The organism is Mesorhizobium sp. WSM3224 (assembly GCF_000427725.1).
Lineage (GTDB): Bacteria > Pseudomonadota > Alphaproteobacteria > Rhizobiales > Rhizobiaceae > Mesorhizobium.
Window position 1 is genome coordinate 110365 of the sequence record NZ_ATYO01000007.1, and the last position, 57283, is coordinate 167647.

Annotated in this window: 54 protein-coding genes and 1 pseudogene (2 of these 55 running past the window's edge); 23 read left to right on the plus strand and 32 right to left on the minus strand. The window is 64.4% G+C overall.

Going from position 1 to position 57283, the window contains the following annotated elements; translation table 11 throughout:
• Both YU3_RS0114580 and YU3_RS0114585 read left to right on the plus strand, forming a co-directional pair.
• Positions 1–687 carry the 3' portion of a folylpolyglutamate synthase/dihydrofolate synthase family protein gene (locus YU3_RS0114580; protein WP_027166946.1) on the plus strand. It extends 639 nt beyond the left edge of the window, so 687 of the gene's 1326 nt are visible here — the last part of the coding sequence; the start codon falls outside the window, past its left edge; its stop codon occupies positions 685–687.
• Positions 688–725: 38 nt separating this feature from the next.
• Complete coding sequence (locus YU3_RS0114585; protein ID WP_027166947.1) at positions 726–1145, plus strand: VOC family protein; 420 nt, start codon at positions 726–728, stop codon at positions 1143–1145.
• Between the two features lie 18 nt (positions 1146–1163).
• Here the strand turns inward: YU3_RS0114585 and YU3_RS0114590 are convergent, their stop codons facing one another.
• The 13 genes from YU3_RS0114590 to YU3_RS0114650 all read right to left on the minus strand — a co-directional run bounded on the left by YU3_RS0114590 (position 1164) and on the right by YU3_RS0114650 (position 19331).
• Entirely contained in the window at positions 1164–1445 is a 282-nt protein-coding gene (locus YU3_RS0114590; protein ID WP_027166948.1) for a cupin domain-containing protein, read from the minus strand.
• 181 nt (positions 1446–1626) lie between these two features.
• Complete coding sequence (gene trxA, locus YU3_RS0114595) at positions 1627–1950, minus strand: thioredoxin (RefSeq protein WP_027166949.1); 324 nt, start codon at positions 1948–1950, stop codon at positions 1627–1629.
• Positions 1951–2024: 74 nt separating this feature from the next.
• Positions 2025–5537 carry a double-strand break repair helicase AddA gene (addA, locus tag YU3_RS0114600; RefSeq protein ID WP_027166950.1) on the minus strand — a complete coding sequence of 1171 codons (3513 nt, stop codon included), beginning with the start codon at positions 5535–5537 and terminating at the stop codon, positions 2025–2027.
• A complete protein-coding gene (addB, locus tag YU3_RS0114605) occupies positions 5534–8653 on the minus strand; it encodes a double-strand break repair protein AddB (RefSeq protein ID WP_027166951.1) in 3120 nt (1039 codons plus the stop codon). The genes addA and addB overlap by 4 nt, the downstream gene beginning before the upstream one ends.
• Positions 8650–9372: a nucleotidyltransferase family protein gene (locus YU3_RS0114610; protein ID WP_156913466.1), complete on the minus strand. Its 723-nt coding sequence runs from the start codon at positions 9370–9372 to the stop codon at positions 8650–8652. Before YU3_RS0114610 ends, addB begins: the two co-directional genes overlap by 4 nt.
• A complete protein-coding gene (tsaE, locus tag YU3_RS0114615) occupies positions 9369–10880 on the minus strand; it encodes a tRNA (adenosine(37)-N6)-threonylcarbamoyltransferase complex ATPase subunit type 1 TsaE (RefSeq protein ID WP_027166953.1) in 1512 nt (503 codons plus the stop codon). The genes YU3_RS0114610 and tsaE overlap by 4 nt, the downstream gene beginning before the upstream one ends.
• A 10-nt stretch (positions 10881–10890) precedes the next feature.
• Entirely contained in the window at positions 10891–13467 is a 2577-nt protein-coding gene (locus tag YU3_RS0114620) for a PAS domain-containing sensor histidine kinase (protein ID WP_027166954.1), read from the minus strand.
• 189 nt (positions 13468–13656) lie between these two features.
• Entirely contained in the window at positions 13657–15057 is a 1401-nt protein-coding gene (gene ahcY / locus YU3_RS0114625) for an adenosylhomocysteinase (protein ID WP_027166955.1), read from the minus strand.
• 215 nt (positions 15058–15272) lie between these two features.
• A complete protein-coding gene (locus YU3_RS0114630; RefSeq protein WP_027166956.1) occupies positions 15273–15569 on the minus strand; it encodes an HPr family phosphocarrier protein in 297 nt (98 codons plus the stop codon).
• Entirely contained in the window at positions 15566–15967 is a 402-nt protein-coding gene (locus YU3_RS0114635) for a PTS sugar transporter subunit IIA (RefSeq protein WP_027166957.1), read from the minus strand. Before YU3_RS0114635 ends, YU3_RS0114630 begins: the two co-directional genes overlap by 4 nt.
• 265 nt (positions 15968–16232) lie before the next feature.
• Positions 16233–16694, minus strand: coding sequence for a serine kinase (locus YU3_RS0114640; protein ID WP_027166958.1), 462 nt, complete (start codon positions 16692–16694; stop codon positions 16233–16235).
• Positions 16695–16707: 13 nt separating this feature from the next.
• Entirely contained in the window at positions 16708–18492 is a 1785-nt protein-coding gene (locus YU3_RS0114645; protein ID WP_027166959.1) for a sensor histidine kinase, read from the minus strand.
• 137 nt (positions 18493–18629) lie between these two features.
• A complete protein-coding gene (locus YU3_RS0114650) occupies positions 18630–19331 on the minus strand; it encodes a response regulator transcription factor (RefSeq protein ID WP_006201274.1) in 702 nt (233 codons plus the stop codon).
• 341 nt (positions 19332–19672) lie between these two features.
• Here YU3_RS0114650 and YU3_RS0114655 point away from each other — a divergent pair, with 341 nt between their 5' ends.
• The 5 genes from YU3_RS0114655 (at position 19673) to YU3_RS36555 (ending at position 24765) form a co-directional block, all read left to right on the plus strand.
• Positions 19673–21283 carry a phosphoenolpyruvate carboxykinase gene (locus YU3_RS0114655; RefSeq protein ID WP_027166961.1) on the plus strand — a complete coding sequence of 537 codons (1611 nt, stop codon included), beginning with the start codon at positions 19673–19675 and terminating at the stop codon, positions 21281–21283.
• 183 nt (positions 21284–21466) lie between these two features.
• Positions 21467–21904: an alternative ribosome rescue aminoacyl-tRNA hydrolase ArfB gene (gene arfB / locus YU3_RS0114660; RefSeq protein ID WP_027166962.1), complete on the plus strand. Its 438-nt coding sequence runs from the start codon at positions 21467–21469 to the stop codon at positions 21902–21904.
• Positions 21905–22082: 178 nt separating this feature from the next.
• Positions 22083–22556, plus strand: coding sequence for a peptidoglycan-binding protein LysM (lysM, locus tag YU3_RS0114665; protein WP_027166963.1), 474 nt, complete (start codon positions 22083–22085; stop codon positions 22554–22556).
• A 309-nt stretch (positions 22557–22865) separates the two neighbouring features.
• Entirely contained in the window at positions 22866–23483 is a 618-nt protein-coding gene (locus YU3_RS0114675; protein ID WP_027166964.1) for an alpha-ketoglutarate-dependent dioxygenase AlkB, read from the plus strand.
• A 67-nt stretch (positions 23484–23550) separates the two neighbouring features.
• A complete protein-coding gene (locus YU3_RS36555) occupies positions 23551–24765 on the plus strand; it encodes a glycosyltransferase family 87 protein (RefSeq protein WP_051333946.1) in 1215 nt (404 codons plus the stop codon).
• Between the two features lie 21 nt (positions 24766–24786).
• Here YU3_RS36555 and YU3_RS0114685 read toward each other — a convergent pair whose 3' ends face one another.
• The 13 genes from YU3_RS0114685 to hisB form a co-directional block, all read right to left on the minus strand.
• Positions 24787–26178, minus strand: coding sequence for a hypothetical protein (locus tag YU3_RS0114685; protein WP_156913468.1), 1392 nt, complete (start codon positions 26176–26178; stop codon positions 24787–24789).
• A gap of 155 nt (positions 26179–26333) precedes the next feature.
• Positions 26334–26771: a GtrA family protein gene (locus YU3_RS0114690; RefSeq protein ID WP_051333947.1), complete on the minus strand. Its 438-nt coding sequence runs from the start codon at positions 26769–26771 to the stop codon at positions 26334–26336.
• A complete protein-coding gene (locus YU3_RS0114695) occupies positions 26749–27441 on the minus strand; it encodes a class I SAM-dependent methyltransferase (RefSeq protein WP_027166967.1) in 693 nt (230 codons plus the stop codon). The genes YU3_RS0114690 and YU3_RS0114695 overlap by 23 nt, the downstream gene beginning before the upstream one ends.
• Complete coding sequence (locus YU3_RS0114700; RefSeq protein ID WP_156913469.1) at positions 27441–28475, minus strand: glycosyltransferase family 2 protein; 1035 nt, start codon at positions 28473–28475, stop codon at positions 27441–27443. The genes YU3_RS0114695 and YU3_RS0114700 overlap by 1 nt, the downstream gene beginning before the upstream one ends.
• A gap of 72 nt (positions 28476–28547) precedes the next feature.
• Positions 28548–29507, minus strand: a complete 960-nt coding sequence (gene coaA / locus YU3_RS0114705; protein WP_027166969.1) for a type I pantothenate kinase — start codon at positions 29505–29507, stop codon at positions 28548–28550.
• Between the two features lie 80 nt (positions 29508–29587).
• Positions 29588–29911 carry a phosphoribosyl-ATP diphosphatase gene (locus tag YU3_RS0114710; protein ID WP_027166970.1) on the minus strand — a complete coding sequence of 108 codons (324 nt, stop codon included), beginning with the start codon at positions 29909–29911 and terminating at the stop codon, positions 29588–29590.
• 72 nt (positions 29912–29983) lie between these two features.
• Positions 29984–30778, minus strand: a complete 795-nt coding sequence (gene hisF / locus YU3_RS0114715; protein WP_027166971.1) for an imidazole glycerol phosphate synthase subunit HisF — start codon at positions 30776–30778, stop codon at positions 29984–29986.
• Positions 30775–31614 (minus strand): arginase family protein, encoded by an 840-nt coding sequence (locus tag YU3_RS0114720; RefSeq protein WP_027166972.1) that lies wholly within the window; start codon positions 31612–31614, stop codon positions 30775–30777. Before YU3_RS0114720 ends, hisF begins: the two co-directional genes overlap by 4 nt.
• Complete coding sequence (gene hisA / locus YU3_RS0114725) at positions 31611–32357, minus strand: 1-(5-phosphoribosyl)-5-[(5-phosphoribosylamino)methylideneamino]imidazole-4-carboxamide isomerase (RefSeq protein WP_027166973.1); 747 nt, start codon at positions 32355–32357, stop codon at positions 31611–31613. Before hisA ends, YU3_RS0114720 begins: the two co-directional genes overlap by 4 nt.
• A gap of 2 nt (positions 32358–32359) precedes the next feature.
• On the minus strand, positions 32360–32653 hold the full coding sequence (locus YU3_RS0114730; RefSeq protein ID WP_027166974.1) for a DUF1330 domain-containing protein: 294 nt from the start codon (positions 32651–32653) through the stop codon (positions 32360–32362).
• A complete protein-coding gene (gene hisH, locus YU3_RS0114735; protein WP_027166975.1) occupies positions 32653–33303 on the minus strand; it encodes an imidazole glycerol phosphate synthase subunit HisH in 651 nt (216 codons plus the stop codon). The genes YU3_RS0114730 and hisH overlap by 1 nt, the downstream gene beginning before the upstream one ends.
• A 1-nt stretch (position 33304) precedes the next feature.
• Entirely contained in the window at positions 33305–33778 is a 474-nt protein-coding gene (locus tag YU3_RS0114740; RefSeq protein WP_027166976.1) for a DUF2628 domain-containing protein, read from the minus strand.
• Between the two features lie 4 nt (positions 33779–33782).
• A complete protein-coding gene (hisB, locus tag YU3_RS0114745) occupies positions 33783–34379 on the minus strand; it encodes an imidazoleglycerol-phosphate dehydratase HisB (RefSeq protein WP_036258586.1) in 597 nt (198 codons plus the stop codon).
• A 214-nt stretch (positions 34380–34593) separates the two neighbouring features.
• Between hisB and hslV the strand changes: the two genes are divergently transcribed.
• The 5 genes from hslV (at position 34594) to YU3_RS0114770 (ending at position 38766) form a co-directional block, all read left to right on the plus strand.
• Entirely contained in the window at positions 34594–35145 is a 552-nt protein-coding gene (gene hslV, locus YU3_RS0114750; RefSeq protein WP_027166978.1) for an ATP-dependent protease subunit HslV, read from the plus strand.
• A 51-nt stretch (positions 35146–35196) separates the two neighbouring features.
• Positions 35197–35721, plus strand: coding sequence for a GNAT family N-acetyltransferase (locus tag YU3_RS0114755; protein ID WP_027166979.1), 525 nt, complete (start codon positions 35197–35199; stop codon positions 35719–35721).
• A 4-nt stretch (positions 35722–35725) separates the two neighbouring features.
• The gene (locus YU3_RS0114760) at positions 35726–36325 is read left to right on the plus strand and encodes a DUF2585 domain-containing protein (RefSeq protein WP_027166980.1); all 600 of its coding nucleotides are present in this window, start codon (positions 35726–35728) and stop codon (positions 36323–36325) included.
• Positions 36326–36327: 2 nt separating this feature from the next.
• Entirely contained in the window at positions 36328–37638 is a 1311-nt protein-coding gene (gene hslU / locus YU3_RS0114765; RefSeq protein WP_027166981.1) for an ATP-dependent protease ATPase subunit HslU, read from the plus strand.
• A 168-nt stretch (positions 37639–37806) separates the two neighbouring features.
• Positions 37807–38766, plus strand: coding sequence for a DUF1402 family protein (locus YU3_RS0114770; protein ID WP_027166982.1), 960 nt, complete (start codon positions 37807–37809; stop codon positions 38764–38766).
• A 248-nt stretch (positions 38767–39014) separates the two neighbouring features.
• Here the strand turns inward: YU3_RS0114770 and YU3_RS0114775 are convergent, their stop codons facing one another.
• Genes YU3_RS0114775 through YU3_RS0114785 form a run of 3 tightly spaced genes read right to left on the minus strand, consistent with a single transcriptional unit; the run spans position 39015 to position 41719 of the window.
• A complete protein-coding gene (locus YU3_RS0114775) occupies positions 39015–40244 on the minus strand; it encodes an FAD-dependent oxidoreductase (protein WP_036258510.1) in 1230 nt (409 codons plus the stop codon).
• Positions 40245–40261: 17 nt separating this feature from the next.
• A complete protein-coding gene (locus tag YU3_RS0114780; RefSeq protein WP_027166984.1) occupies positions 40262–40576 on the minus strand; it encodes a MocE family 2Fe-2S type ferredoxin in 315 nt (104 codons plus the stop codon).
• Between the two features lie 36 nt (positions 40577–40612).
• A complete protein-coding gene (locus tag YU3_RS0114785) occupies positions 40613–41719 on the minus strand; it encodes a fatty acid desaturase family protein (RefSeq protein ID WP_027166985.1) in 1107 nt (368 codons plus the stop codon).
• Positions 41720–41894: 175 nt separating this feature from the next.
• Between YU3_RS0114785 and YU3_RS0114790 the strand changes: the two genes are divergently transcribed.
• The 7 genes from YU3_RS0114790 to YU3_RS0114825 all read left to right on the plus strand — a co-directional run bounded on the left by YU3_RS0114790 (position 41895) and on the right by YU3_RS0114825 (position 49571).
• Positions 41895–42926: a LacI family DNA-binding transcriptional regulator gene (locus YU3_RS0114790; RefSeq protein WP_027166986.1), complete on the plus strand. Its 1032-nt coding sequence runs from the start codon at positions 41895–41897 to the stop codon at positions 42924–42926.
• A 342-nt stretch (positions 42927–43268) separates the two neighbouring features.
• A complete protein-coding gene (locus YU3_RS0114800; protein WP_027166987.1) occupies positions 43269–44210 on the plus strand; it encodes a sugar ABC transporter substrate-binding protein in 942 nt (313 codons plus the stop codon).
• A 160-nt stretch (positions 44211–44370) separates the two neighbouring features.
• Positions 44371–45447, plus strand: coding sequence for an ABC transporter permease (locus YU3_RS0114805; RefSeq protein ID WP_027166988.1), 1077 nt, complete (start codon positions 44371–44373; stop codon positions 45445–45447).
• A gap of 2 nt (positions 45448–45449) precedes the next feature.
• Entirely contained in the window at positions 45450–46235 is a 786-nt protein-coding gene (locus YU3_RS0114810; RefSeq protein ID WP_027166989.1) for an ATP-binding cassette domain-containing protein, read from the plus strand.
• Positions 46236–46336: 101 nt separating this feature from the next.
• Positions 46337–47329: an inositol 2-dehydrogenase gene (gene iolG / locus YU3_RS0114815; protein ID WP_027166990.1), complete on the plus strand. Its 993-nt coding sequence runs from the start codon at positions 46337–46339 to the stop codon at positions 47327–47329.
• Positions 47330–47359: 30 nt separating this feature from the next.
• Positions 47360–48154 carry an SDR family oxidoreductase gene (locus tag YU3_RS0114820; protein ID WP_027166991.1) on the plus strand — a complete coding sequence of 265 codons (795 nt, stop codon included), beginning with the start codon at positions 47360–47362 and terminating at the stop codon, positions 48152–48154.
• A 325-nt stretch (positions 48155–48479) separates the two neighbouring features.
• Entirely contained in the window at positions 48480–49571 is a 1092-nt protein-coding gene (locus tag YU3_RS0114825) for a 3-deoxy-7-phosphoheptulonate synthase (protein WP_027166992.1), read from the plus strand.
• Positions 49572–49593: 22 nt separating this feature from the next.
• Here the strand turns inward: YU3_RS0114825 and YU3_RS0114830 are convergent, their stop codons facing one another.
• The gene (locus tag YU3_RS0114830) at positions 49594–50229 is read right to left on the minus strand and encodes a LysE family translocator (RefSeq protein WP_027166993.1); all 636 of its coding nucleotides are present in this window, start codon (positions 50227–50229) and stop codon (positions 49594–49596) included.
• 126 nt (positions 50230–50355) lie between these two features.
• Here YU3_RS0114830 and YU3_RS39315 point away from each other — a divergent pair.
• Positions 50356–51058, plus strand: a pseudogene (locus YU3_RS39315) (YafY family protein).
• Positions 51059–51112: 54 nt separating this feature from the next.
• Here the strand turns inward: YU3_RS39315 and YU3_RS0114840 are convergent.
• Positions 51113–51913, minus strand: coding sequence for a class I SAM-dependent methyltransferase (locus tag YU3_RS0114840; RefSeq protein ID WP_027166995.1), 801 nt, complete (start codon positions 51911–51913; stop codon positions 51113–51115).
• A 173-nt stretch (positions 51914–52086) separates the two neighbouring features.
• Here YU3_RS0114840 and YU3_RS36560 point away from each other — a divergent pair, with 173 nt between their 5' ends.
• Positions 52087–53502, plus strand: a complete 1416-nt coding sequence (locus tag YU3_RS36560) for an FAD-dependent oxidoreductase (RefSeq protein ID WP_084508071.1) — start codon at positions 52087–52089, stop codon at positions 53500–53502.
• Between the two features lie 3 nt (positions 53503–53505).
• Here YU3_RS36560 and YU3_RS0114850 read toward each other — a convergent pair whose 3' ends face one another.
• Positions 53506–54612, minus strand: coding sequence for a LacI family DNA-binding transcriptional regulator (locus YU3_RS0114850; RefSeq protein ID WP_027166996.1), 1107 nt, complete (start codon positions 54610–54612; stop codon positions 53506–53508).
• A gap of 617 nt (positions 54613–55229) precedes the next feature.
• Between YU3_RS0114850 and YU3_RS0114855 the strand changes: the two genes are divergently transcribed.
• Both YU3_RS0114855 and YU3_RS0114860 read left to right on the plus strand, forming a co-directional pair.
• Positions 55230–56192 (plus strand): sugar-binding protein, encoded by a 963-nt coding sequence (locus tag YU3_RS0114855; protein ID WP_027166997.1) that lies wholly within the window; start codon positions 55230–55232, stop codon positions 56190–56192.
• A 121-nt stretch (positions 56193–56313) separates the two neighbouring features.
• Positions 56314–57283, plus strand: partial view of a sugar ABC transporter ATP-binding protein gene (locus YU3_RS0114860; RefSeq protein WP_027166998.1) — the 5' portion only. The gene runs 596 nt beyond the window's last position; 970 of the gene's 1566 nt are visible here — the first part of the coding sequence; the start codon lies at positions 56314–56316; the stop codon falls past the right edge of the window.

Below are 57283 nucleotides of genomic sequence, written 5' to 3' on the forward strand. Positions count from 1 at the left end.
ACGGCCGAGCGGCTGGATTGCCCGACCTTCGTCTATGGCCAGGATTTCCTCGCTTTCGAGGAGAACGGCCGCATGGTCTATCAGGACGAGGACGGGTTGATGGACCTGCCCTCACCGCGCCTGCCCGGGCGCCATCAATACGCCAACGCCGCGGCGGCGATCGCCGCCGTCAAGGCGGCCGGCTTCGAGATCGGCCACCGCGCCGCCGAGCGGGCGATGACGCATGTCGCCTGGCCGGCGCGCATGCAGAAGCTGACGCAGGGCAAGCTGGTCGACCTGGCGCCGAAAGGCTCCGACATCTGGCTGGACGGCGGCCACAATCCTGGCGCCGGCATGGTCGTTGCCGAGGCGCTGGCCGAGCAGGAAGAAAAGAACCCGAGGCCGCTGATCCTGATCTCAGGCATGATCAGCACCAAGGACCAGACCGGCTATTTCAGCGCCTTCAAGGGCCTTGCCCGCCATGTCTATACCGTGCCGGTAACCAACAGCGATGCCGGCGTGCCGAACGACGAATTGGCGCTGCGCGCCACTGAGGCCGGCCTGTCGGCCGAGCCGGTCAGCTCCGTCGCCTGCGCGCTGATGCTGTTGCGCGACAGCTGGGACGGCGCGGCGCCGCGCATCCTGATCGGCGGCTCGCTTTATTTCGCCGGCGCCGTGCTGGACGAAAACGGCACGCCGCCGACCTGACAGAGGCAACCCCTGGGACGATCGCGAGGAGTCGGGCCATGATCAAGGTAAAGCAGCTCGCCCATGTCTGCATCTTCGCGCATGATCTCGAAGCGACACGAGGCTTCTACCGGGACGTGCTCGGCCTGGACACGCAGTTCAATTTCCTGCGCGACGGCAGGATCTTCGGCTTCTACCTCAATTGCGGCGGCCGCAGCCATGTCGAGGTGTTCCAAAAGGACGGCACGGCCTACAGCGAGCAGAACCAGATCAACCATTTCTGCCTCGAGGTGGAAAACATCGATGCCGCGATCGCCCACATCAGGTCCAAGGGCGTCGACGTGACGGCCAAGAAACACGCCTGCGACGACACCTACCAAGCCTGGATCCGCGACCCCAACGGCGTGAAGATCGAGCTGTTCGAATACACCGCCAAAAGCGCTCAATTCACCGGCGGCGATTGCATCGCCGACTGGTGATTGCGCCCGCGACGCGGCCTACTTCAGCTCGATCTCGATGAAGGCGTATTCGCCGTCATTGGCGTTGATGACGTCGTGCTCGACGCCTTCCCGGCGGAAATAGGGCGCGCCTTGCTTCATCTCGGCGAAGGATTCGCCGTCCTTCGTCACCAGCTTCACCTTGCCGTCCATCAGCGGCACGACAACGTAGTCGTGGCCATGGCGGTGCCAGCCGGTGTTGGCGCCGGGGGCGAAGCGGTATTCGGTGACGATGACGCGCTCATTGTCGACGTGAACTGTGGCCTTGGCTGTCCCGGTCATGGCGTTCTCCTTTTTTTGTAGAAGAGGAGATCGAGAGCGCGAACGTCAGGGCCAGAGCGCCATCAGCGATGGCGCCAAAGAAAAAGCCCGGCACGAATGAACTGACCCCCGAAAGTTGGACACAACCTTCGGGGGTCAGTTCACGAATTGCCGGGCTTGTTCTTGAACTTTTCGAATTGGCTCAGGCGAGGCTGCCGTTGATCCAGTGCGACAGCGCCGTCTTCGGCGCGGCGCCCACCTTCATGTCGGCGACTTCGCCGCCCTTGAAGATCATCAGCGTCGGGATCGAGCGCACGCCATACTGCGCGGCGAGCTCGGGGTTCTCGTCGATGTTGAGCTTTGCCACCTTGATCTTCGCACCGAGCTCGTTGGCGATCTCTTCCAGCGACGGGCCAATCATCTTGCAGGGACCGCACCATTCTGCCCAGAAATCCACCACGACCGGCTCTTTGGCGTTGAGCACATCGGCTTGGAAATTGCCCTTGTCGACCTTGACGGTGGCCATGCTGAAATCCTTTCGAAAACGCGGGTTGCACCAAATGTGGTGGTTGTGGCGGCGATGTTCAAGCAGTTCTTGTGTCACGCTGCCGTGAGTCGGGCAAGGGCGTCGTCCATGGCCTTGGCCGGCAGCTCGATCAGGCGTGGCGCCTCGGTGAACAGCAGCGCCGCGGAAACCTCGCGGCCAGGATAGAGCGGTCTGAGCAGCGCGCGGTAGAGCGCAAGCTGCAGCACATAGGCAGGCGGCACCTCCGCCAGGGTCCTGGGCGCCGGCCGGTTGGTCTTGTAGTCGACGATCGACACCTTTTCCGCAGTGACCGCCAGCCGGTCGATCTTGCCGGAAATCGAGCGCAGCTTGCCCTTCACCTCAAGGCTGCCCATGACCGCGACCTCGGCGCGCGAAGACGGCGAGAACAGCGCGCCGAAGCGGTCGTCGGACAGGATCGACAGCACCGCTTCCAGCGCCCTGTCGCGCTCGCCGTGCGGCCAGTCGGCGCCGGCGCGCCCCAGGTAGCGCTCCGCCGCGCCCCGCCTTTCCCCTTCCACAACGCCCGGCAGCATTTGCAGCAATTTGTGCAGGGCCAGGCCGCGCATGACAGCAAAGCCGGGTTCGGCGGCGGCGTCGAGCACCGGAGAGCGCGTGTCGGGGACGGTGTCTTTGGCCTCATCGATCAGCGCCGAGGCGCCGGAAGGCGAAAGCGGTCGCGGCAGGTCCTCATAGGGCGGCAGCGGCCGGAACAGGTTTTCAGGCAGCGCGGCAGCATGCTCAAACGGGCCCGCCTCGTCGACGCTGGTCAGCGCCACTGGCGGCAGCTTGGTCATGTGGAAACGATGCACCGCGACATCGGCCGTTGCGGGATGCCGGCGCTCGGAACTCTCCGGCGCACCGAGCAATGCCCGGCTGACGATCGAATGCCACGTGCCGGTGCTGGGCTGCCGCTTGCCGTGATAGCCGCAGACGATCAGCCGGTCCTCGGCGCGCGTCATGCCGACATAGAGCAGCCGCCGGTATTCGTCGTCCGCCAGCTCGCGCGCCTTGATCGAGGCGGCGCGCGAAACGCCGTTGGCGACATCACTGGCCGAGCGCCACAGAAAGCCCTTGCCCTTCCATTGCGTTCCCGAGCTTTCGAACGGCATCAGCCGCGGCAAATGCTGGTCGCTGAACGGGGCCGAACCGCCATCGACGAGGAAGACGACCGGTGCCTCCAGGCCCTTGGCGGCGTGCACGGTCATGACGCGGACCTCATCGCGGGTCTGGTCCATCTCGCGCTTGATCTCGGGGCCGGCATTTTCCAGCGTCGAGAGGAAGGATCCCAGTCCCGGCAGGCCGGTGCGTTCCTCGGCCAGGCAAAAGCTCAGGAACTCGTCGAGGATATCGCCGGCTTCAGGCCCGAGCCGCGCCGTCATCTTGCGCCGCAGGCCGTCACGCGCCAGCATCGCGGCGTAGAATTCGAACACCGGCTTGAAAGCGATCTCGTTCGCCCAGGCATCGAGCCGGCTAACGACAGCGGCAAGAGCAATATCTTCGGCCGCATGCTGACGCAGCGAGGCAACCAGCGACTGGCCCTTCGGCCTTTCGCCGGCCAGCGCCAGCAATGTCTCCTCGGAGACCTCGAAGATCGGGCTGCGCAGCACGGCGGCGAGCGAAAGATCGTCCTCCGGCTGGATCAGGAAATGGCCGAGCGCGATCAGGTCCTGCACGGCGATATGGCCGGGCAGCCTCAGCCTGTCGGCGCCGGCAACCGCAATCTGGCGGTTCTTGAGGCTGCGCGACAGCGCATGTACGAAACGGTCGCGTTTGCGCACCAGGACCAGGATGTCGCCGGCGGTCAGTTTCCTGCCCTTGCCTTCGATGACCTCGCCATTGCGCAGCCAGTTCTGGATGGCCGTCGCTACATGCTCGGCCACGCGCACGGCCGGCGCGCTGGCATGGTTGACCGGCAAGGTCCAGTCGTCCGGCTCCTCGACCATTTCAGCGCCGACCGAGGGCCACACCTCGACATAGCCCGGCGCATCGTTGCGGATCGCCTTGTGGCTGAGCGGATCGGGATCGTGGCTGATGCCGCGCCGCACTCCCGGTTCTGCAAAGACGCGGTCGACGGCGCCAAGCACGTCGTCGCTCGAACGGAACGACCAGGTGAGCTTCAGATTGGCGAAGGCGGCTTCGGCATCGCGCACCCGGCCGGCAAACAAAAGCCGGCTTTCGGCAAAGGAATCCGGCGCCGCGCCCTGGAAGGAGTAGATCGACTGCTTTTCGTCGCCGACGGCAAACACCGTGCGCTTGATCGTCTCGCGCTGGCCGAGCCCGGCAAAGAACTCTTCGGTCAGCTTCTTCACCACTTCCCACTGGTCCGGGCTGGTGTCCTGCGCCTCGTCGAGCAGGATATGGTCGATGCCCTGGTCGAGCTTGAACTGCACCCACGGCCCGGCATCCGGGCGCGACAAAAGGCTCACGGTGCGCGTGATCAGATCGTTGAAATCGAGGAAACCCCGCCCGCGCTTCAACTGCTCATAGCGCGCGATCAGCCAGCCGGCGACTGTGAGCGCCGCCGCTGTCCCTTCGACCATGCGGAACAGCGCCAGCCGGTCCGATACGTCCAGGATCGCCTTGGCGACCGCGAGATAGCGCTCGGGCAGATCGGGCAGCCGGTCGACCAGCGCCTTCTTGAAGATCTTCGGCGGCTCATAGGGGTCGCCGTCGGCCTTGAGAAAGGCTTTTGCCAGGAGCCGCAGCCGGCGGATCGGGTTGGCTTCGGCGAATGCGCCACGCGCATAGGGGACAACATTGTTCAGCACCTGCCGTGCGTCGGTGGCTTCGGCGGCATTCACGAATTCGGCGAACTCACCGGGGGCAAAGCCAGGCAGCGGCCAGATCGAAGCGGCGATATCTTCGCCCGTCTGTCCGGGCTGGAAGCCGAATTCGGCGAACAGCGGCCGGAAATCCCGATCCTTGCCGAGCTTGGCGACGAAGCCGCGCAGTTCTTCGCGTTTGCCGACGATTTCGGAAAGCAGCGTGTCGAGACCGAACTCGCCGCCGCGCTCCAGCACTTTGGCGAAGGCTTCCGCCAGGCCTTCGACGCCGGCGCCTGCGCCCGAGATCATGTCGCGGCGGGCATCGCCGAACAGCGAGGCCTCCATCTGCGGATCGAGCATCTCGAAATGCGCCGGGATGTTGGCTTCGAGCGGGAACTGATGCAGCACCGATTCGCAGAAGGCGTGGATGGTCTGGATCTTCAGTCCGCCCGGCGTCTCGAGCGCTTCGGCGAACAGCCGGCGCGCGCGCCGCATGGTGTCGCGGTCGGCGCCGCGGCCGTCCAGCGCCGCGATCCTGACCGCCAAATCCGCGTCGGCCAGCGCCGTCCATTCCGACAGGGTCGAGAACACACGGTTCGACATGTTGGCGGCGGCCGCCCGCGTATAGGTGAGGCACAGGATCTTCGACGGATCGGTGCCGTTGAGCAAAAGCCGGATGACGCGCTGCGCCAGAACATGCGTCTTGCCCGAGCCGGCATTGGCCGACACCCAGGCGGAATTGGCCGGATCTGAAGCGCGCGCCTGGCTGGCGGCGGTATCGGAGGGGATCGGATATTTCATCCTTCCGCCTCGTCTTCGCTGGCGCCGCCCGCCGACCATTCGAGCACGCGCGCCAGATGGTCGTAATCGCCGTCGGCTTCGCCCTCGCGGAACGGCAGCGCGCGCGACAGATAGCCGGTCGCAGGATCCGCATAATGGAAGAGCAGCCGCTCCAGCCGCGCCCAGGCCTCCTCGGAGAGGTCGTTGGCGGTGCGGGGCTTGCGGTTGTATTCGAGGATCGATTCCTCGAACACCTCGCCAGTCGGCTTCAGCCGCACGAAGGCAAGCTGCGAGGGCTCGCGAATGCCGAGTTCCTTGAAGGCGCCGCGCCTGAGCAACGCGCCTTCCAGCGCAAGCTGCGGCGACAGCAGCGTATGCGCCTGCGCCTTCGAGGGCGAGGAGCCGGTCTTGTAGTCGAGGATATCGGCCATGCCGCCGGCCAGCAGGTCGACACGGTCGGCGTAGCCGGAAAGCGTCACGCCGGTGCGGCCGACCACGGTCTTTTCGGCGCGCTCCTCGGCATAGCGCCTCGCGACCGCATCGGCACGGCCATGCTCCCATTCGACGATGTTTTCGGCGAGCTTTTCGAAACGTGGCCACCAGATGGCTTCGATATCGGGCGGAAGCTTTGCGTCGGCAAAGCAAACACGGCCCGCTTCGATGAGGCTCGCCAGCGCGTTCGCCGCCCTTGGATCCTCCACCTGCCGCGAGAACAAATGCAGGATTTCGTGGAACAGCGTGCCGCGTTCGGCGGCGCCCGGATCGCGGATCAGCGGTTCGAGCGGCATCAGGCCGAGAATGCGCCGTGCATAGACCGCGTAGGGGTCGCGGCGCAGCGTCTCGATCTCGGTGACCGAGAAATGCCGCGGCCGCAGGCTGAGCGGCGGCCTCGGCTGCGGGCGCGCCGCGAAATCCTTCTTCTCGCCGGCATCGAGCGCACGCGCCCAGGCAAGCAGCGCGTCGCCACGCCGGCGCAGCGTCGTCGCCGGTTCCTTGCCGATAAAAGTCACGATGCGCTGCAACCAGCGCGACGGCACCGCCGGCGCATCGCCCGAGCGGGCCGAACGCGTCAGCACCACTTCGCTCGCACCCATCGCCATCTGGAAATCATGCGCGGCGAGACCGATGCGCCGTTCCGGCGGCTCAAGGTCGATGCCCGTCTTCATCAGCCGCGACATGAAGCGGTCGCTCTCGGGCTTGCGTGGCCAAACCCCTTCATTGAGCCCGCCAATGATCAGCGTGTCGACGTTCTGCAGCCGGGCTTCCAGCGCGCCCCAGATCGCGATATTGCGGTCGGTGCCTTGCGCCGGCTTCACCGTCTCCGGCGCGATCAGCGCCTCCATCACGTCGGGCCATTCCAGGGCGGCGAAGGTGAAAGGCGACGACACGGCCACCAGTCCGCGCAGCAGCTCGGCGAGTTTTTCGCCGGCATCTCCGGCATAGAGTTCCGTCAGGCTGTCATCGGACGCGCGGCCCAGATCCTCCAGCGCAACCACGCTCGCGCGCGTCAACGTCGCGATGTCGGCGTCTTTCTCCTGGCGCATCGCGGTGAGCGGCAAGAGTGTGTTGGTAAGACGGCTAAGCACTTCTTGCGCCTGCCCTATGCCGCGCACGGTCAGACGTGAAAACCAGAAAGGTTGCCTCGTGTCGCCACTCAGCTCAGCAAGTCGTGTGTCGAAAAGTTCGGCGAGCGATGCGACATCGGGCCGACCCGTGCCGCCGCGCAAGGCGACCAGCTCGACAAGTCCGGCAGCCTTGCGCACGCTCTGGCGTTCCAGACCAAGCCCGAGCAGCGGATGTTTGAGCAAGGCCAGGAGGCCCACCGGATCGCCGGGCCGGAACGCGGCGCTCAGCGCGAGCCTGAGCAGGCTGGCGGCCGGCGTGTTGGTGAGCGGCGCGCCACCGGAATCGTCGGCAACGACACCGAAGCGCAAAAGCTCGGCCGAAACCCGCCGCGCCAGCGCGCGGTCGCCGGTGACGAGCGCCGCGCGCTTGCCCGGCACCTCGGCGGCGCGCTTCAACGCGATGGCGATTGCCGCCGCCTCGTCGCGCTCGTTCGCCGCTTCAACCAGCGTCACGCCCGCAAGTGCCTGTTCGATATCGCCTGCCGTGAAGCGTGGTCGCGTCTCGGTCCAATATTCGGTGGTTTCGGCCGGCCGCAACGCTTCGCCGACAAGAGCCGCGCGCAGCGCAAGCGGCGGAGGCGCGGCGACGATGTCCTCGACATCGCGGCGCGGAATGCCGATGCCGCCGATCAGCTTGGCGAGGCCATATTGCGGGTGGCCGAGCGTTGCCGGCCGCGCGCCGGCCGCCGTTATCGCCGCCAAGGAAGCGTCATCCAACGCGCGGTCGAGCCCGGGCAGCACGACGGCGCCATTAGGCAGGCCGGCGATCACGTGAAGCAGTTCGGCGGTGGCGGGAATGGAGCCGGTGGAACCTGCGGCGATTACCGGTCCTGCCGGCGGATTGCGCTTCAGCCGCGCCGCCTCCAGGCGGATCAGCGCGCTGCGATGCGCGGCCGGGTTGGAGCGGTTGCGCTCCTTGAGCAATTCCGGCCAATTGTCGGTGACGATGCCGAGGAAATCGAGCGTCACCTGCCACCAGCCGGCCAGGTTGCCGGTGACCAGCGTCGCGAGCTTTGCCCAATCCGTGCCTTCTGTCTCGATCTCGTCCATCAGCCGGGCGAGGTCGCGCGCCAGCCAGATGGCGTCGGCGGCAGACGTCGGCACGACGAATTCCTCGTTGAACCGAGCCCTGACATGGTCCGGCAGGCTTTCCTTCCATGCGCGAACAAGCGGCGCCAGCAAAAGCAGCCGCTCCTGCGCGGCGATCGGTGGTGCGAGCTCGATGGCCGGTGCCGCCTCGGCGTCGAAGACCGCCTCGTCCTCGTCGAACTCGCCGAGCGGCCGCACCGTCGGCAGGATGGCGGAGCGTTGACCGAGCATGTCGACGAAAGCCCCGCGCAGGGCTCGCGCCGCGCGCCGCGTCGGCACATAGATGGTGGCGTCGGCCAGCGCCAGCGGATCGCCGTCGAAGCGGAAGCCGGGGATCAGGCGTCCGTCGAGCAACGCCCCCGCCAGCGTCGGCAGGAACGGCGCTCCGGGTGGGATGGAGAGAACGCGGCGCGAGCCGCTCATACCGCTTTCGCTAAAGCACCGGCGACGGCTGCCTCGGCCGCCGGGATGGCGTCCGGCGTGCCGACGGTGATCCAGCTTCCGTTCATCTTCATGCCGAATAGGCGCCCGGCTGCGATCGCCTTGTCGAAATAGACATTGAGCGAATGCGAGCCTGTGGGCGCTTGTCTGAAGACGCGCGGATGGATGATCGCCGCGCCGGCATAGATCAGCCCCGTCGGGTCACCCTTGGAGCGCCGCAAGGCACCGTCGGGCGCCACCAGGAAGTCGGTGCCGACGCAGTGCCCGGTCGCTGAGTCGAGATCGGTAAGCATCAGCAGAATATCCATTCTGGCAGCGTCCCATGCAAGGGCGAGGCGTTCGAGGCCGGGCTTGCCGCTGTCGATCCAGAACGTGTCGGCATTGATGATGTAGAAGGGCTCGCTTCCCAAAAGCGGCAGCGCCTTGACGATGCCGCCCGCCGATTCCAGCAAGGCTTCGCGCTCGTCGGAGATGACGATCCTCGGCGCCTTGCGGCCGGCGACATGGGCGACGATCTGCTCGGGCAGGTGGTGCACATTGACGACGGCCTTGCTGATACCCGCCGCTTCCAGGCTGTCCAGTCCCCAGTCGAGCAGCGTCTTGCCGGCGATCTTCACCAGCGGCTTGGGCATCGTGTCGGTGATCGGCCGCATGCGTTTGCCCAGCCCGGCCGCCAGCACCATCGCGGTGGTAGGCTTCATGGCAGGCGTTCCTCGAGCAGGCCGTGGGCCATGTAGAAATCCTTCAGGCCGCCAAGCGCCGGATGCGCCAGCGCCCGCCTCAGATAATCGCGGATGCGCGGCAGGTGTTTGAGATAATAAGGCTTGCCGTCGCGCTTTTCGAGCCGCACGAAGATGCCGAGGATCTTCGAATTGCGCTGTGCCGCCATGATCGCATAGGCCTCGGCGAACCCGGCCTCGTCGAAAGCGCCGGCGGCTTGCCGCGCCGCGACATAAGCGGCGACCGTCCGCCGCTCGATCTCGGGCGAGACGGTGACGCGCGCATCCATGGCTAAAGAGGCGACGTCATAGGCGGCCGGACCGATCAGCGCGTCCTGGACGTCGACGATGCCGAGCCGGTCGAGGCCGGAACGCTCCGGGCGCCAGATGATGTTGGGCGAATGGAAATCGCGCAGCATCAGCGTGTATTCGCTGCCTGCGAGGCGATCGAGCAGGGCGTTCCATACCTTGTGGTAGCCTGCCCGCAATTCATCGTCTGCCGGTTCGCCGGTGATCCATGGCACGTACCAGTCGACCAGCAGATCGGCCTCGATCAGCATGGCTTCCCGATCGAAAGGCGGCACGTCGTGGAACACGTCGGATGCTGCTTCCATACGCTCGGGCCAGGTCTTGCCATGCATCATGGCCAGCAGCTCCGCCGCTGCTTCGTAACGCTCGGCGACCGGCTGGCCGTCGCGACCGAGAAAACCTTCGGAGCCGAGATGTTCGATGAGCAAAAAACCCTGGTCGAGATCCTGGGAGTGGATCGCCGGCACGCTGACGCCGGCCGCAAGCAGCGCCCGGTCGATGGCGACGAAGGCGGTGACGGATTGGGCCGTATGGGCGATCACCGCATAGGGCTTGCCGTCGCGCACCGGTGGCCCGAGCACGAGGCGCGGCGAGTTCATCAGCACGCGCGACGCCTGGCCGGGCAGCGAGACGATTTCGTAGGAGCGGGCGGAAGCGTCGCCGACGAAATGGCGGCGGCTGGCTTCGCCCCATCCGGCCGAGGCCAGGAAATCGCGCATGGCCAGCGATCGCGCCGCGCGATCGTAGACCGGTCCCTGTCCCGACAACCTCGCCATGCGGCCTTCGCCGCGTTCGGCAAGATCGACCCACAGCGCGCTTGCCGGCAACCGGTCTCCCGCGCGCTCGGGCCATTCGATCAGCGCCGCGCCCTGGGTCAGCGCGTCGTCGAGGCCGAGCTCGTCGAGTTCGTCCGGCGTGGACAGCCGATAGAGGTCGAAATGATGGACCGGAACGCGCGTCTCGTAGCTCTGCACCAGCGTGAAGGTCGGGCTCGGCACCTCGAGATTGGCGTCGTCGGCAAGCGCCCGGATCAGCGCGCGGGCCAGCGTCGATTTGCCGGCGCCGAGATCGCCTTTCAGCGCGATCGCGTCGCCGGCGCGCAACGCCATGGCGAGGTCCTCGCCAAGCCTTGCCGTTGCCGCCTCGTCGACGAGAAAACGCTCCAGCACCGTCCCTGCCATGCGGGCCGCGCTACTCGGCCGCGTCGCGGATGCCCGGCGTATCCGGGATACCCGAAGGCTTGTCCGGGAAGGTGCAGATGACCGTGGTGCCCCTGTCCTGGCCGGTCTCGATGCGCACGGTTCCACCGTGCAATTCGACGAAGCTCTTGACGATCGAGAGCCCGAGCCCGGCGCCGCGCCGCCGCCCGCCATTGGTGCGCGGCTCGAAGCGGCGGAACACCGATTCCAGCACGTCCGGCGGCATGCCGGGGCCGTCGTCATGCACCGAGAACTCGACGCTGTCGGCCAACCGGCGGCAGGTCAGCGTGATCGTGCTCGCCTCCGGCGCGTAGTTCGCCGCGTTGCTGAGCAGGTTGTAGAGGATCTGGCGGATGCGGATTTCGTCGCCATGGAAGCTTGCCGGAGCCTCCGCCGCAACGATCTCAAGCTTGATCCGGTGCTCGTCCAGCCGGTCGGCGACCAGCTCGGCGGCCGCGGCGATCGTCCGGTCGATGTTCATTTCGGAGATGTCGAGCTGCATGATGCCGGCATCGACGGTCGCCAGGTCGAGGATATCGTTGACGATGGTGAGCAGCACCGACGACGATGAGCCGACATGCTCGACATATTCGGCCTGCTTCTGCGTCAGCGGACCGGTCGAGGGCAGCGACAGAAGCTCGGTGAAGCCGATGATGTTGGTCAGCGGCGAGCGCAGCTCATAGGACACGTGCTGCACGAATTCGTTCTTCAACTGGTCGGATTTCTCCAGCGCCTCGTTCCTGTCCTTCAGCGCCCGCTCGACATTGACGGTGTCGGTGACGTCGACGAAGGTGATCATCACCTGGCCGTTCGGCAGGTGGATCACCGCGTAGCTCAGCACCGTGCCGTCGACAAGCTCGATCTGGCCGCGGCGGTCGCGGCGCTCGTCGTCGAAGCCGGTGACCGCGGCGACGAAGCCGCCCCATGGGCTGTTCGCGACCCGCTGGTCGCACAGGTCGCGGATCGCCGTGACATGGACGTTGGGCTTGACCGCTTCCACCGTCAGCCCCCACAGCGCGATGAAGGCGGGATTGGACAGGCGCAGCCGCCCGTCCGGACCGAACACGACCACGCCTTCGGCGAGGTTGTCCAGCGTCTCGCCCTGCACCCGCACCGCGGTCTGGTAGCGGCTTTCGAGGTCCATCTTCTCGGTCAGGTTCTCGAACACCCAGGTGACGCCGCCTTTCGGCTGCGGGTTCGCCACCACGCGGATCGTCTTGCGGTCAGGCAGGTGCCACCAGTGCTCCTGCGATTCGACGGCGCGATAGGCGCTGAGCAGGTTTTCCTTCCAGCGCCGCCATTCCGGCTGTTCGGCGATCTTGCCTTCGCTGCGCAGCCGGTCGAGCAGCAGCGTGTTGGAAGGCGCGCTGAGCAGGAAGCCGCTGTCGAGACCCCAAAGCTTCTGGAAGGCCTGGTTGAAGAAGCGCAGTTTTTCGTCGGTGTCGAAGATCGCCACCGCGGTGTTCAACTGGTCGAGCGTGTCGGCATGGCTGCGCACGGTCCGCTCGTATTCGGCCCGGATCGTCTCGGCGGCGCTGGTATCGCAGGCAAGCCCCGCCGAACCGTCGGCGCCGGCGAAGTCGGTGACCGCGAACATGCGGCGGTCGCCCTCGATCACGGTGGAAAGCGTCTGTTCGAAGACCGGGCGCGACTTATGCTGCTCGGCGATCTGCTCGCGCGCCTGGCCGCCGAGGAATTCCTTGGCGTCGCGCACGGCCGCGGCCGCGTTTTCCGCCTCCACCGCCTCGGCATAGGCGCGGTTGACCCATTGCAATCGCCCGTCCGCGCCGCGCAGCCATGCCGGCATCTTCAAGGCGTCGAGCAGGCCGACCATGGTGTCGTAGTCGGCGCTGAGCCGCTGGTTCTCGATCTTCAGCCTGGCCTGGCTGCGCAGCGTCTCAGACAGCGAGACGAAGCGCACCAGAACATGCGCCGCGCTCTTGCGGCCGTGCACTTCCAGCGGCACGCCGGCCTGCGTTTCGATGACAAGATCGAAGGCCTTCGCCTGCTCGCGCAGCGCGGCAACCGCGTGCTCCAGCGCCGCCGCCGAGCGCGGCATCAGCCAGCGGCCAAAGGCAAGGAAAGCCGACCTGTCGTCGGGCGCGCCGCTTTCCAGCGGCAGGCTGCCGATAAGTTCGGGTTTCTTGTTGTCCGTTGTCCAGACGATCAAACGCTGGTCGCGCAGATTGAGCAGCGCTTCGGAGCGCTGCAGCGCGGCGTTGACATCCGCGATACGAGCCCTGAGCTGGACATTCTGCGAGGCGGTGCGTGCGCGCTCGCGGATCAGGAAGATGGCCGAGACAAGCGCGGCGCCCATGACGCCGACGAACATGGCGAGCTGCATGACCTCGACGGTGCTGACCGGCGCAGCGGCCTTTCCCGGGATGCCTGTGCCGGCGTGGGCGGCAAAGGCGAGCAGCGGGCCGGCAAGCGCCGAGGTGGCAAGAAGCAAGCCCAGCCGCGCGCTGGCACGAAAAGCACCGCCGCTCACGGCAGCGCCGGCATCGTTCGAATCCTTATGGCCGCCGGAAACGGCCTTTCCCGCGCGTGGCGGGTAATCCCCCGGCATGTCTTGGTCCTCTTCGCCGCTTGAATGCAAGACCGCCCTGAATGCGTCCCCGGCCCAACATGTCCCCGGCCGCGAATCACAACAATAACGCTTGCTGGAATCGGCGTGAAGAATCATTGGCGTAAAAAATAAAGCCGGGCGGAAAGTCAACCACCCGGCTTCAATATATGGTAGATAATTTCGCTTTGGTTAATAGCGGTAGTGTTCAGGCTTGTACGGGCCCTGCGGCGTCACGCCGATATAGGAGGCCTGTTCGCCGGATAGCTCGGTGAGCTTGGCGCCGAGCTTGTCGAGATGCAGCCGCGCCACCTTCTCGTCGAGGTGCTTGGGCAGCACATAGACCTGGTTCTGGTACTGGCCGTGCTTGGTGAAAAGCTCGATCTGCGCCAGAACCTGGTTGGTGAACGAGGCCGACATGACGAAGCTCGGATGCCCGGTGGCGTTGCCGAGGTTGAGCAGGCGTCCCTCGGATAGGAGGATCATCCGCTTGCCATCCGGGAAGGTGATCAGGTCGACCTGCGGCTTGACATTGGTCCATTTCAGGTTGCGCAGCGACGCCACCTGGATCTCGTTGTCGAAGTGGCCGATATTGCCGACGATCACCATGTCCTTCATCGACCGCATATGGTCGAGGGTGACGACATCCTTGTTGCCGGTGGTTGTGATGACGATGTCGGCGGTGGGCGCAGCGTCCTCCAGCGTGACGACCTCGAAGCCGTCCATCGCCGCCTGCAGCGCGCAGATCGGGTCGACCTCGGTCACCTTGACGCGGGCGCCGGCGCCGCGCAGCGAGGCCGACGAGCCCTTGCCGACGTCGCCGTAGCCGCACACCACCGCGACCTTGCCGGCCATCATCGTGTCGGTGCCGCGGCGGATGCCGTCGACCAGCGATTCCTTGCAGCCATATTTGTTGTCGAATTTCGACTTGGTGACGGAATCGTTGACGTTGATCGCCGGGAAGGGCAGCAGGCCTTTCTTCTGCAGCTGGTAGAGGCGGTTGACGCCGGTGGTGGTCTCCTCGGTGACGCCGCGGATCGCTTCCCGCTGCTTGGTGAAGAAGCCGGGCGAGGCCTTCAGGCGCTTCTTGATCTGGGCGAAAAGGATCTCCTCCTCCTCGCTGCCGGGATTGGACAGCACGTCCTCGCCGGCCTCGGCGCGCGCGCCGAGCAGGATGTACATGGTGGCGTCGCCGCCATCGTCCAGGATCATGTTGGAGATGCCGCCGTCGGTCCACTGGAAGATGCGGTCGGTATAGTCCCAATAATCATCCAGCGACTCGCCCTTGATGGCGAACACCGGAATGCCGGCCTCGGCGATCGCAGCGGCCGCGTGATCCTGGGTCGAGAAGATGTTGCAGGAGGCCCAGCGGACATCCGCGCCCAGCGCCTTCAGCGTTTCGATCAGCACCGCCGTCTGGATGGTCATATGCAGCGAGCCGGTGATGCGCGCGCCCTTGAGCGGCTTCTTGGCGCCGAACTCCTCGCGGCAGGCCATCAGGCCCGGCATTTCGGTTTCGGCGATCTCGATCTCCTTGCGGCCCCAGTCGGCAAGTGAGATGTCGGCGACCACATAGTCCTTGCTACCCGTCATGGCAGTGCTCCGGTGTGATTTATCTCAAAGGCGCGCCGGCGCCGGGAGGGCGCAATGAGGGCGCGAATTGCCGGCCTGACTAGCAGATCGGCCGTCACACGACAATGGGATATAAAGAAATCTTTATGCGCGCATGTCTTGGGAGCAATGCATGTCGCCCAAAAGTGCGAAGCGGTTTTGGGACAACGACATGCATCCAGCAAAGAAACCCGCGATCAGATTTCCTCGCCGAAACGGGAGGCGACCAGCTGCTCCAGCGCGTCCATGGCCGGCACGGCTTCCGGACCGCTGGCGATGACGCGGATCGAATAGCCCGGGCTCGCCGCCAGCATCATCAGGCCCATGATCGAGGTGCCGCCGACCCTCACGCCGTCCTTCTCGACATGGATGGTGGCGTCGAAGCCGGAGGCGATCTGGACGAACTTGGCCGAAGCGCGCGCATGCAGGCCGCGCTGATTGATGATCGGGAACTCCCGCACCACCTCAGCTTTCTCCGGCGCCGATGCGTTCATTTGCTGCTCAGGAGCTGGCTGGCGACGTTGATGTATTTGCGGCCCGCCGCCTGCGCTTCGTCGAGCGCGGCGGCCATGTTGTCGCCCTTGCGGATCGAGGAGAGCTTGATCAGCATCGGCAGGTTCATGCCGGCGATGACCTCGGTGCGGCCGGATTCCATCACCGAGATGGCGAGGTTGGAGGGCGTGCCGCCGAACATGTCGGTGAGCACGATGACGCCGGCTCCGGTGTCGACGCGCGCGACCGCGTCGACGATGTCGGCCCGGCGCTGCTCCATGTCGTCGTCGGCGCCGATCGCTACGGTTTCGAAATTGTCTTGCGGCCCGACGACATGCTCTACGGCATGCCGGAACTCGGTGGCGAGTTGACCGTGCGTCACGAGCACGAGTCCGATCATTCTCTGGTGGCTCCCGTCATCGCCGCTTCATAGGCGTATCTTATGTTCGCCAGCCATTCCAGGCGGCGGGAGCGCTATCTTGTCGACGCACGGCCGGTTGACAAGCCCAAAATTGCGGCAACCCGGGCCATTTTGACGCATCGCAACAAAAAAACCAAAGCATGTCTCCCGAAAGTGGGAGCGGGTTTCGGGACAGAGACATGCGCAGAATCAAAACTTAAAGCGCATCGAGCGAATCTGAAGATCGCGGCGCGCTTAGGCCGGATCATGAAAATGGCTGGATCGACAGCCGCGCCGTCAGCATCGGCAGCGCGGCCGTGACGTTTTGCCGGCCGACGTCGATGCGGGGCAGCCGGCATCCGTCGATCGTCTCTGTGGCTTCGTCCTGCAGCCGCGCCATTTCGGCCGGTTCGACAAGCCGAACCACAAGGTCGATCACGGCGGCCGGTTCGAAGGCAAGCGGTCGCGGTCCGATGCCGTGCACCTCGGCAAGGCCGGCGATGCTTGCCGGCGCGCGGCACACCAACCGGCCGCCATGCGCGGCCGCAAGCAACTGGTCGTCGCCGACCAGCCGGGAAAACACCCCGCGAGCGAGGCAATGATCGAGGAGCGCCAACGCCAGCGTCGTCTTGCCGGCGCCCGACGGCCCGGCGATCAGCACGCCGCGCTCGCCGATCAGGATGGCCGTCCCATGGATGTTCCGGTGCTTGACGGCTGCGTCTGGCATGTCGGTTAGGCGATCAGCCTTCCGCGGGCAGCGTCACCACGAAGCGCGCCCCCTTGATCTCGCCGGGCTTGGTGCCTGGGATGTTCTCGGCCGTCAGCGTGCCGCCATGCGCCTCGACGATCTGGCGGCTGATCGACAGCCCGAGGCCGGAGTTCTGGCCGAACGCCTCGCCGGCGGGCCGGTCGGTGTAGAAGCGCTCGAAGATGCGATCGATCTTCTCCGCTCGGATACCTGGGCCGTTGTCGTCGACGGTGATGATGTTGAACTTGCCGGCGCGCGTCAGCGAAATGGTGATGTGGCCATGCTCGTCGGGCACGAAGGAGCGCGCGTTCTCGATCAGGTTGGTGATGACCTGGCCGATCCTGAGATCATGGCCGACGACGAAATAGCCCTTGGCGCCGGCCGGCAGCTTGGCGACCTTGAGCTCGATCTCGACGGCCTTCTTGTTGCGTGTGGTCTCGCGCGAGACCGCGATGAGATCGGTGGTGAACTTCTTCAGATCGACGGTTGCCGCATCATCGCGCGCGAGCTCGGCATCGAGCCGCGAGGCGTCGGAGATGTCGGTGATCAGCCGGTCGAGCCGCCTCACATCGTGCTGGATGATTTCCATCAGCCGGCCGCGCGAGTTCTCGTTCTTCGCCAGGGGCAGCGTCTCGACCGCGCTGCGCAGCGAAGTCAGCGGGTTCTTCAATTCGTGCGAAACGTCTGCGGCAAAGCTTTCGATCGCCTCGATGCGCGCATAAAGCGCGTTGGTCATGTCGCGCACGGCAATGGACAAATTGCCGATCTCGTCCTGGCGGTCGGAAAAATCGGGGATTTCCTCGCGGCTCTTGACGCCGCGCCGCACCCGGACGGCGGCGGCGGACAGCCGCCGCAGCGGATTGGCGATGGTGGACGCAAGAAGCATCGACAGGATCGCGGTGACGAGCGCCGCCACCCCGAACACGCGCAGGATCGCCTTGCGCTCGGCCGCGACGATCTTGTCGATGTCGCCGCCTTCGGTGGATAGCATCAGCACGCCGAGCACGGCGCGGAAGCGCTGGATCGGCACCGCGACGGAGACGATCTGCTCGCCCTGCTCGCTCACCCGCACGATGGTCGATGGGCCGCCGGTCAGCGCCTTGACCACCTCGGGGAAGGCCGCGCCATTGCCGCCGGGCTGCTCGTGATAGATGGGCAGGTCCTTGTTGCGGAAGAAGTCGAAGATGAACTTCTCGACCCGCTCCACGGCGCCGGGCTGTTCGTCGTCGACGGGCGGCAGGTCGTAGCGCAGGATCTGGCCGCGCGAATAGAGATGCCTGGAATCGAGCAGGAGGTTGGCGTCGCGGTCATAGATGCGCGCGCGCGTGCGCGTCGGCGAGATCAGTCGTCGCAGCACCGGCGCGACGCGCTCGGGGTTGATCGGGAAGTCGAGATTGTCGAGCTGGTCCGACCCCGGCCCAAGGCTTTCGCCGGCCTGCAGCTCGAGCAGCTTTTCCGGATCGATGCTGATCGAATCGGTCTCCACCGTCGCCGAGGCCGCGATGGCTCCGGCGATGATCTCGCCTTGCGTCATCAGGCTTTCGACGCGGGCGTCGATCAGGCCGTCGCGGAAGGTGTTGAGGTAGAGGATGCCGGTGACCAGCACGGCGAGGCCGGCCAGGTTGAGGAACAGGATGCGCCGCGTCAGGCTGGAGAAGATGTGATGGCCGAGAAACCGGCGCATCGGCACGGTGATCTTCGACAGGAATGCGGGCACGATCCGCGGCTGACGCCTTGCCGCGCCGGCCCGTCTGCCTCGCTCTACTTCCACTGCCATCGAATAGCAGGCCCTGCTTAGTTGGTGAGTAGTGAGTAGGCAGTAGGGAATAGAGAAATGGTTGGCTGACCACGGCTATGCATGACTGGCCGCTCGCACCATTCAAAACTGACTACCGACTACTCCCTACTGCCTATTCATGCCTCGCGGAACCGGTATCCGACTCCGTAAAGGGTTTCGATCATCTCGAAGTCGTCGTCGACGGCCTTGAACTTCTTGCGCAGCCGCTTGATGTGGCTGTCGATGGTGCGGTCGTCGACATAGACCTGTTCATCATAAGCCGAATCCATCAGCGCATCACGGCTTTTTACCACACCGGGGCGCTGCGCCAGCGAATGCAGGATGAGGAACTCGGTCACCGTCAGCGTCACTGGCTCGCCCTTCCAGGTGCAGGTATGCCGCTCCTGGTCCATCACCAGCTGGCCGCGTTCGAGCGAGCGCGCCTGCTGGCTGGGCGCCTTGGCTGCCGCCTCGCGGGCGCTGGTCCGGCGCAGCACCGCGCGCACGCGCTCGACCAGGAGCCGCTGCGAGAACGGTTTGCGGATGAAGTCGTCGGCGCCCATCTTGAGGCCGAACAATTCGTCGATCTCGTCGTCCTTCGACGTCAGGAAGATGACCGGCAGGTCCGACTTCTGGCGCATGCGGCGCAACAGCTCCATGCCGTCCATGCGCGGCATCTTGATGTCGAGGATGGCGAGGTTCGGCGGCCGCGCCGCCAGGCCTTCCAGCGCCGACGCACCGTCGGTGTAGGTTTCGACCCGATAGCCCTCGGACTCGAGCGCGATCGACACCGAAGTCAAAATATTGCGGTCGTCGTCGACAAGCGCGATTGTTGCCATTTCAACTGGCTCCCTCATGAGCGTTCCCTTCTGTCGTCGAGAAGGGGCTTTTGCAGGACAAATTGGGTACAAAATGTGGCACGGGCCTTGTCCGAAGTCACGGGCAGCCTGCCGCTACACACCATCGCACCCATATTGGGATTGGACGAAGCAACCCTGCCAATCCTTTGGGCAACCTCTATGACTTTTTGCACATATAAACGATTTAAACAACTTTCAAATTTTTTAAATCGATTAATGATTTGATATCATTCGGCTTTTCTGGTTCTGAACCTGGCAGCCCCGGCGCGCGATCCGGGAAATCACCCGTCAGACGCGGCCAAATCCAGAGAGGAAATTTGATGTCGGAAGCCGGCAAACGCAACCCCGACTGCGCTATCGACGCGATCGGCCTGAAAACCACGGGCATGGTGCGCTACAATTTCGGCGCGGCCGAACTCTATGAGGAAGCGATCCGGCGCGGCGAGGCGAGACTGACCGCACGGGGCGCGCTGGTCGCCGAAACCGGCCAGCACACCGGGCGTTCGCCGAAGGACAAGTTCGTCGTGCGCGACGAGGCGACCGGCCCGCATGTCTGGTGGGACAACAACAAGGAGGTCTCGCCGGCGCAGTTCGAAGCGCTGTTCGCCGATTTCAAGGCCCATGCGACCGGCAGGGACCTCTACGTGCAGGACCTCGTCGGCGGCGCCGATGCCGAGCTGAGGCTGCCAACCCGGGTCGTCACCGAATTCGCCTGGCATTCGCTGTTCATCCGCAATCTTTTGATCCGCCCCGAAGCCGCGGAGCTCGAGCGCTTCACGCCGCAGATGACGATCATCGACCTGCCCTCCTTCCGCGCCGATCCGGCACGCCACGGCACCCGCACCGAAACGGTGATCGCGGTCGATCTCACCCGCAAGATCGTGCTGATCGGCGGCACCTCCTATGCCGGCGAAATGAAGAAGTCGGTGTTCACCATGCTGAACTATCTGCTGCCGGCAAAGGGCGTGATGCCGATGCATTGTTCGGCCAATGAGGGACCGGACGGCGACACCGCCGTCTTCTTCGGCCTGTCCGGCACCGGCAAGACGACGCTTTCCGCGGATCCGTCGCGTACGCTGATCGGCGACGACGAGCACGGCTGGGGTCCGCACGGCATCTTCAACTTCGAGGGCGGCTGCTACGCCAAGACGATCAGGCTTTCGGCCGAGGCCGAGCCGGAAATCTTCGCCACCACGCAGCGCTTCGGCACGGTGCTGGAGAATGTCGTGCTCGATGCCGGCCGCGCGCCGGATTTCAACGACGGCAGCCTCACCGAAAACACGCGCTGCGCCTACCCGCTGGACTTCATCCCCAACGCCTCGAAGACCGGCCGCGCCGGCCATCCGAAGAACATCATCATGCTGACCGCCGACGCTTTCGGCGTGATGCCGCCGATCGCCAGGCTGACGCCGGCGCAGGCGATGTACCACTTCCTGTCGGGCTATACCGCCAAGGTTGCCGGCACGGAAAAGGGCGTCACCGAACCGGAGGCGACGTTCTCGACCTGCTTCGGCGCCCCGTTCATGCCGCGCCACCCGTCCGAATACGGCAATCTGCTGCGCGAGCTGATCGCCAGCCATGGTGTCGATTGCTGGCTGGTCAACACCGGCTGGACCGGCGGCGCCTACGGCACCGGCCGCCGCATGCCGATCAAGGTGACGCGGGCCCTGCTGGGCGCCGCGCTCGACGGTTCGCTGAAATCGGCCGAGTTCCGCACCGACGCCAATTTCGGCTTCGAGGTGCCGGTCGCGGTTCCGGGCGTCGACGACGCCATTCTCGACCCGCGCTCGACCTGGGCGGACAAGGCCGGTTACGACCGCCAGGCCGCAAAGCTGGTCGGCATGTTCGCCGTCAATTTCGAGAAGTTCGAACGCCATGTCGACGCGACCATCCTCGGCGCCGCGCCGCGGCTGCAGGAAGCGGCCGAATAATCGCTGCCTCTAGAGCAATTCCAGGAAAAGTGTCATCGGTTTTCCGTCCGGAATTGCGTCTAAACAAAGAGATAGAGCGGTTCGCCGTTTCCGTGAAACGGTGAACCGCTCTAGCGTCTGCCCCCAGGGCCCGGTTCACACCGGGCCTTTTCTTTTTGTGGCCATCGCGTCATGAGTGCATGCATGGCGAGCGACGACGACATCATCATAACCGGCGAAGCCGTTATCCACCCGGGCGACCTGCACGAGGATTTCATCCGCTCGTCCGGCCCGGGCGGCCAGAACGTCAACAAGGTGGCAACCGCCGTGCAACTGCGCTTCGACGCGGCGAACGCATCGGGCCTGTCCGAGCGCGTGCGCGAGCGCGCCATCAAGTTTGCCGGCCAGCGCGCCACCAAGGACGGCGTCATCGTCATCGAGGCCGGCCGCTTCCGCACCCAGGAGCAGAACCGCGCCGACGCGCGGGCGCGCCTGACCGCGTTGATCGCCAAGGCGGCCGAGCCGCCGCCGCCGCCGCGCAAGAAGACCAGGCCGTCCAAAGGCGCCGTGGAGCGCCGCCTCAAGAGCAAGGCAGGCCGGTCGACGGTGAAGAAGCTGCGCGGTCGGGTCGAGAACGATTAGAGCAATTCCAGGAAAAGTGAGAGCGGTTTTCCGTCCGGAATTGCGTCAAAACAAAGAGATAGAGTGGTTCGCCGTTTCCCTGAAACGGTGAACCGCTCTGGCACGGTTGAATCGGTTGCTTCCAATTCAGGGTTGCAGATGGCAAGCTCGGGTTGCTGCAACAGCGAGGAGACCAGCAATGGGTATTTTCGATTTCGTCAAAGGCGTCGGCAAGAAGCTCGGGCTTGGCGGCGACGACGAGGCATCGCCAAACGCGGACACGTTGAAGAAGGAGCTCGATTCGCACAGACTGGGCACGGACGGCGTCGAGGTTGCCGTTCAGGGCGATACCGCGGTGCTGAAGGGCACCGTCAAGGATCAGTCGGTCTTCGAGAAAGCGGTGATTGCCGTCGGCAACACGCTCGGCGTCTCCAAGGTGCAGGCGGACGAGCTGAAAGTCGCGCCCGAAGCCGGCAAGGCGGCGGCGCCGGCCAAGGAACCGACGCTCTATACGGTCCAGAAGGGCGATAACCTCTGGAAGATCGCCGAAAAACAGTACGGCAAGGGTAAGGGCGCGAAGAACAACATCATCTTCGAGGCCAACAAGCCGATGCTGACGCATCCCGACAAGATCTATCCCGGCCAGGTGCTGCGCATACCCGACCTCGCCTGAACCGGCGACCGGCTTGCAAGAACAGGAACGGCGGCTTTCGGGTCGCCGTTTCCGTTTGCCGGTGGCATGCTAATGCATGTCGCCCAGAAGTGTGCAGCGGTTCTGGGACAACGACATGCATAAAAACAAAGACCTAAAGCGTGTCGCCTGAATCCGTTTCAGCGCGACACGCTTTAGAGCCGGACGATTTGAGGTCGAAGCGACCAGAAATCATCCGGCTCTAAAGCAAAGAGATAGAGCATGATGTCGTCCGAAAACCGCTTCATACTTTCGGCATCATGCTGTAGCGCGGATAAACCGGATCGACCCATGCTCGTTCTGCCCAAAGGCGTCCGCCATATGCCGGGCTACATCGCCCGCCCCGCCCAGGAGGCGCTGGTCGAGGAGATCCGGCGCGTCGTGCAGGCGGCGCCCCTCTACGTGCCGGCCATGCCGCGCACCGGCAAGGAGATGAGCGTGCGCATGACCAATTGCGGCGCGCTTGGCTGGGTGACCGACAAGGAGCGCGGCTATCGCTACCAGCCGACGCATCCGGTGACCGGCGAGCCCTGGCCGCCGATCCCCGAGGCGCTGCTGAAAATATGGCGCGAAGTCTCGGCCTACCCGCATCCGCCCGAGGCCTGCCTGGTCAACTTCTATGCGGCGGATGCCAAAATGGGCCTGCACCAGGACCGCGACGAGAAGGATTTCGCCGCGCCCGTGGTGTCGGTCTCGCTGGGCGACGACTGCCTGTTCCGGGTCGGCCAGGACAGGCGCGAGGGCGGCACGAAATCGTTCAGGCTGAAGAGCGGAGACGTCGTCGTTCTCGGCGGCGAGGGGCGCCTCGCCTTCCATGGCGTCGACCGCATCTACCCCGCGACGTCGGCCCTCTTGAAGAATGGCGGCCGCATCAACCTGACGCTGCGGCGGGTGACGGAGCCCGGCTGACAATGCCCGCGGCAACGCGATTTTAAGGACAGCCCAGCTACAACCTTGGTTCGAAACCGAGGTCGTTATGGAACCGAATTGGATCAAGACCCGAAGCCTCTTGGACGTGGCCATCGTCACGGTCGTATCGATCATCGCTCTGTGGATGGCCGAGATCTACCTGAGCATGTTGTGGAACCTGAACAGCAAAGGTTTTTCCGAACTTTCGCACAGGCTTCCGTATTGGGACTTCACCAATCTCTGGGCTGGTTCCCGCATGGCCATCGACGGCCATGTTGCTACCCTCTTCGACGTGGACGCCTACCGCGCGGCGCTGCGCGACATGTTCTCGCCCGACCTTCCCAATCAGGAATGGAGCTATCCGCCGAACATCCTTCTGCTCGGCGTTCCGCTTGCGACCCTGCCGATCCTGCCTGCCTACCTGGTCTGGACGATTGGAACCGTTCTGTGCCTGTGGCTGGCTATCCGGCCGCTGAAGCTCGGAGCGGCCCTGGAACTGGCGATTGTCTTGAGTCCGGCCGTTATCTGGAACTCGGTATTCGGCCAGAACGGCGCGCTGACGACTGCCCTGTTGATTGGAGGCCTCGCTGTGGTGCCAAAGCGCCCGCTGTTGGCCGGGGTTCTGTTCGGCCTGCTGACGATAAAGCCGCATCTCGGCATTCTCGTGCCTTTCTGCCTGCTCGCCAGCGGCAATTGGCGAGCCATTCTCGCGGCCATCGGGACCGCCGCCCTGATCGCCGTCGCCACCGGCCTGTTCTTTGGCTTCGACGTCTGGCGGCTGTTCCTGACCGAGACCCGTCCCTTGATGACGTCGATCATGGAGGCGCCTTATCCGCAGCCCTATCACTACCATGCGATCACGGTGTTTTTCACGGCAAGGGCAATCGGCCTTGGCCTGACCGCTGCCTATGGCGTGCAAGCGGTCGCGGCCGTTGCCTCCATTGCCGCGGCGGTCTGGCTCTGGAGGCCGGGGCGCCTGGTTTCGCATCAGGAACGCGTGGCGCTTACCGCTGTCCTTGCAATCCTCGCCACGCCCTACGGCTACACCTACGACACGATCGGTGTGGCCGTGGCGGTAGCGATGCTCGCCACAATGACGTCAAGGCCACCTCGGCTGATCCTGGCGATTTGCTGGCTCTGGCCTTTCCTCGTGCATGTGTTCGCGCATCGTGGATATTGCATCGGCGTCCTGATTCCACTGTTCCTCGCCGCGTGGATGCTGCTTTCGATATGGACGACAGGCCGCAAGACCGAACTCTCCGGGGAGCCGTCCCTGGCGTAGGGTTCAAGGCTACGCTGCGGTTCACTCCGCCTGGCCGATTCCAGCGCTGCGCAGCAGCACCTGCACCTCATCGTCTTCGGCAATCGGCTGGTAGTTTCGCATGAAGTTGACGTAATCCTGCCGCCGCGAAAGCTCCGCGGTCCAGTCCTTGTCGGCTTTCTGAACGACTATCACGGTAGGCCGCTTGGTTTGGAGTTCGGCGAGCTTATCGTCGATGTAACGATCCGCGACCTGTCGGTAATGATCCGCGGCGGCCTTGTTGCCGTTCCGGGCCTCGATCACCGAAAAATAGAGCGCATATCCGCCAAGCCAGTCGCTGCAATAGCTCGAGGCCCATCGCCCGCCAAGCATGCGTGCCAGCGGATGGCCCGCCGCAATATCGGAACCGACAAGCGCGATGGTCGGCTGCCGAACCGCGGACTTGATCTTGGCGACAAGCTCGGCATCTGGTTTCAGCGTTCCCATGAATGGGATGGCGGCGGCTATGGTGATGGCGGCCAGCAGCACCTTGTGCCCCAGTTCCACCGGCGGGCCTGGCGACTTGTATGTCGTCGGGTCGACTTGTGACGTCCTCAAGAGGAGCGCCGCCAGAATCAGGCTGAACGCCGGAAAAGCATGATAGGACCAGCCCTTGGCCTGGTAGATCAGCGGCACGGTCGCGGCCAGCGAAGCGAGCGTGAACACCATGACCAGCGGCGACAACGGCAATCCCGGCCGAAGGAAGCGCAGCATCACGAGCGCGATCACATAGACCGGCACATAGGTCGTCAGCAGCGCCCGCATGTTCTCTATCCGCATATAGGTGTCGGCCAGCATCGGATAGATGACGCTCAGGAATTCCGGATAGAAATGCTGCACGGCAACGACATAGGCGGCGCAAACCAGGCCGATCACCCAGTATTCCATGGCGAGAAGCGTCCGGATCGACCGGCGATTCCAGGCCGCATAAAGCGCTGGAACAAGCACGACCACCGCGTAATAGGGCTTCACCAGAACCAGTACGCTGCCGCCAAGCCCGGCAAGAACCGCCGTCCAAAGACTTGGTACGCGTCCTTCGATCGGCGCCGCGCGCCACGCCGTCAGCACCAGCAACGGCAAAAATAGCGCTATCCCCAATTGCTCGCGCTGGGTGAAAGCATTGCCCGGGAAAATCACCAGCAGGGCCAGGAACAGAGGCAACATCGGAAACAGCGCGCGGTTCTCGGCAAATCCGGCCCGCCTGGCGATCAGCGCGGCAAGACCTAACCCTGCCAGGCAGATCGCATAGCTGTAGACGTGAACCGAGATTTCCGGTGGCACGCCCAGCTGATGCGCAAGCGCTACGGCCGGCATGAACATCCATGGCGTGAACGGCGGGTTGGTTTCGATCAGATCGACATACAGCCGATCTCCGGCGAGCATTCGCTCGCACATGGTAATTATCCAACTGGTGTCTGTTATGACGCCCCATCGGGTCTGCCAGGCCACGGCCACCGCGAGGACCGCTATGAGCGACACAAATGTCCAAAGCCGTTTTTTCAAGACGGACGCTGCGGCCGATTCCTCAACGAAACGGTCCTGAAGCATGCTCATTCCGAGCAACTCCCTGGTCTGGCGAGGGCTCTTGCGAAAACCCAGTGGCGGAGCACCACATAATTGACGAGCGGGACGAGCAGGCTGGTCAGCGCGATGGGAACCTGTACCGGCAGGCCGAGCCATTGCGACAGTACGGCAGGGAGCGCAAAGGACGTCGCCAGGCCGGCCAGTGTCAGAACCGCGAAGCGCGGCACTTCGAAACGGTGCGCTCCGCGGGAAACAAACGTGAAATACTTGTGTCCGGCATAGGAGAAGACCGCGGCAAGCCCATAGGCGAGCACCGAGCCCATGGCCGGGTTCAAAGGCATGGCCGCGGCCGCCGAAAAGCTGGCCGCCAGCAAGGCGTATATCAGCGTCGCTCCGATGCCGATCACCAGGAACCGGCCCGGTCGACCGCCCGCTCGCAACTCAGACACGGCCGCTGCAGACATACTGCGCTCCAAGCGGCGCCCGCGAGAACCAGCCTTCGGCCTTGCGCGCAACGGGGTTGGCGAAAGGAAGCAGCAGGAAATGCCTGCCGTCGATCTCGCCGAGCCCGGCGGCCTTCAACAGTCGGCCGGCTTTGCGCCTGCTGATCAGCACGGCGTCCTCGTCGAAGGGACAACGAAGCACCGCCAGCCGGGTCAAGGGATTGAAGGGATTATGTTCGATGATGCAGACGGCGCCGCCTGGCCGCACGACACGCCGCATCTCGGCGAAAAAGCCGGCCCATTGCTGCGGCGGCACGTGATGGACGACACAGACGGCAAATGCCAGGTCGAAGCTGCCATCCGAATAGGGCAATAGCGGACCGGGATAGGTCCTGTAGGCGACCCATGGGTTTTCGTCACGGGCGCGAGCCACGGATTCCGCTGATATGTCGCAACCGTCCAAGGTCGAGAAAAGCGGTCGCACATAGGGATGCAGCGCTCCGACGCCGCAGCCGACATCGAGCGCCCGAACACCGGCCGGATGCTTGGCGAGACCGCGCTCGGCAATGAGCCGGGCCAGGGGTTCGACCTTGGCTTGCAGGAAGAAGTCGTGCTTCAGGCCGGAGAAGCTGATCGAGTCGTCGACGGTCCTGTTGTAGCTAGACCGGTATTGATCGAAGAGCGCCACCATCAGCCGAATCTTCTGTCGCGCGTCGACGGTGACGCCGTTGGCTGGCTTCGGCTTTCGGCGGCCGCCTTCACGGCTTCCTCAAAGCCAGTCAGGCGATCGACCACATAAAGCGGTCTCCGCTTCACCTCAGCGTGGATGCCGCCGACATAGAGGCCGATGATGCCGGTCATGAAGAGATTGATGCCGGACAGAAAGGAAATGATCATGACCGTCGATGTCCAGCCATGGACCACGCCGCTGGCAAACAGCCAGGAAAACAGGGCATAGACGCCAAGCAGCGCGGCAAAGCAAGAAATGGCTAGGCCCGACCACAGCGCCAGCCGCAAAGGCTTGTCGGAAAAGCTGATGACGCCATGGACCGCCAGCCGCAGCATTTTCCAGAACGGATATTTGGTTTCGCCGGCCGCCCGCTCTGGTCGCTCGAACGACACCGCCGTTTGCTTGAAACCCATCCAGCCGAACATGCCGCGCACGAAGCGGTCGCGCTCGGGCATCTGCTTGAATGTCTCCAGAGCCTTTCTTCCCACGAGCCGGAAATCGCCGACGTCGCGTGGGATGGTCACCGAGGTCATCTGTTCGAGGGCGCGGTAGAAGAGGCTGGCGCTCGCACGCTTGAACAGCGTTTCACCCTCGCGTTTGGTGCGGCGGGCATAGACGATCTCATAGCCTTCCTTCCATTTGGCGATGAGGTCGAGCACCACTTCAGGCGGATCCTGCAAGTCCGCATCCATGACGACCACGGCATCGCCGGCAGCCGCGTCCATGCCGGCGGTGATGGCGATCTGGTGGCCGAAATTGCGCGACAGTTCGATCAGCCGGAGGCGTGGATCCGAGGCGGCCATGCCGCGCAGGAAGATGACGCTTGTGTCCCGGCTGCCGTCGTCGACGAAGATAGCCTCGGCGCTGGCGTCGAGCTTGTCGAGCAGCGCTGTAATACGCCGGACGAGCAGCGGCAGCACCGCCTCTTCGTTGAAGATCGGAATGACCAGGGAATAGACCGGGGCTTCGCCCGCGGCATTGCTCGCGTTGATCACCTGTTGCTCCCAACCCCGCCGGAGTTGGGCACAACCTATTTGGGATTGCCTAAGGTGCCGTTAACCGGATGGTCACAGCTTCCTCAGCGCCACTTCCTCGATCAGGTGGTTGGTGCCCTTGCGCAGGATGAGATCGGCCCGCGCCCTGGTCGGCAGGATGTTCTCGCGCAGGTTCTTGAGGTTGATGTTGGCCCAGAGTCCCTCGGCTATGGCCCGCGCGGCATCCTCGGAGAGTTGCGAATAGCGGTGGAAGAAGGAGTCCGGATTGCGGAAGGCGGTCTCGCGCAGCCGCATGAAGCGCTGGATGTACCATTGATGGATCAGCTTCTCGTCGGCATCGATATAGATGGCGAAGTCGAAGAAGTCGGACAGGAACGGCACGATCTTGCCGTCTTTCGGCAGCTTGCCGGGCTGCAGCACGTTGATGCCTTCGAAGATCAATATGTCGGGACGGTCGATGGTGACGAACTCGCCGGGGATGACGTCGTAGGTCAGGTGCGAATAGACCGGCGCGCGGACACTGCTTTGCGCCGACTTCATGCCGGACAGGAACCTGAGCAGCGCGCCGACGTCGTAGCTCTCGGGGAACCCCTTGCGCTCCATCAGGTTCTCGCGGCGCAGGATCTCATTGGGCAACAGGAAGCCGTCGGTGGTGATGAGGTCGACCTTCGGGCTTGACGGCCAGCGTGCCAGAAGCTCCTTCAGCACGCGCGCCGTGGTCGACTTGCCGACTGCGACCGAGCCGGCAATGCCGATGATGAAAGGCGTCTTGACGACATCCTGCGCGTTGAAGAAAGCCTGGCGCTGCCGGAACAGAAGCTGGCTTGCCTCGACATGGGCCGAGAGCAGCCGCGACAGCGACAGATAGATGCGCTTGACCTCTTGGAGGTCGACCGGATCGTTGAGCGAGCGCAGCCGATCGATCTCGTCCTCGGTCAGCGTCAGCGGCGTATCGGCGCGGAACTGCGACCATTGCTCGGCGGAGAAGAATCGGTAGGGGGAATATTTCTCGGTAGGAGCAAGCTGGTCCATCGAGTCTCCTGCCCTCCTAGAGCATGACGCCGGAAAGTGGGAAGCGGTTTTCGGGCGACATCATGCTCTATCCGTCTCTTTCAACCCTTTGACCGGGCTGCCTTTTCGGCGATGCCCGAACGGCCGGTGCGGCCTTCGAGCTCCTTGAGCACGTCGTCCAGGGGAACCCCTGCGATGCCGAGGACGACCAGCCAATGATATATAAGATCGGCGCTTTCCGAAACGAGGGTTTTCTTGTCCCCCTTGATGGCGGCAATTACCGTCTCGACCGCCTCCTCGCCGAGTTTCTGCGCCGCCATGTCCATGCCCTTGGCGAACAGCTTCGCCGTCCACGAGTCCGGATCGCCGGAATGGGCGCGCTGATCGATGATCGTTTCAAGCTCGGCGAGCGAAAAGTCTGCCATGACAGTCATCTATCTACTTGTTTAAGCATGATCTTTTCCGAAAACCGGGCCCCCGCTTTTCGGGATCATGCTTTAAGCCCGATGAGCCGCCGAGTCCAGCCGCATCGGCAGGCCGGCTCTGGCCATATGCGCCTTGGCCTCGGCGATCGTGTAGGTGCCGAAATGGAAGATCGAGGCGGCAAGCACGGCACCGGCATGGCCGTCGCGGATGCCTTCGACCAGATGATCGAGCGTTCCGACGCCGCCCGATGCGATCACCGGCACGCGCACCGCGTCGGCGATCGCGCGTGTCAGCGCAATGTCGTAGCCGGCCTTGGTGCCGTCGCGGTCCATCGAGGTGAGCAGGATCTCGCCGGCGCCGCGCTCGACCATGCGTCTGGCGAAGTCGACCGCGTCGACGCCCGTCTTCTCGCGTCCGCCATGGGTGAAGATCTCCCAGCGGTCGGCCTCGCCTTGCGCGGACACCTTCTTGGCGTCGATCGCCACGACGATGCACTGGTTGCCGAACTTGTCGGCGGCCTCCGCGACGAAATCCGGGTTCATCACCGCTGCCGTGTTGATCGATACCTTGTCGGCGCCGGCCAGGAGCAGCTTGCGGATGTCGGCCACCTGGCGCACGCCGCCACCGACGGTGAGCGGCATGAAGCATTGCTCGGCCGTCCTGGCGACCACGTCGAAGATCGTCTCGCGGTTGTCCGACGATGCGGTGATGTCGAGGAAGCAGAGCTCGTCGGCTCCCGCCGCGTCATAGGCCTTGGCGGCTTCGACCGGATCGCCGGCATCGACGAGGTCGACGAAATTGACGCCCTTGACCACGCGGCCGTTCTTGACGTCCAGGCAAGGGATGACGCGGGCCTTGAGCATCACTTGCCTTCCAGGGTCGAGAGCAGGTCGACCACCAGCTCGCCGACCAGCGGCGGCACGTCGCCTTTGGGGTCGAAGGCCGGATCGTAGGCCGAAATGGTCAGCCCGGCGATGCTGAGCGGGCCGGCGAGGCCGCACATCGCGGTGCGCACCTGGTCGGGCGCCGGGCCGCCGGGCGTGGTGTAGCGGTTGGCTTGCAGCTTCTCGGGGTCGTGCACGTCGAGGTCGACATGCATGTGGACTTGCCGTGCGCCGTCTGCCTTCAGCCTTTGCGCCGCGCTCTTCCAGTCCGGACACTCGGTTCGGATGATCGGCAGCTTTTCCAGCAGCTCCTTCTCGGCGCTGTCGAGGTCGCGCGCATTGACCAGAACGCAGCGCGACGGATCGACCGGCTTGAAGCCGGGGATCTGGTTCGCCATCGGCCGCCAGCAGAGGCCGAGCACGGTGGCCAGCGCCATGCCGTCGAGGAAGCCGGTGGTGGAAGTCTCCGGCGTGTTGAGGTCGCCGTGCTGGTCGGCCCAGATGATGGCATCGGCGCCCGCGCCGGCCACGGCGCCGGCGCTGGTCAGGCAGTTGCCGGCCAGCACGATCGGAAACCGCTTCTTGTCCAGCGCGATGCGGACCTCGCCCGAAACGGCGTTGCAGACGGCAAAGCCGGTGCCGATCTCGCGCTCCTCTCCATCCTCGACCACCTTGCCGATGTCGTACACCTCGACATCGTGGCCGGCGAGCTTCAGCGCCTCGGCCAGTCCGCCCGAGATCAGCGCGTCCGGGCCCTGGCCGCAGCCGCCATGGAAATGGCCGCTGTCATAGGATGCCAGGATGATCGAAATATTCACGGTCTTGCCTCCGCCCTCTCGCCGCGCAGGATCGCCAGCGCCTCGGCCGGGTCGATACGCCCGTCATATAGGGCGCGGCCGGAGATCGCGCCTTCGAGTTTTTGCGCATCGGGCATGGTCATGCGCACGATGTCGGCAATCGAGGCGAGGCCGCCGGACGCGATCACCGGAATGGACACCGCCTCGGCGAGGCTGATCGTCGAATCCCAGTTGATGCCGGAAAGCACGCCGTCGCGGTCGATGTCGGTGTAGATGATGGCCGCCACGCCCGCGCCTTCGAATTTCTTCGCCAGCTCGATGACGCCGAGCTCGGAAGCCTCGGCCCAGCCTTCGACCGCCACCTTGCCGCCCTTGGCGTCGATGCCGACAGCGACCTTGCCCGGGAAAGCCTTGCAGGCTTGCTTGACCAGCCCCGGCTCGCGCACCGCGACCGTGCCCAGGATGACGCGGGCCAGGCCGCGATCCAGCCAATCCTCGATCTGCGGCAAGGTGCGGATGCCGCCGCCAAGCTGCACCGGATTTTTCGTGGCCTTGAGGATGGCGCCGACCGCGGCGCTGTTGACGCTCTGGCCCTTGAAGGCGCCGTTGAGGTCGACGACATGCAGCCACTCGAAGCCCTGCTCCTCGAAGGCCTTGGCCTGCGCGGCGGGGTCGTCATTGTAGATGGTGGCGGTGGCCATGTCGCCGTGTTTCAGGCGCACGCATTGGCCGTCCTTGAGGTCTATTGCCGGAAACAGGATCACGCTCAGGCGCCCTCGACGATGACGAAATGTCCAGTTGAAGCGGCGAGCCGGAATTTCGAGGCTTCCTGGTATTCGGGCGACTCATAGCAAGCGAGCGCTGTCTCATAGGACTCGAATTCCACCACCACATGGCGGTTCCCCGTCGGCCCCTCCGGACTGGTGTACCGACCGGCCCGGACCGGGAACTTCGCGCCATATTTGGCGAAGGCCCTCGCATTGGCTTCGATGTATTGCCTGTAGACTTCGGGATCGTGAACATCGATCAGCGCGATCCAATAGCCCTTCTTGGCTGTCATCAGGGCCTCCATTTCAGGAAATTGGTGATCAGCGCCAGGCCGAGCGCCTGGCTCTTCTCGGGATGGAACTGCGTGCCGGCAAGGTTGTCGCGGGCCACGGCCGCCGTCACTGCGCCGCCATAGTCTGCAGTCGCCAGGGTCTCGGCAGGGTTCGTTGCTTCCAGATGATAGGAATGGACGAAATAAGCATGCAGCCCCTTCGGGCCGGTCTCGATGCCGGAAAACAGCGGATGCCGGCGCGTGAGCTCGATCGTGTTCCAGCCGATCTGCGGGATCTTCAGCGCCGGATCAGACGGCGTGATCTCCTTGACGTCGCCCGCGATCCAGCCGAACCCTTGGGTGACGGTCTTCTCCAGCCCGCGTTCCGACATCAGCTGCATGCCGACGCAGATACCGAGAAACGGCCGCCCCTTGGCAATGGCGACTTCCTCTACCGCCTCCCACATGCCTGACACCGCGCGCAGGCCGGCGGCGCAGTCGGCATAGGCGCCGACTCCCGGCAGCACGATGCGATCGGCGGAACGCACACGCTCGGCGTCGGCCGTAAGCTCGATCGTTGCGGCAAGGCCCGCCTCATGCGCGGCGCGCTCGAAGGCCTTGGTGGCCGAGCGCAGATTGCCCGAGCCGTAGTCGATGATCGCTACCCGCATGTCAGGGCCTTCCGGGCGTGTGGGTCAGTCCCAGCGCCATGCCGGTTTGCGGCGGACGTGCCAGCGACGCATCCGGCACGATGCGCGGCATGGCTGCCTTCTCCTCGCCGTCGTCGCCGATTTCCAGCGCATGGCGCATCTCGGCATCGTCGAGATTGTCGGCCTCGACCACGCCCCATTCGCGCCAGCCGCGCCGGCGCAGAGCCGCGATGCGCAGCCCCCGGCCTTCGAAGCCGACATAGAGCGAGACCAGCAGCGAAAGCATCGATCCGGCCCATTCGAGCCCCAGCCTCTGACCGGCCACCGACAGGATCGCCATGACGACGAAGGTCAGTGCCGCCTCGATCCACAGCCGGTGCCAGGCAAGCCAGAGCGGCGCGACCAGGAAACCCAGCCAGGTGAAGCTGTCGCGCACGAGACTTGCGTCCTCGGCTTTGTTGCCGGCCGGCGGCTGCATCACGACATAGATCGCCATAGGGCTATCCTTTCAGGGACCCCTTGGTGGAAGGCACCGCGTCGGGCTGGCGCGGGTCGGGCTCCAGCGCCGCGCGCAGCACGCGCGCCACCGCTTTGAAGCAGGTTTCGGCGATATGATGGTTGTTGGCGCCGTAATGGTTGGTCACATGCAGCGTGATGCCGGCATTCTGCGCCAGCGCCTGGAAGAACTCGCGCACCAGCTCGGTGTCGAACGTGCCGATCTTCGGCGACGAGAAGGCGACGTTCCAGACCAGGAAAGGTCGGCCGGAGACGTCGATCGCAGCCCTGGTCAGCGTCTCGTCCATGGCAAGCTCGATCGAGGCATAGCGCATGATGCCGCGCCGCTCGCCCAGCGCCTTGCTCAGCGCCTGGCCGATCGCGATGCCGGTATCCTCGACCGTGTGGTGGTCGTCGATATGCAGGTCGCCCTTGGCCTTGATCGTCATGTCGATCAGCGAATGCCGCGACAGCTGGTCGAGCATATGGTCGAAGAAGCCGACGCCGGTCGAAATGTCGGCTTTGCCCTTGCCGTCGACATGGACGGAAACCGAAATCTCGGTTTCCCTGGTCTTGCGGCTGACTTCGGCGGAACGCGTCATCGCTTTGTCCTTATTGCCCTGCACGGAAGCTCCGGGGCTTGAAAACGAAAGCCTTCTATCAGCATGATCCGGCGATTGCCAGTTGCCATTCCGGCGGCAATCCGCCTTGCCGGAAGCGGTTTGCAATCGTTGGCCATGTGCATACATATGGCCGATCAAACTCACTCGTACCGCGCCAATCGCCTTCAAGGGATAGCGCGTATCGGAGCAACATATGTCGAATGAACTGACCATGCACGCCACGACCATCGTCAGCGTGCGCAAGGGCAACAAGGTCGTGATCGCCGGCGACGGTCAGGTCAGCCTTGGCCAGACGATCATGAAGGGCAACGCCCGCAAGGTGCGCCGCATCGGCAAGGGCGGCAGCGTCATTGCCGGCTTCGCCGGCGCCACCGCGGACGCTTTCACCTTGCTCGAGCGGCTCGAAGCCAAGCTCGAACAATATCCCGACCAGCTGACGCGCGCCTGCGTCGAGCTCGCCAAGGACTGGCGCACCGACCGCTACCTGCGCCGCCTCGAAGCGATGATGCTGGTCGCCGACAAGTCGGTCTCGCTGGCGCTGACCGGCAATGGCGATGTGCTGGAGCCCGAACATGGCATCATGGCCATCGGCTCCGGCGGCAATTATGCGCTGGCAGCGGCCCGCGCGCTGATCGACACCGACATGGATGCCGAGGCGATCGCCCGCAAGGCGATGCAGATCGCGTCCGATATCTGCGTCTACACCAACAACAACTTCGTCGTCGAAACGCTCGATGCCGCCTGATGCAGCTGGCCATGATCCCAAAAAGTGGGAACCCGGTTTTTGGAAGAGATCATGGCCGAACAAGAACACAGCTATGATTTTCGGCCGGTCACGGTTAAGGACCTGCCGATGATCGCGGGCTGGCTCAAAGAGCCGCATATGGCCGAATGGTGGGGCAATCCGGAGAAGGAAGTCGCCGAAATCCGCGAGCATATCGGTTCGGTCTCGGTGGAGCCGCTGATCGTCGAGCTCGACGGCAGGCCGATCGCCTACCTGCAAAGCTACGATCCGCATATGGAGGACGACCATCCTTATGCCGACCAGCCGTTCGGCACGCTGGGCATAGACCTGTCGATCGGGCCGCCGGAACTGGTCGGCATCGGCCATGGCTCGGCCATTGTGCGTCAGTTCGTCGAGGAGCTTTTCGAGGAAGGCGCGCCGCGCGTCATCATCGATCCGCATCCCGGCAATGCCCGCGCCATCCGTGCCTATGAGAAGGCCGGCTTCAGGCCGATCGGCCGCAGGCATTCGCAATATGGGGACGTCGTGCTGATGGCCGTCGATGCGGCCGAGGACGACGAAATTCTGGGGGACTGACCGAATGACCGCATCCGGAGAGGACAAGACGCTTTCGGCCTATGAAGACAGCTGGCGCATGGGCCTGCTGCTCGTGCTCGCTTTGGTCGTCTTCCAGGCAGGCGCCTTATACGGCATGGGCCATCCGCCGATCTGCACCTGCGGCTATGTCAAGCTCTGGCACGGCGTGGTCAACAGCTCGGAGAATTCCCAGCACATCGCCGACTGGTACACCTTCTCGCACGTCATCCACGGCTTCCTGTTCTATGCGCTGGCCTGGGCGCTTTTCCCGCGTTCGCCGGTCGGGCTGAGGCTCGCCTTCGCGGTCCTCATCGAAGGCGGCTGGGAGCTCCTGGAAAACAGTCCCTTCATCATCGACCGCTACCGCGCCGGCACCATCTCGCTCAACTATTACGGCGACTCGATCATCAACTCGGTGTCCGACACGCTGTTCATGGTGCTGGGATTTGTCATGGCGCGAAAGCTACCTATATCGGTGATCGTGGCCCTGGCGCTCATTTTCGAACTCGGCACGGGCTACATCATCCGGGACAATCTGACGCTCAACGTGATCATGCTGCTGCATCCGTTCGAGTCCATCAAGCAGTGGCAAAGTGGAATTTGAGTATGACCACCTTTTCTCCTCGCGAAATCGTTTCGGAACTCGACCGCTTCATCATCGGCCAGAAGGACGCCAAGCGCGCCGTGGCGATTGCCTTGCGCAACCGCTGGCGCCGCCAGCAGCTGGAAGGCCAGATGCGCGAAGAGGTGATGCCGAAGAACATCCTGATGATCGGCCCGACCGGCGTCGGCAAGACCGAGATCTCGCGCCGCCTGGCGCGGCTCGCCGGCGCCCCCTTCGTCAAGGTCGAGGCGACCAAGTTCACCGAGGTCGGCTATGTCGGCCGCGACGTCGAGCAGATCGTGCGCGACCTCGTCGAGGTTGCCATCGGCCTGGCGCGCGAAAAGATGCGCGGGGACGTCAGCGCGCGCGCCCAGATCAATGCCGAGGAGCGCGTGCTGGAAGCGCTTGTCGGCAAGACGGCGAGCCCGGCCACGCGCGATAGTTTCCGCAAGAAGCTGCGCGACGGCGAGCTCGACGACAAGGAGATCGAGATCGAGGTGGCCGACACCGGCACCGGCGGCATGCCCGGCTTCGAGATTCCCGGCATGCCCGGCGCCAATGTCGGCGTGCTCAACATCAACGACATGCTGTCGAAGGCGATGGGCGGCCGCAAGACCAAGACCCGCAAGACGACGGTGCGCGATTCCTACGCGCTGTTGGTCAACGACGAGTCCGACAAGCTGCTCGACCAGGACGAGGTGGTGCGCAGGGCGCTGGAATCGGCCGAGAATGACGGCATCGTCTTCCTCGACGAGATCGACAAGATCGCGGCCAGGAGCGACATTTCGGGCGGTCCGTCGCGCGAAGGCGTGCAGCGCGACCTGCTGCCGCTGGTCGAGGGCACGACTGTCGCGACCAAATATGGGCCGATAAAAACCGACCATATCCTGTTCATCGCCTCGGGCGCGTTCCACGTCTCCAAGCCGTCGGACCTGCTGCCCGAACTGCAGGGCCGCCTGCCGATCCGCGTCGAGCTGCGCGCGCTGGAGAAGTCCGATTTCGTCCGCATCCTCACCGAGACGGAGGCGAGCCTGATCAAGCAGTATATCGCGCTGATGAAGACCGAAGGCGTCGAGCTGACATTTACGGACGACGCCATCGATTCGCTCGCCGGCATCGCCGTCGACCTCAACGCCAGCGTCGAGAATATCGGCGCGCGGCGCCTGCAGACGGTGATGGAACGCGTGCTGGACGAGATTTCCTACGACGCGCCGGACCGCAACGGCACCGCCGTGACCATCGACGCCGCCTATGTCGAGAAGCATGTCGGCGACCTGTCGCGCAACACCGACCTGTCGCGGTTCATCCTTTGAGATTCGATTTCGGGCCGGCTTGACTGCCGGCCCGAATTTTCTGGCCCACCAACCAAAGTGTGGCCAAATGGAAGCATCGGGCCACCATTCTTGGCGGCAGGCTTAAGCCCTCTCTCGACTCTCCGGTGCGCTTTACCTAGTTTGCCGCGGATTCAAAGGCGGCGGCGCATGAAGAAACTGATTGTCCTTGTTCTAGGCCTGGCGTTGGCATCGATTGTGGCGACGGCGAATGCCGCGACCATGGTGCCGTCGGGAAACCGCAACAGCGTGCAACCCGACATTCCTGGCGCGTCCAGCCGGCGCACCCAGGCGACCAACACCACCTTCCAGGCCAAGTACCGCAAGGTCTATGCGCTGCTGCAGAACGACGCCGACCTTCGCGCCAAGATCAGGAAGGCGGCGGCGGCCTACGGCATCGACCCCATGCATATCGTCGGCGCCATCGTCGGCGAGCATACCTACAATGTCGACGCCTATGACCGGTTGCAGACCTATTACGTCAAGGCGATCTCCTACCTGTCGAGCAAGCTCACCTTTGCCTATGACGGCGAGGACGTCAGCGATTTCATCCAGCGGCCGGAATTCAAGAAATGCGACGGCATGCACGACAGCTACGATCTGTGGGAATGCCGCGAGCAGGTGTGGAACCACGCTTTCCGCGGCAAGACCGTCGGCGGCGAGGATTTCCCCAACGACCGCTTCGGCGCCACCTTCTTCCAGCCTTACTATGCTGGCCAGACCTTCGGTCTCGGCCAGCTCAACCCGCTGACGGCGCTGCAGATGAGCGACCTCGTGCACAAGGTCTCCGGCCTGCCCGAGCTCGACGTCAGCGATCCCAACGCGGTCTACAAGACCATCATGGATCCAGACCTCACGCTGCCCTACGTCGCCGCGACCATCAGGAAGTCGATCGACGCCTATCGCAGCATTGCCGGCTTCGACATTTCGAAAAATCCGGGCCTGACCGCCACGCTCTACAACGTCGGCAATCCCGAACAGCGCGCCTATGCGCTGAAGGCGGAGAACGACAAGCGCCGCGCCGAAGGCGAACCGGAAAAGCTGCCCGAGGAGAACTATTACGGCTGGCTGGTCAACGACAAGCTGGATGAGCTGAAGACGCTGTTTTAGGGCGCTGAGGTTGACGGCGGATCACGCGGGGATTGATTGGCGAGCGTTTGCGCTGCCCCTCATTGTCCTGCCGGGCATTTCTCCCCGTGAACGGGGAGAAAGAAGCTGTGTCAACGCTTTCGCCAAACTCGAGCGTTGCGAAATGGGCGCCGACGGCCGCTAAAGTCCCCTTCTCCCCGTTCACGGGGAGAAGATGCCGGCAGGCAGATGAGGGGCGGCGCCAACGTTTGTAATTAAGCCCGACAGCCTCACGCCGCCAGCAGCGATTTCAGCTTGACTGCCTGCGAGCCGAGCGCCTCGGGTGCCGGGCTGGCCCGCTTGGCGATCAGCATCTCCGCCAGGCGGATGTCACGCGCCACGGCATTGCCGGGCCCGATGCCGCTGGCGGCCACAAGCCTGTCGTTCTCGGCGAGATGGAACAGGATGAAGGCGCCGTCGTCGAGGTCGCGCCGCACGATTGAGCGGCCCTCGTCCGAAAGCCCGGCGATCTGCAGCGTCAGCCCGTATTGATCCGACCAGAACCACGGCACGGCGGCATGCGCCTCATTAGCGCCGAGCATATTGTTCGCGGCGAGCGCGCCCTGCTCCTGTGCGTTGCGCCAGGCTTCGAGGCGGACGCGCCGTCCACCATAGATGGCGAGCGGGAACGAGCAGCAATCGCCGGCGGCGAAGATATCCGGATCGGCCGTCTGCAGCCGCTCGTCGACGGCGATGCCGTTGTCGATTGTGAGCCCCGCTTCGGCGGCAAGCCCCGTCACCGGTATGGCGCCGATACCGATGACCGCCAGATCGGCCACGATCTTCTGCCCGTCGGCCAGCGTGATGCCGACCTCGGCGCCATCATCGGCTATCGTCGCGATGCCCTGGCCGGCGCGGATCGAAACGCCCTCGGCCTCATGCGCCTTGTGGATGATCTCGGCGATCTCGGCCGGCACGCCGCGCATCAGGATGCGCGGCTGCGCCTCGATGACCGTGACCGTGGCGCCGAGCCTGCGCGCCGCGGCGGCAAGCTCCAGGCCGATGAAGCCGCCGCCGATGATGGCGACGCGATTTCCGGCGCTGAGATGGGCGCGGATGGCCAGCGCGTCGTTGAAGGTCCTCAGATAAACGCAGCGTGGCCCGATACCCGGCATCGGCAGCTTGCGCGGCACCGATCCGGTCGCCAGCAGCAGCTTGCCGTAGGAAAGGGAAGATCCGTCCGACAGGCGCACGACATGCGCGGCACGGTCGATCGCAACGGCGCGGACGGAATGGATGTGACGGATCGAGCGTTCGGCGAAAAGCTCGTCGGTGGCGATCGCCTTGATGGCCGGGGCCTCGCCGGTCATGGCTTCCTTCGACAGCGGCGGCCGCTCATAGGGCAAATGCGGCTCGTCGCCGACCAGCGTCACCGGCCCTTCATAACCGAGATCGCGCAGCGCAAGCGCGGCGCGCCCGCCGCATTCGCCGGCGCCGATGATCACCATTCCTCTCGTCATCCCCGCCTGCATGGCTCTCACCCGACTTGAATGAGGACCTTGCCGGCGTCGACCTTGACCGGATAGGTCTTCAGGTTGACGCAGGCCGGCGCGCCGCGCGCCGCACCGGTCTTGTAGTTGAAGCGGCCATTATGCTTCGGGCACTCGATGATGTCGTCCATCACCAGCCCGTCGGCCAGATGCACCTTCTCATGCGTGCACAGCCCTTCGGTCGCGAAATATTCATCGTCCGGGCTGCGATAGATGGCGAAGCTACGGCCAGCATGGTCGAACCGCATCACGTCTTCTTCGTCGATGTCTCCGGCCGCGCAGGCCTCGACCCAGTCGCTCATCTCGTCCTCCCGCGAAATCCTGAATTTTCGTGAGCCTCATTCCGCGGCGGCGGCCATCGGAATGTCGTTATGCAGTTCCTCGCGATAGGGCCGCGCCGTCGGCGGCAGCTCGCGCTTGATGAAATAGTCCTCGTTGCGCAGCTGGCGCAGGAACGCCGGGATCATTTCGCGGTAGCCGGCCAGGATCGACGGCGTCGGCGCCGGCAGGTCGTGCTTGATCATGTCATGCAGCTTAGGCAGCGCGTGATAGGGCACCATCGGGAACATGTGGTGCTCCACATGGTAGTTCATGTTCCAGTAGATGAAGCGGCTGATCGGGTTCATTAGCACGGTGCGGCTGTTCAGGCGGTGGTCGATGACATTGTCGGCGAGGCCGCCATGCTGCAGCAGGCCGGTCATGACATGATGCCAGGCGCCGTAGAGGCGGGGCAGGCCGACAAGCATCAGCGGCAGCCATGAATGCAAATAGAGCGCCAGCGCGATGGTCGCGATGTAGATGGCGAGCCAGATACGGGCCACGCGGATCGCCTTCGGCTGCTCCTGCTCCGGAATGAAGGTCTTTTCGGCGGCACTGACGACGCCGGCGGCATTGCGCGCCATGTCGGTCATCGCATGCCAGGCGTCGAGGATGCCGAAGAAATTCAGGACCACGCGCAAAAGGTCCGGCGGCCGCATGACGGCGATCTCCGGGTCGCGGCCGACGATGATGGTGTCGGTATGGTGGCGCGTGTGGCTCCAGCGCCAGGTCACCGGATTGCGCATGATCATGAAGCAGGCGAGCTGGTAGACGGCATCGTTCATCCACTGCGTGCGGAAGGCCGTGCCGTGGCCGCATTCGTGCCAGCGGGAATCGGTCGAGGAGCCGTAGAGCGTGCCATAGACGAAGAAGAACGGCACGCACCACCAACTGCCCCAGAACCAGGCGCCGCCCGCGCCGCTGAGGATCAGCGCCCCGAGCCAGATGACGGTGTCGCGGATCGCCGGCTGGTCGGAGCGCTGCATCAGCGCCTTCATCTGCTTGCGCTGGATTTCCGTGTGATACCACTCGGCCGCCGCGAGCCCGTTCTCGACCGCGAGCTTGGCGTCTCGCCCGGTCAGGCTGTAGTCGCGCGGCGACGCCGCCGAAGACGTGATTGCCGTCATTGGGGTTCCTCCGCCAGCGCCTCGGCGAACCGCCCGACCATGCGGGGGTCGCGCATCGCTGGCTTTCGACTTCAGCATAGGCGCAGGCTCTGATAGTCTCAACATCACAAAGATAGTTTCTATCATTTCCTATCAGAACGAGATATCCTGAGTCGGACAAGCGAGGAAAGCATTCATGGCAAAGCGGCCGACCATTACCGATCTCGCGCGCGCCTCGGGCGTCAGCGTCGCCACCGTCGACAGGGTGCTGAACAGCCGCTTGCCGGTGCGCAAGGAGACTGCGCGCCGGGTCTACGAGGCCGCCACCGAGATCGGCTATCACGCGGCGGGCTTGATCAAGCAGCGCATGCGCCAGGAATTGCCGGAATACCGGCTCGGCTTCCTGTTGCTCAGGGGCAATGATGTCTTCTACGGCGATTTCGCCAGGGAGCTCGAATTGGCGGTTGTGCAGTCGCAACGGTTCCGCGGCACCGCGACGATCGACTTCGCCGCTTCGCTGGCGCCCGACGAGATCGCCGGCCAGATGCGCAGGCTGGCGGCCAAATCGAGAGCGATCGCCGTCGTCGGCCCGGATCATCCGACGCTGACGGCGGTCGTGGAGACGCTGAAGGCGAGGGGGCAGCCGGTCTTCTCGCTGCTGTCTGATTTTGCCGCTGGCATCCGCGAGGGCTATGTCGGGCTCGACAACCGCAAGGTCGGGCGCAGCGCGGCATGGATGATTGCCAAGGCGGCAGGAAAACCAGGCAAGGTCGCGCTCTTCGTCGGCAGCCACCGCTTCCACGGCCATGAACTGCGCGAGATCGGCTTCCGCTCCTTCTTTCGCGAGCACGCGCCGGACTTCACCGTGATGGAGACGCTGGTCAACCTCGAGGCCAACGATGTGACGCATGATGCCATGCTCGACCTTTTGGCGCGCCATCCCGATCTCGTCGGCTGCTATGTCGCCGGCGGCGGCATGGAGGGCGCGGTCTCGGCGCTGAGGACGGCGAACCCGGCGGATATGCCGGTCGTCATCTGCAACGAAATCAACGCCACGTCGCGCGCGGCGCTCGCCGACAACATCCTCACCATGGTGATCTCCACACCGCTTGCGGCGCTTTGCCGGGAACTCGTGGGGCTGATGGCGCATGCCATCGAAAGCGGCGCCGCCAATGCGCCGGGGCAGACCTTCCTGCCCTTCGACATCTATCTGCCGGAAAACATCTAGCTGCACACCATGATAGAATCCATCAGGCTGATGGATTCTATCATGGTGCTTCGCCGGGATTCAGGCGCAGATTTCGACGATCGTGGTCCTCCCGATGGTGCCGGCGATCGAAAAACCGGCGGCCTCGGTCGGAATCGCCCTTGACGTTTCCAAAACGAAATGGAATAAATATTTCACTAACTAGGCTTTTTGGTTCTTTCGTTCCGGAACGTCTATTCGAACGGAGGACGAGGCGTTCCATCGAATTGGCAACGCCGCATGGCCGCAGGGAGAGATTCTCCGGGCAAACCGGGGATTCCGGTTCAATGGGTGCAGCCGGACACCAAGTGGAGGAGAGATAAAATGAAGAAACTGCTTTTGGGCGTCGCGCTTTCGGCGCTGATGTGTTCATCCGCCTTCGCCGCCAAGATCGGCGTGTCGATGGCCAAATTCGACGACAACTTCCTGACCGTGCTGCGCAACGGCATGATCGCGCAGGCCAAGGGCATGAGCGGTGTCGAACTGCAGGTCGAGGACGCGCAGAACGACGTCGCCAAGCAGCTCGACCAGATCAAGAACTTCGCCGCCTCGGGCGTCGACGCCATCATCGTCAACCCGGTCGACACCTCGGCCACGCAGGCGATGTCGGATGCTGCGGCTGCCGCCAAGATCCCGCTGGTCTACGTCAACCGCGAGCCGGTCAATGTCGACAAGCTGCCGGACAACCAGGCCTTCGTCGCCTCGAACGAGGCCGATTCCGGCACGCTCGAGACCAAGGAAGTCTGCCGCCTGTTCACCGAAGCCGGCAAGAAGGAAGCCAATGTCTATGTGATCATGGGCGAACTGTCGAACCAGGCGGCCGTGCAGCGCACCAAGGACATCGACAACGTGATAGCCACGCCGGAGTGCAGCTTCATCAAGATCATCGACAAGCAGACGTCGAACTGGAACCGCGACGAAGCGCAGAACCTGATGACCAACTGGCTCTCGACCGGCAAGCCGTTCGACGGCGTCATCGCCAACAATGACGAAAGCGCCATCGGTGCCATCCAGGCGATGAAGGCCGCCAACGTCGACATGAAGTCGGTCGTCGTCGGCGGCGTCGATGCCACCCAGGACGCGCTGGCGGCAATGCAGGCTGGCGACCTCGACGCAACGGTCTTCCAGGACGCCGCCGGCCAGGGTGCCGGGGCCCTCGATGCGGCGCTGAAGCTCGCCAAGGGCGAGAAGGTGGAGCACAAGGTCTATGTGCCCTTCCAGCTTGTCACGCCGGCCAACATCGACAAGTTCCTGAAGAAGAACTGAGGCTGGCGGCTCGCGGAGCAATTCCAGGGCGGTTTCCGTCCGGAATTGCGTTAAAATGAAAACAGAGCGGCGCACCAGATAACCACAACGGCGCCGCTCCTGTTCTTCCCCACCGCCCGAACGGTCGGCAGGGCAGGTGCGGCCTGACGGAGGACAAGACGTGGCACAGACATCTCATGGCGTCGGCGGGCTCAGCTACGATGCGAAGAAGCGCGCATGGCCGGCCGAATTCAACGTGTTCCTCGCGCTCATCATTCTCGTTGTCGTCTTCGAATTGATCGGCCGCGTCTTTCTCGGCGACAGCTTCCTGTTCAACACCCGAAGTGACGTTGGCGGCCTCTTCAACCAGGCGCGCCTGCAGATCATCATCCTGCAGGTGTCGATTGTCGGCATCATCGCCATCGGCGTGACGCAGGTGATTATCACCGGCGGCATCGACCTGTCCTCGGGCTCGATCGTCGGCGCCACCGCCATGATCGCCATGAGCTTCGCGCAGGTGGCGACGGTCAATGGCAACCCCAATCCCAAGGCGATGTTCCTGGCCCAGGGCTGGACCGACCTGCCGGTCATCGTGCCGGTTCTGGTCGCGGTCGGCTGCGGCCTGATCGCCGGCCTGATCAACGGTTCGTTGATCGCCTACACGCGCATTCCGCCCTTCATCGCCACGCTTGGCATGATGATCACCGCGCGCGGCATCGCCAAATGGTGGTCGAAGGGCCAGCCGATCTCGTTTCCCACCGACAGTTTCGCCGCCATCAGCACGGGCTCGCGACCGGTCGTCATCTTCCTGGCGCTGGCCGTGCTGTTCCAGCTGATCCTGACCTATACGCGCTACGGCAAGCATTGTTATGCCATCGGCTCCAATGAAGACGCCGCGCGCATGTCCGGCATCAAGATCGCCAACCACAAGATCCTCGTTTACACGATCGCCGGCATCCTTGCCTCGCTCGCCGCGGTCGTGCTCTGCTCCAAGAACCTGACCGCGCAGTCGGGCATGGGGGTGATGTACGAACTCGACGCCATCGCCATGGCGGTCATCGGCGGCGTCTCGCTGTCGGGCGGCCGCGGCTCGATCATCGGCACGGTGATCGGCGCGCTGATCTTCGGCGTCATCATCTCCGGCTTCACCTTCCTGCGCCTCGACGCCTACTATCAGGAGATGGTCAAGGGCGTGATCATCGTCGGCGCGGTCGTTCTCGATCAATGGCGTCAACGCATGCGGGCATTGAGGGCTTGACCATGCCAGATATCTCCACGACAGACATCGTTCTGAAGACCGAAAACCTCACCAAGCGCTATGGCGGCGTGCAGGCGCTCGAAGGCGCGAATTTCGAGCTGCGCAAGGGCGAGCATGTCGCCATCATGGGCGACAACGGCGCGGGCAAGTCGACCTTCGTGCGCCAGATTACCGCCGTCGAGCAGCGCACCGACGGCAAGATCTGGTTCGACGGCAAGGAAGTGAACTTCAACGGCCCGATCGAGGCGCGCGAGGCTGGCATCGAGACCGTGTTCCAAAATCTGGCATTGGCCGACGATCTCGACGTGCCGTCCAACCTGTTCCTCGGCCGCGAAAAGGTGCTGTTCAACCTCGGTCCGTTCTCGATCCTCGACCGCAGATATATGCGCAAGGCAACTGAAGCGGCGCTGGTGCGCACGGCGGTGAAGATCCCGAACCTTTCCAGCACCATCCGCCACATGTCGGGCGGCCAGCGCCAATGCGTGGCGATCGCCCGGACGGCGACCTTCGCCTCCAAGCTGATCATCATGGACGAGCCGACGGCGGCGCTCGGCGTGCAGGAAACGGCGCAGGTCGAAAACATCATCCGCACGCTGAAGGCAAACGGCGAGCCGCTGATCCTGATCAGCCACAACATGCGCCAGGTCTTCGACCTTTGCGATCGTATCGTCGTCTTCCGGCGCGGCCGCATCGTCGCCAATCTGCGCAAGGAGAATACCGACGGCAACGATATCGTCTCCTACATCACCGGCGCCAAGACCGGGGAGGCGGAACTGGCGGCCGCCTGATATTCACGACGGCGGATCGAACCGCGATTCCCGCCAGCCAGATCAATCTCCGCGCCTGATGGGCGCGACAGGTTCCAAAACCCATCTTCGAAGGACATTTCATGACACTCCGCTTCGCTCTCCTCGGCGCCGGTCGCATCGGCAAGGTGCATGCCCGCGCCGTTGCCTCCAACCCGCAGGCCAGGCTGGTGGCAGTGGCCGACGCCTTCGAGAAAGCGGCGACGGAACTGGCCTCCGCTTATGGCGCCGAAGTCCGCACCGTCGACGCCATCGAGAAGGCCAAGGATATCGATGCCGTCATCATCTGCACGCCGACCGACACCCATGCCGACCTGATCGAGCGCTTCGCCAAGGCCGGCAAGGCTATCTTCTGCGAGAAGCCGATCGATCTCTCCATCGAGCGTGTCGAAAAATGCCTGGCGGTGGTCGAGCAGACCAAAGCCACATTGATGGTCGGCTTCAACCGTCGCTTCGATCCGCATTTCGCCGCCGTCCGCAAGGCGATCGACGACGGCGCCATCGGCACGGTCGAGATGATCACCATCACGTCCCGCGATCCCGGCGCCCCGCCGCTCGACTATATCGCCCGCTCCGGCGGCATCTTCCGCGACATGACCATCCATGATTTCGACATGGCGCGCTTCCTGCTTGGCGAGGAGCCCGTGGCCGTCAGCGCCCACGCCTCGGTGCTGGTCGACAAGAAGATCGGCGATGCGGGCGATTTCGACTCGGTCAGCGTCATCCTCGAAACCGCGTCCGGCAAGCAGGCCGTCATCTCCAATTCGCGCCGCGCCACCTATGGCTACGACCAGCGCATCGAAGTGCACGGCTCGAAGGGCATGGTCGCGGCCGAGAACCAGCGGCCGGTGTCGATCGAGCTCGCCAACGACAAGGGCTACACCCGCCCGCCGCTGCACGACTTCTTCATGACCCGCTACATCGACGCCTACGCCAACGAGATCGCCTCCTTCATCGCCGCCAAGAGCGCCGGCAAGAAGGCCTCGCCGGGCGGCAAGGACGGGCTCATTGCGTTGAAGCTGGCCGATGCGGCGCTGAAGTCGGCCAAGACGGGCAAGACCATCCGCGTCGATTGAAGATTTGAACGGGGAATAAGGAGCACAGCGATGAGCGGTTTGGCCGGTCGCAATTCACAAACGCGCGCCATCGTCACCGGCGGCGCGCAGGGCATTGGCTTCGCCGTCGCCGAGGCGCTGGCGGACGAGGGCTGCCGCGCGCTGGCGCTGATCGGCCGCTCGCAGGAGAAGGGCGACAAGGCGGTCGCGGCCCTCGAGAAGAACGGCGTCGATGCCATCTTCATCAGCGCCGATGTCGCCAAGGTCGTCGACTGCAAGCGCGCCGTCGAGACAGCGATCAAGCACTTCGGCACCTTGAACGCGCTGGTCAACGCCGCCGCCACCTCGGCGCGGGGCTCGCTGGTCGAGACCACCGAGGAGCTTTTCGACCAGATCTTCGACACCAATGTGCGCGGCCCCTTCTTCCTGATGCAGGGCCTGGTCGCGCATCTCCTGGAGCGCAAGGCGCCGGGCTCGATCGTCAACGTGCTGTCGATGTCGGCGCATGCCGGCCAGTCCTTCCTGACGCCCTATTCGACCAGCAAGGGCGCGCTGATGACGCTGACCAAGAATGTCGCCAACGCCTATCGCTTCAACCGCATCCGCTGCAACGCCGTGCTGCCCGGGTGGATGGATACCGAGGGCGAGGACATCGTGCAGAAGAAGTGGCACGCAGCACCCGACGACTGGCTGGAAAAGGCCGAGGCCGCGCAGCCGATGGGCCAACTGGTAAAGCCGGCCCAGCTTGCCCGGCTGATCAGCTATATGGTCAGCCCGCAGGCCGGCGTCATGACCGGCTCGCTGGTCGACCATGATCAGAGCGTCGCCGGGTCGTCGCCGGAGTAGCGTCAGCGAATCTAGCGGAAGCGCCCATCACTTCGTCATCCTCGGGTCTGCAGAGCTTCGCTCCTGCTTCGCCCGGGATGACGAAATCGTGAGGCGTCTGCTATCTCGAATTGGCTGCCATCAGGGCACGTGACAAGCGCCTCCGCATCGACTATATAAGCCGCATGATCAACCTGTCCGCCACGTATTGGTATTTTAGCAGCTCGCTGGCGGCGGGAGGATTGCGCTCGATCTGAAGATTGCAGATCAAAAATCCGACAAGCCGCCAGACCTGGCGGCTTTTTTTGTTTCAGCCGGCAGGTCTCCTAACCAGGAGCAGAAAGCCGTGTTGACCACCACAGACGACCTCCGGGTCACCGAACTCAAGGTACTGAGCACGCCGGACGACGTGATGCGCGAGATACCGCGCTCGCTCACGGCGACGCGCACCGTTGCCGCCTCGCGCAACGCCATCCATTCCATCCTGACAGGGGCCGACGATCGACTGGTGGTCATCGTCGGCCCTTGTTCCATCCACGATCCGGTCGCCGCCGTGGACTACGCCAGCCGTCTGGCGGCGCTGCGCGAGGCCCTGGCCGACCGGCTCGAGATCGTCATGCGCGTCTATTTTGAGAAGCCGCGCACCACGGTCGGCTGGAAGGGCCTCATCAACGATCCCGATCTCGACGGCAGCTTCAACATCGACAAGGGGTTGAGGATGGCGCGCAACGTGCTGTCGGCCGTCAACAATCTCGGCCTGCCGGCGGCGACCGAGTTCCTCGACATGACGACGCCGCAATACATCGCCGACCTCGTCGCCTGGGGCGCCATCGGCGCGCGCACCACCGAAAGCCAGATCCATCGCGAGCTGGCCTCCGGCCTTTCCTGCCCGGTCGGTTTCAAGAACGGCACCGATGGTAACCTCAGGATCGCTGGCGAGGCGGTGAAGTCGGCCGCTGAGCCGCATCATTTCATGGCGGTGACCAAGGGCGGCCGCAGCGCCATCGCGACGACCACCGGCAACGAGGATTGCCATGTGATCCTGCGCGGTGGGATCACGCCGAACTATGATGCCGCAAGCGTCGATGCCGCTGCCGCCGAACTCGGCCGCATCGGGGTCGCGCCGCGGCTGATGATCGATGTCAGCCACGCCAACAGCGCCAAGAAGCCGGAGAACCAGCCGAAGGTCGCGGCCGACGTGGCGGGCCAGGTCGCGGCTGGCGACGAGCGCATCATCGGCGTCATGATCGAGAGCAATCTCGTCGCCGGCCGGCAGGACGTGGTGCCCGGCAAGCCGCTCACCTATGGCCAGAGCATCACCGACGGCTGCATCGACTGGGCGACCACCGAGACGGTGCTGCACGGCCTCGCCGGTGCCGTCGAATGGCGCCGGTCGGTGAAGCGCGAGATGCTTGGCAGCCGTCAAGGCGCGGCGTGATGGCTATGAACGAGGGCGGTGATTACACCGCCCTCAGTCCCTCCCATGCGGTGAACACCGAGACCGCAAAGAGCAGCAACCCGGCCGCCCGGCCCGCAAGAATGGTCGCCTGTGGATTGGCGATCAAAAGCTTGCGGCTGCGCCCGGCCGTGACGGCGAGCCCGCCATAGATCGCTGCCTGGGTGGCGACCGTCAGCAATCCCATGATCGTCGCCTGCATCCAGATCTGACCGTAAGCCGGCTTCAGGAATTGCGGGTAGACGGCAAGGATGAAGAGATAAGCCTTCGGGTTGATCAGGCAGGTGACCATTCCCTGCCGAAACGCCTTCCAGGCCGAGCGGCTCCCCGTAGGTCCGTTGTCGCCGACGGTGATCGAGCTGCGCATCAGCGAAATGCCGATATAGGCCATGTAGGCGGCGCCGGCGATCAGCAGCGGCGTGAACAGGATCGGCACGAAATGCATGAGCAGGCCGACGCCGACCGCGCCGTTCAGCGTGTGCACCGCGCCGCCCAGCATGATGCCGGCGGTCGCCGCCAGGCCCCTGTTGCTGCCGCCGGTCAGCGCATTGGCCAGCACGAACAGCATGTCCATCCCAGGCACGGCGATGATGCCGAACAGCAGAATGAAGAAGAGCCAGAGGTTTTCCGCGTAACTCATGTCAGTTGCCTGTTGCCACGCCGGCGAAGGCGCAAAGGAATCTGTTGATTTTCAAGCCGGTAGGCGGCTCTATAGGTCACCCCAACTGACGGGGATGTGTCAGTTGCGTTGCAGCCGGGTGAGGAAATGCGCAAGGCCTCGCGCCTGTTCGAGATCATCCAGATCCTGCGTCTGGCCCGAAAGCCGGTGACCGCAGCTACGATGGCCGGGCAACTGGAAGTGACGGTGCGCTCTGTCTACCGCGACATCGCGGCCCTGCAGGCCATGCGCGTGCCGATCGAGGGCGGGCGCGGCATCGGCTACATCCTGCGCCCCGGCTTCGACCTGCCGCCGCTGATGTTTTCCATCGAGGAGATGGAAGCAATCGTGCTGTCGCTGGCGCTGCTCGAACGCACCGGCGACGACGAGCTCAAACAGGCCGCAAAACGCGTCGGCGCCAAGATCGCCGGCGCGGTGCCGCCGCCCTTGCGGCAGACCCTCGACGCCAACGCGCTCCACGCCTGGGGTTTTGCCGCACCTTCCGCTTCCGCCGTCGACCTCGCGCTGGTTCGCCGCGCCATCCGCGACGAGGAGAAGCTCAGCCTTTCCTATCGCGACGAAGCGGGACGGGCGACCGAACGCACCGTCCGCCCGATCGCGTTGATCTATTATGCCGAGACCGCCAACATCGTCGCCTGGTGCGAATTGCGCCAGGCCATCCGCAATTTCCGCAGCGACCGCATCGAGGACTGCCGGCCGACCGGCCTGTGGTTCAAGGGCGAAGGCGACGTGCTGCGAGGTGTGGGTCGACGGCTGGGAGATCAATGCCCCGGCGGCCGTTGGCAACTGACGCATTGCCGGTTTTGCGATGCGGTGCTCTGCCCGGCCGCGGTCGAGGTGAATTTCAGGGAACGATGCCGCGACAGGCCCAGGCGACATTGGCGAAGGATCGCGGGCCGTCGGCCCCGCCGGCCTGATAGGCATCGCGGACTGCGGCCTCGATGCGCTTCTGCTCGGCCTCGTCCAGCGTAGTCATATATTTGCCGAGCGGACCTTCGCCGGCGCCGATCGGCGCCCAGAAGTCGTCGAAATTTTCATAGTCCATGCGGATCATCAGCTCGGCCTCGGTAACGTCGACGAGACCCTGCTCGACAAACGTCCGCTTCATCTCGCCCGGCTGCATCATCGGCTGGAAGCAATAGCGGCTGCGCATCTGGCGCCCACTTTCGCTGAGCGCCGCCACCGTGTCGATCATCATGCGCATGCCGGTCATGCCGCCATAATGATCCCAGACCACGGCAGCGGCCACGCCGCCCGGCCGCACCACGCGGCGCATCTCGGCCACTGCCTTGCCCGCCTCGGGCACGAAGTGAAGCACCAGCAGCGCCAGCGAACGGTCGAACGCACCATCCGCGAATGGCAGCGCCGTGGCGTCCGCCTGGCTGATGGTGACGCGCGGATCGGTGTTGCGTTGCCTGGCCGCCTCGACGAACACCGGCGAGAAGTCGATGGCCCGGATTTCGGCAAGACCGGCGGATTTTGCCAGCTCAAAGGTCAGGCTGCCGGTGCCGCAGCCGACATCGAGGATCTTCTCGCCGGCGGCAAGCCCGGCGAAATCGATGAATTTGGTCGCGAGCCGCCGGCTCCAGCGCCCCATGAGCTGCTCATAGCCGGACGCCGCCTGAACCGTGAAGCTTGATGTCATCCCGCTCTCCCTCGCCGTTGCAGGCTAGACCTCCGCGGGAGCTATGCCAAGCGACGAAAGCAGCCAACCGTGCCGGGATCGGACAAGGGTGCGAGCAGCAGGTCGGCGCCGCCCGGCTGGCAAGTTGCCGGGAACCTGCACAAGAGCTAATATAGCGTCAAACCCTCTCAGACATGGGGGACGGGGTGAGCAAGATCCTGATTTGCGGTGGAGGCGTGATCGGATTGTGCACGGCGGCCATGCTTGGCCGCGACGGTCATGACGTGACGGTGCTCGAAGCCGACCCGGCAGGTCACCCCTCGAGTTCCATTCAAGGATGGGACTGGGAGCGCCCCGGCGTCGCGCAGTTCAGGCAGCCGCACAATCTCAGCTCGCGTTTCCGGATGGTCGCCGACCAGGAGCTGCCGGGGCTGACGGATACATTGCTGCGCGCCGGCTGCGTCTGGATGGACTATTTCGACCCTCGGTTCCTTCCCCCGACAATAACGGACAGGACACCACGCCCGGGCGATGAAGCAATGCGCTTCGTCACGGGCCGGCGGCCGGCCATGGAGTGGGCCGTGGCCACGATGGCACAGGCAGCGCCCAATGTGACGATCCGGCGAGGCACGAAGGTTCGCGAATTGGTCACTGGCGCATCGGCGGCTCCCTGCGTGCCGCATGTTGCGGGCGTGCGCACTACATCCGGCGAAGAGATCCGCGCCGATCTGGTCATCGACGCGATGGGACGGCGAAGCCCGGCCTGCGAATTGATCCGCCACGCAGGCGGCCGCAGCCCGGTCGAGGAAGCCGAGGACAGCAACTTCGTCTATTTCACCCGCTATTTTTCGGGCAAGCAGCGGCCGCATAGAAAGGGCCGCGTGCTGACGCCGATGGGGCTGCTCTCGATACTCACGCTCGACGGCGACAACGAAACCTGGTCGGTCACCTTGTTCACCTCGGCGCGGAACAAGGCGATGCGCGCCCTGCGCGACGCGGCCACGTTCCATCGTGTGGTGATGGCATGCCCGCTGCAAGCTCATTGGCTTGAAGGCGAGCCGATCACCCATGTCCTGCTGATGGCGGGGGTCCTCGACCGGTACCGGCGGTTCGTCGTCGACGGGCAGCCCGTCGTCACGGGATACGCGGCCGTGGGCGATGCCTGGGCATGCACCAATCCGTCCGCCGGACGAGGCTTGAGCGTCGGCCTCCTGCACGCGCAGGTGCTGCGGAATGTCGCTCGCCGGCACATCGACGATCCCGGCGAATTCTCGCGGGAATACGACGCGGAGACCGAACGCCAGATCGGCCCGTTCTATCGCAACCAGATCGCCGCCGACCGCGCCAGGATCGCCGAGATGGAGGCGCTTGCTGAAGGTCTCCCGATGCCACCCCCGAATCCGATGATGGCCAAGCTTTTTGCCGCCTCAGCCCAGGATGCAGACGTCTTCCGCGGCGTGGTCGAGATCGCCATGTGCGTCTCGCTGCCCCAGGATATCTTCGCCAGGCCGCATATCGCGGCAAAACTGGCCGAGCTGGACGGTCGCCCCTTGCCGCCGAACGCCAACATCATTGGTAGGGAACAAATGGCGTCGTTGATCGCCGGGTAATGCTCAGGCCGCAGCAGGCCCCACGCTCTCCCGCTCCACCAGCGGACATTCGAGCTTGGTGATGGGATAGCGGCCGCGGCCGGGCGTTGGCGGCGTCTCGAGCTGCTCGATCGCCCATTGGCCCATCGCCAGATGCGGCAGGATCGAGGTAGTCAGCGGCGGGAAGAGATGGCGGGCGATCTCCTCGTCGTCATAGCCGACCACCGAAATATCCTGCGGGATATGCAGGCCGGCTTCCTTCAGCGCTTCGTAGCAGCCGACCGCCGTGCGGTCGTTCTGGCAGAAGATGGCGGTGGGCCGCTCCTTCAGCCCAAGCAGCTTGACCGTCGCGGCATAGCCGGCGCTGGCCGACCAGTCGCCTTCGACCACCAGCTCCGGATCGAACGGGATGTCGGCGGTGGCAAGGGCGCGGCGATAGCCTTTCAGCCGGTCCTGCGCGGCCTGCATCCACGGCTCGCCGGTGATGGTGGCGATGCGGCGATGGCCATGGCCGATCAGATGCCTGGTCGCGCTCTGGCCGCCGGCGATCTCGGAGGGAACCACGGCCGGGAAGGCATAGTCGGCGGTGTAGCAGTTGAGCAGGATGACCGGGATATCGAGGCTGTAGAGGAAATCCGGCGCGGCGATCTCGCGGGTGAAGATGGTCATGTAGATCAGCGCCGAGATGCCGCGCCTTGTCAGCGCCTGGATGGCGCGCGGCTCCATCACCGCATCGCCCATGGTCTGCGCCACCAGAAGCACGTTGCCCGCGTTCCACGAGGCCTGCCGCGCGCCCTCGATGGCGACCACCGCCTCGGGGCTGGTGGCGAGCTGGTCGACCGCGAAGCCGATGACGCCGTCCAGGCCTTCGAACGGCGTCACCGGCGGTCGCAGCGCCGAGAAGACCGGCGGCGAGTAACCCAGCGCCCGCGCCGCTTCTATCACCCGGTCGCGTGTCTGCTGCGAAAGCCTGATGCCTGGCGAATTGTTGAGCACGAACGACACCGTCGCCTGCGAGCAGCCGGCGGCGCGCGCGATATCGGTCATGGTGACACGTCCCTTGGGCTTGGCGGCTGGCTTGCGGCGCCTGGAGGCCGCGGGAGGATCGCGCAGTTCCGTCGGTTCACTCATGGTCGTTTCCCAAACCCGGCCGGCTCTGAAGCAAAGGCCGCCGGCAGCGGCAAGATGGTCGAGGTCGGTGCGCGTGTCGGAAGCGCATCGATACTAATAGATATTATCACGTGTGGCATGCAAATCACCATCCGCCTGGCATCGCGACGAAACCGGCCGGACAAGGTCAGCAGCACTGACAATTCCCGTATTTCCGTGCGCTGGCAGGCCTCGCCGCGCTCGCTCTCCTCACTCCCCAGCGCGTCTCGCGGCCAGCGTCTCCTCCGCTTCGAAGGCGCGCGCTCCGGCGTCATAACTAATACTCTTTACTAATAGCCGCAAGCGATCTAGTGTCAACTTGTCGTAGCCGTCCGGGCCTCGGATCGGTGTCGGCAAGTGTGACGGGCGCTCGCTCGATATCCCGGCAACATCGCCGGATTCGGCCCGCGGCCCATCTCACGAAAATGTCAGACAAATCGGACTATTTACGAACGCCACATGAGTGTCTAGTGTCTCGACCGCGGCCGGATCGGCACCGTTCTTAAGTCGGCGGACCTTTGCGCCGCACCCTTGAGGAGGAGGGTTATCCGGGCCGCAGCCGAGACATCAGTGACGAGTTCTACAAGGGAGGTTGAACTATGAAATCCACGATCCGTAATGCATCTGTCGCCGCGGCGGCCTTGGCTCTAGGCCTGTCGGTAAGCGCCAGCGTGCGCGCCGACGACAAGCCGACGCTGGCCTTCGTCGTCAACGGTGCGTCAGACTTCTGGAAGGCGGCGGAAGCCGGCGTGAAGAAGGCACAGGGCGAATTGCCCGACTACAATCTCGAGCTCAAATATCCGGAACAGTCCTCGGTCGCTATCCAGCAGCGGCTGATGGACGATTTGGTGACGGCCGGCGTCAAGGGCATCATGGTCTCGGCCGTGGATCCCAAGACCTCGACCGACGGGCTGAACAAGATCGCGTCGGAAACGGCGCTGTTCACCACGGACTCCGATGCGCCGCAGACCAAGCGCGTCGCCTATATCGGCTCGTCCAATGTCGACGCCGGCAAGCAGGCGGCCGAAATCGCCAAGAAGGCGATGCCGGACGGCGGCAAATGCCTCGGCTTCGTCGGGCTGCTCGGCGCCGACAACGCCAAGGAGCGCATCCAGGGCATGAAGGACGGGCTCGCCGGCAGCAAGATCGAGCTGGTCGACGTGCGCGGCGACGACATCGACCAGGCGCGCGCCAAGAAGAATGTCGAGGACGCGCTGGTCGCCAGCCCCGACATCACCTGCATGGTCGGCTTCTATTCCTACAACACGCCGCGCATCTATGAAGCGCTGCGCGATGCCGGCAAGCTTGGCCAGATCACGGTTGTCGGTTTCGACGACGATCCGATCACGCTGGGCGGCGTCAAGGAAGGCACCGTTGCCGCCACCGTCGTGCAGCAGCCGTTCGAGTGGGCCTATCAGGGCATGAAGCTGATGGCCGCCTACCTCAAGGGCGACAAGTCCGGTATCCCGGAGAAGGGCCTGATCATCATCCCGACCAAGATCATCGGCAAGGATGATGTCGACGCCTACGCCGCCAATCTGAAGGCGATGTCCGGCAATTGATCGATGAGCAGTTGCGCCGGCTCAGGGTTCGCCTTGAGCCGGCGTTTGTATTGACGGACCTGCCAAGGCCCGTCAGTCTGTGGCCCACCGGCTGCTGCCAAGTGCGGTAAATCATGGCGTGATGACCTCTACCGACACCACTCAACCAACCACCGCTCCATTCCTGGGCCTGGAGGCCGTGCGCAAGACCTATCCGGGTGTTGTGGCGCTGGACAGGTTCTCGATGGAGGTCCGGCCCGGCGAGGTCATCGGCCTGGTCGGTGAAAACGGCGCCGGCAAATCGACGCTGATGAAGATCCTCGGCGGCGTGACGCGGCCGGACAGCGGCACCATCACCGTCGATGGCGTGGCGCATGACGGACTGACCGTCGAACAAAGCATCGGTTCCGGGGTCGCCTTCGTGCACCAGGAACTCAACCTTTTCGAAAACCTCGATGTCGCCGCCAACATCTTCTTCGGCCGCGAGCCGCTGCGCGCCGGGCCGCTGAAGCTAGTCGACCGCGCCAGGCTGCGCGAAATGGTGGCGCCGCTCCTGAAGCGGGTCGGCGCCAATTTCTCGGCCGACGCGCCGGTGGCATCGCTGTCGCTCGCCCAGCAGCAGATGGTCGAGATCGCCAAGGCGCTGTCGATCAAGGCGCGGTTGGTCATCCTCGACGAGCCGACCTCCAGCCTGCCGCTGGCCGAGACCGAAAAACTGCTCGACGTCATCAAGGGGCTGAAGGCGCAAGGCATCAGCGTCATCTTCATCTCGCACCGGCTGCATGAGATCGAGCGCGTCGCCGACCGTGTCGTGGTGCTGCGCGACGGTACGCTGGCCGGCACGCTGGCGAAGGACCAGATCAATCACGACGAGATGGTCAGGCTGATGATCGGCCGTATGCTGAAGGCGCGCGAGAAGGCCGGCGAAGCCACGCGCGCGCCGGGTAGCGTGGCGCTGTCGGCGGATGCCATACGCACCAGCACCTATCCGGATCGGCCGGTCAGCCTGGAGGTGAGGCGTGGCGAAATCCTCGGCCTCGCGGGGCTTGTCGGTTCCGGCCGCACCGAACTCGCGCGCGTGCTGTTCGGCATCGACGAGCGGCTTGGCGGCA

Bases quoted from the DNA above. Each gene is read 5' to 3' on its own strand.
- YU3_RS0114775 (WP_036258510.1), bottom strand. From the start codon at position 40,244: ATGACGAGAGGAATGGTGATCATCGGCGCCGGCGAATGCGGCGGGCGC.
- ahcY (WP_027166955.1), bottom strand. From the start codon at position 15,057: ATGACGGGTAGCAAGGACTATGTGGTCGCCGACATCTCACTTGCCGAC.
- YU3_RS0114730 (WP_027166974.1), bottom strand. From the start codon at position 32,653: ATGACAGCCAAGAAGGGCTATTGGATCGCGCTGATCGATGTTCACGAT.
- YU3_RS0114740 (WP_027166976.1), bottom strand. From the start codon at position 33,778: ATGGCGATCTATGTCGTGATGCAGCCGCCGGCCGGCAACAAAGCCGAG.
- YU3_RS0114655 (WP_027166961.1), top strand. From the start codon at position 19,673: ATGTCGGAAGCCGGCAAACGCAACCCCGACTGCGCTATCGACGCGATC.
- YU3_RS0114770 (WP_027166982.1), top strand. From the start codon at position 37,807: ATGAAGAAACTGATTGTCCTTGTTCTAGGCCTGGCGTTGGCATCGATT.
- addB (WP_027166951.1), bottom strand. From the start codon at position 8,653: ATGAGCGGCTCGCGCCGCGTTCTCTCCATCCCACCCGGAGCGCCGTTC.
- YU3_RS0114620 (WP_027166954.1), bottom strand. From the start codon at position 13,467: ATGCCGGGGGATTACCCGCCACGCGCGGGAAAGGCCGTTTCCGGCGGC.
- YU3_RS0114780 (WP_027166984.1), bottom strand. From the start codon at position 40,576: ATGAGCGACTGGGTCGAGGCCTGCGCGGCCGGAGACATCGACGAAGAA.
- YU3_RS0114645 (WP_027166959.1), bottom strand. From the start codon at position 18,492: ATGGCAGTGGAAGTAGAGCGAGGCAGACGGGCCGGCGCGGCAAGGCGT.
- YU3_RS0114840 (WP_027166995.1), bottom strand. From the start codon at position 51,913: ATGACATCAAGCTTCACGGTTCAGGCGGCGTCCGGCTATGAGCAGCTC.
- YU3_RS0114790 (WP_027166986.1), top strand. From the start codon at position 41,895: ATGGCAAAGCGGCCGACCATTACCGATCTCGCGCGCGCCTCGGGCGTC.
- YU3_RS0114675 (WP_027166964.1), top strand. From the start codon at position 22,866: ATGCTCGTTCTGCCCAAAGGCGTCCGCCATATGCCGGGCTACATCGCC.
- YU3_RS0114650 (WP_006201274.1), bottom strand. From the start codon at position 19,331: ATGGCAACAATCGCGCTTGTCGACGACGACCGCAATATTTTGACTTCG.
- YU3_RS0114855 (WP_027166997.1), top strand. From the start codon at position 55,230: ATGAAATCCACGATCCGTAATGCATCTGTCGCCGCGGCGGCCTTGGCT.
- hslU (WP_027166981.1), top strand. From the start codon at position 36,328: ATGACCACCTTTTCTCCTCGCGAAATCGTTTCGGAACTCGACCGCTTC.
- YU3_RS0114830 (WP_027166993.1), bottom strand. From the start codon at position 50,229: ATGAGTTACGCGGAAAACCTCTGGCTCTTCTTCATTCTGCTGTTCGGC.
- trxA (WP_027166949.1), bottom strand. From the start codon at position 1,950: ATGGCCACCGTCAAGGTCGACAAGGGCAATTTCCAAGCCGATGTGCTC.
- YU3_RS0114585 (WP_027166947.1), top strand. From the start codon at position 726: ATGATCAAGGTAAAGCAGCTCGCCCATGTCTGCATCTTCGCGCATGAT.
- YU3_RS0114685 (WP_156913468.1), bottom strand. From the start codon at position 26,178: ATGTGCGAGCGAATGCTCGCCGGAGATCGGCTGTATGTCGATCTGATC.
- hisH (WP_027166975.1), bottom strand. From the start codon at position 33,303: ATGCGGGTAGCGATCATCGACTACGGCTCGGGCAATCTGCGCTCGGCC.
- YU3_RS0114635 (WP_027166957.1), bottom strand. From the start codon at position 15,967: ATGATCGGACTCGTGCTCGTGACGCACGGTCAACTCGCCACCGAGTTC.
- YU3_RS0114785 (WP_027166985.1), bottom strand. From the start codon at position 41,719: ATGACGGCAATCACGTCTTCGGCGGCGTCGCCGCGCGACTACAGCCTG.
- coaA (WP_027166969.1), bottom strand. From the start codon at position 29,507: ATGGACCAGCTTGCTCCTACCGAGAAATATTCCCCCTACCGATTCTTC.
- YU3_RS0114610 (WP_156913466.1), bottom strand. From the start codon at position 9,372: ATGAAGCCTACCACCGCGATGGTGCTGGCGGCCGGGCTGGGCAAACGC.
- YU3_RS0114630 (WP_027166956.1), bottom strand. From the start codon at position 15,569: ATGAACGCATCGGCGCCGGAGAAAGCTGAGGTGGTGCGGGAGTTCCCG.
- YU3_RS0114820 (WP_027166991.1), top strand. From the start codon at position 47,360: ATGAGCGGTTTGGCCGGTCGCAATTCACAAACGCGCGCCATCGTCACC.
- YU3_RS0114810 (WP_027166989.1), top strand. From the start codon at position 45,450: ATGCCAGATATCTCCACGACAGACATCGTTCTGAAGACCGAAAACCTC.
- YU3_RS0114760 (WP_027166980.1), top strand. From the start codon at position 35,726: ATGACCGCATCCGGAGAGGACAAGACGCTTTCGGCCTATGAAGACAGC.
- YU3_RS0114850 (WP_027166996.1), bottom strand. From the start codon at position 54,612: ATGAGTGAACCGACGGAACTGCGCGATCCTCCCGCGGCCTCCAGGCGC.
- YU3_RS36555 (WP_051333946.1), top strand. From the start codon at position 23,551: ATGGAACCGAATTGGATCAAGACCCGAAGCCTCTTGGACGTGGCCATC.
- tsaE (WP_027166953.1), bottom strand. From the start codon at position 10,880: ATGGCAGGGACGGTGCTGGAGCGTTTTCTCGTCGACGAGGCGGCAACG.
- YU3_RS0114690 (WP_051333947.1), bottom strand. From the start codon at position 26,771: ATGTCTGCAGCGGCCGTGTCTGAGTTGCGAGCGGGCGGTCGACCGGGC.
- YU3_RS36560 (WP_084508071.1), top strand. From the start codon at position 52,087: ATGGGGGACGGGGTGAGCAAGATCCTGATTTGCGGTGGAGGCGTGATC.
- hisB (WP_036258586.1), bottom strand. From the start codon at position 34,379: ATGACGCGTTCCGCCGAAGTCAGCCGCAAGACCAGGGAAACCGAGATT.
- YU3_RS0114755 (WP_027166979.1), top strand. From the start codon at position 35,197: ATGGCCGAACAAGAACACAGCTATGATTTTCGGCCGGTCACGGTTAAG.
- YU3_RS0114695 (WP_027166967.1), bottom strand. From the start codon at position 27,441: ATGGTGGCGCTCTTCGATCAATACCGGTCTAGCTACAACAGGACCGTC.
- YU3_RS0114640 (WP_027166958.1), bottom strand. From the start codon at position 16,694: ATGCCAGACGCAGCCGTCAAGCACCGGAACATCCATGGGACGGCCATC.
- iolG (WP_027166990.1), top strand. From the start codon at position 46,337: ATGACACTCCGCTTCGCTCTCCTCGGCGCCGGTCGCATCGGCAAGGTG.
- YU3_RS0114590 (WP_027166948.1), bottom strand. From the start codon at position 1,445: ATGACCGGGACAGCCAAGGCCACAGTTCACGTCGACAATGAGCGCGTC.
- YU3_RS0114710 (WP_027166970.1), bottom strand. From the start codon at position 29,911: ATGGCAGACTTTTCGCTCGCCGAGCTTGAAACGATCATCGATCAGCGC.
- lysM (WP_027166963.1), top strand. From the start codon at position 22,083: ATGGGTATTTTCGATTTCGTCAAAGGCGTCGGCAAGAAGCTCGGGCTT.
- YU3_RS0114800 (WP_027166987.1), top strand. From the start codon at position 43,269: ATGAAGAAACTGCTTTTGGGCGTCGCGCTTTCGGCGCTGATGTGTTCA.
- addA (WP_027166950.1), bottom strand. From the start codon at position 5,537: ATGAAATATCCGATCCCCTCCGATACCGCCGCCAGCCAGGCGCGCGCT.
- hslV (WP_027166978.1), top strand. From the start codon at position 34,594: ATGTCGAATGAACTGACCATGCACGCCACGACCATCGTCAGCGTGCGC.
- arfB (WP_027166962.1), top strand. From the start codon at position 21,467: ATGGCGAGCGACGACGACATCATCATAACCGGCGAAGCCGTTATCCAC.